Source organism: Aquibacillus rhizosphaerae (assembly GCF_030282825.1).
GTDB lineage: Bacteria > Bacillota > Bacilli > Bacillales > Amphibacillaceae > Aquibacillus_C > Aquibacillus_C rhizosphaerae.
This window is the reverse complement of the sequence record NZ_JASTZU010000003.1, coordinates 1-46,444: the sequence shown is the minus strand read 5'-3', so window position 1 is coordinate 46,444 and position 46,444 is coordinate 1. Positions and strand designations below refer to the sequence as shown.

At 35.3% G+C, this 46,444-nt stretch carries 37 protein-coding genes and 1 riboswitch; of the genes, 2 read left to right on the top strand and 35 right to left on the bottom strand.

Annotated features, from left to right (window positions below):
* Positions 1-278: 278 nt before the first annotated feature.
* Positions 279-1,187 carry a DUF1002 domain-containing protein gene (locus QQS35_RS00975; protein ID WP_285929847.1) on the bottom strand — a complete coding sequence of 303 codons (909 nt, stop codon included), beginning with the start codon at positions 1,185-1,187 and terminating at the stop codon, positions 279-281.
* A gap of 131 nt (positions 1,188-1,318) precedes the next feature.
* Between QQS35_RS00975 and QQS35_RS00970 the strand changes: the two genes are divergently transcribed.
* Positions 1,319-1,957 carry a nitroreductase family protein gene (locus QQS35_RS00970; RefSeq protein WP_285929845.1) on the top strand — a complete coding sequence of 213 codons (639 nt, stop codon included), beginning with the start codon at positions 1,319-1,321 and terminating at the stop codon, positions 1,955-1,957.
* A 48-nt stretch (positions 1,958-2,005) separates the two neighbouring features.
* On the opposite strand, the gene QQS35_RS00965 is transcribed toward QQS35_RS00970, so the two are convergent.
* The 6 genes from QQS35_RS00965 to QQS35_RS00940 all read right to left on the bottom strand — a co-directional run bounded on the left by QQS35_RS00965 (position 2,006) and on the right by QQS35_RS00940 (position 7,484).
* Positions 2,006-2,623 carry a hypothetical protein gene (locus QQS35_RS00965; protein WP_285929844.1) on the bottom strand — a complete coding sequence of 206 codons (618 nt, stop codon included), beginning with the start codon at positions 2,621-2,623 and terminating at the stop codon, positions 2,006-2,008.
* Between the two features lie 557 nt (positions 2,624-3,180).
* The gene (locus QQS35_RS00960; RefSeq protein WP_285929843.1) at positions 3,181-4,224 is read right to left on the bottom strand and encodes an ABC transporter substrate-binding protein; all 1,044 of its coding nucleotides are present in this window, start codon (positions 4,222-4,224) and stop codon (positions 3,181-3,183) included.
* A gap of 141 nt (positions 4,225-4,365) precedes the next feature.
* Positions 4,366-5,262: an ABC transporter permease gene (locus QQS35_RS00955; RefSeq protein ID WP_285929842.1), complete on the bottom strand. Its 897-nt coding sequence runs from the start codon at positions 5,260-5,262 to the stop codon at positions 4,366-4,368.
* Entirely contained in the window at positions 5,263-6,072 is an 810-nt protein-coding gene (locus QQS35_RS00950) for an ABC transporter permease (protein ID WP_331490597.1), read from the bottom strand. It abuts the gene before it with no gap.
* A 3-nt stretch (positions 6,073-6,075) separates the two neighbouring features.
* Positions 6,076-6,852: an ABC transporter ATP-binding protein gene (locus QQS35_RS00945; RefSeq protein ID WP_285929841.1), complete on the bottom strand. Its 777-nt coding sequence runs from the start codon at positions 6,850-6,852 to the stop codon at positions 6,076-6,078.
* Between the two features lie 257 nt (positions 6,853-7,109).
* On the bottom strand, positions 7,110-7,484 hold the full coding sequence (locus tag QQS35_RS00940; protein WP_285929839.1) for a RidA family protein: 375 nt from the start codon (positions 7,482-7,484) through the stop codon (positions 7,110-7,112).
* A gap of 98 nt (positions 7,485-7,582) precedes the next feature.
* On the opposite strand from QQS35_RS00940, the gene QQS35_RS00935 reads away from it, so the two are divergent.
* Complete coding sequence (locus tag QQS35_RS00935; protein ID WP_285929837.1) at positions 7,583-7,987, top strand: secondary thiamine-phosphate synthase enzyme YjbQ; 405 nt, start codon at positions 7,583-7,585, stop codon at positions 7,985-7,987.
* A 178-nt stretch (positions 7,988-8,165) separates the two neighbouring features.
* On the opposite strand, the gene QQS35_RS00930 is transcribed toward QQS35_RS00935, so the two are convergent.
* From QQS35_RS00930 to queF, 28 genes are all read right to left on the bottom strand, one after another.
* Positions 8,166-10,385, bottom strand: coding sequence for an alpha-galactosidase (locus QQS35_RS00930; RefSeq protein WP_285929836.1), 2,220 nt, complete (start codon positions 10,383-10,385; stop codon positions 8,166-8,168).
* 144 nt (positions 10,386-10,529) lie between these two features.
* Positions 10,530-11,831, bottom strand: coding sequence for an ABC transporter substrate-binding protein (locus QQS35_RS00925; RefSeq protein ID WP_407933930.1), 1,302 nt, complete (start codon positions 11,829-11,831; stop codon positions 10,530-10,532).
* 154 nt (positions 11,832-11,985) lie between these two features.
* On the bottom strand, positions 11,986-12,831 hold the full coding sequence (locus QQS35_RS00920) for a carbohydrate ABC transporter permease (protein ID WP_285929834.1): 846 nt from the start codon (positions 12,829-12,831) through the stop codon (positions 11,986-11,988).
* Positions 12,832-13,707: a carbohydrate ABC transporter permease gene (locus tag QQS35_RS00915; protein ID WP_285929848.1), complete on the bottom strand. Its 876-nt coding sequence runs from the start codon at positions 13,705-13,707 to the stop codon at positions 12,832-12,834.
* A gap of 591 nt (positions 13,708-14,298) precedes the next feature.
* Positions 14,299-14,928 (bottom strand): YesL family protein, encoded by a 630-nt coding sequence (locus tag QQS35_RS00910; protein WP_285929833.1) that lies wholly within the window; start codon positions 14,926-14,928, stop codon positions 14,299-14,301.
* Positions 14,929-15,045: 117 nt separating this feature from the next.
* The gene (locus QQS35_RS00905) at positions 15,046-15,888 is read right to left on the bottom strand and encodes a carbohydrate ABC transporter permease (RefSeq protein WP_285929832.1); all 843 of its coding nucleotides are present in this window, start codon (positions 15,886-15,888) and stop codon (positions 15,046-15,048) included.
* Entirely contained in the window at positions 15,888-16,844 is a 957-nt protein-coding gene (locus tag QQS35_RS00900) for a carbohydrate ABC transporter permease (RefSeq protein WP_285929831.1), read from the bottom strand. Before QQS35_RS00900 ends, QQS35_RS00905 begins: the two co-directional genes overlap by 1 nt.
* Before the next feature lie 265 nt (positions 16,845-17,109).
* A complete protein-coding gene (locus QQS35_RS00895; protein WP_285929830.1) occupies positions 17,110-18,450 on the bottom strand; it encodes an ABC transporter substrate-binding protein in 1,341 nt (446 codons plus the stop codon).
* A 390-nt stretch (positions 18,451-18,840) separates the two neighbouring features.
* Positions 18,841-20,043: a sn-glycerol-1-phosphate dehydrogenase gene (locus QQS35_RS00890; RefSeq protein ID WP_285929829.1), complete on the bottom strand. Its 1,203-nt coding sequence runs from the start codon at positions 20,041-20,043 to the stop codon at positions 18,841-18,843.
* A 72-nt stretch (positions 20,044-20,115) separates the two neighbouring features.
* A complete protein-coding gene (locus tag QQS35_RS00885) occupies positions 20,116-21,594 on the bottom strand; it encodes an alpha-N-arabinofuranosidase (RefSeq protein ID WP_285929827.1) in 1,479 nt (492 codons plus the stop codon).
* A gap of 52 nt (positions 21,595-21,646) precedes the next feature.
* Positions 21,647-22,930: a glycoside hydrolase family 27 protein gene (locus tag QQS35_RS00880; protein ID WP_285929826.1), complete on the bottom strand. Its 1,284-nt coding sequence runs from the start codon at positions 22,928-22,930 to the stop codon at positions 21,647-21,649.
* Positions 22,931-23,031: 101 nt separating this feature from the next.
* A complete protein-coding gene (gene arfA, locus QQS35_RS00875; RefSeq protein WP_285929825.1) occupies positions 23,032-24,555 on the bottom strand; it encodes an arabinosylfuranosidase ArfA in 1,524 nt (507 codons plus the stop codon).
* Between the two features lie 973 nt (positions 24,556-25,528).
* On the bottom strand, positions 25,529-26,659 hold the full coding sequence (locus tag QQS35_RS00870) for a GntR family transcriptional regulator (protein WP_285929824.1): 1,131 nt from the start codon (positions 26,657-26,659) through the stop codon (positions 25,529-25,531).
* Between the two features lie 389 nt (positions 26,660-27,048).
* Positions 27,049-27,666 carry a YesL family protein gene (locus QQS35_RS00865; RefSeq protein ID WP_285929823.1) on the bottom strand — a complete coding sequence of 206 codons (618 nt, stop codon included), beginning with the start codon at positions 27,664-27,666 and terminating at the stop codon, positions 27,049-27,051.
* Positions 27,667-27,823: 157 nt separating this feature from the next.
* Positions 27,824-28,666, bottom strand: a complete 843-nt coding sequence (locus QQS35_RS00860; protein ID WP_285929822.1) for a carbohydrate ABC transporter permease — start codon at positions 28,664-28,666, stop codon at positions 27,824-27,826.
* 46 nt (positions 28,667-28,712) lie between these two features.
* Entirely contained in the window at positions 28,713-29,678 is a 966-nt protein-coding gene (locus QQS35_RS00855; protein ID WP_285929821.1) for a carbohydrate ABC transporter permease, read from the bottom strand.
* A 146-nt stretch (positions 29,679-29,824) separates the two neighbouring features.
* Complete coding sequence (locus tag QQS35_RS00850) at positions 29,825-31,186, bottom strand: ABC transporter substrate-binding protein (protein WP_285929820.1); 1,362 nt, start codon at positions 31,184-31,186, stop codon at positions 29,825-29,827.
* A gap of 251 nt (positions 31,187-31,437) precedes the next feature.
* A complete protein-coding gene (locus QQS35_RS00845) occupies positions 31,438-34,398 on the bottom strand; it encodes an EAL domain-containing protein (RefSeq protein ID WP_285929818.1) in 2,961 nt (986 codons plus the stop codon).
* Between the two features lie 175 nt (positions 34,399-34,573).
* Complete coding sequence (locus QQS35_RS00840) at positions 34,574-36,340, bottom strand: methyl-accepting chemotaxis protein (RefSeq protein ID WP_285929817.1); 1,767 nt, start codon at positions 36,338-36,340, stop codon at positions 34,574-34,576.
* Positions 36,341-36,856: 516 nt separating this feature from the next.
* Positions 36,857-37,978, bottom strand: coding sequence for a GntR family transcriptional regulator (locus tag QQS35_RS00835; RefSeq protein WP_285929816.1), 1,122 nt, complete (start codon positions 37,976-37,978; stop codon positions 36,857-36,859).
* 197 nt (positions 37,979-38,175) lie between these two features.
* Positions 38,176-39,660 (bottom strand): L-arabinose isomerase, encoded by a 1,485-nt coding sequence (gene araA, locus QQS35_RS00830; RefSeq protein ID WP_285929815.1) that lies wholly within the window; start codon positions 39,658-39,660, stop codon positions 38,176-38,178.
* A 39-nt stretch (positions 39,661-39,699) separates the two neighbouring features.
* The gene (locus QQS35_RS00825) at positions 39,700-41,370 is read right to left on the bottom strand and encodes a ribulokinase (RefSeq protein WP_285929814.1); all 1,671 of its coding nucleotides are present in this window, start codon (positions 41,368-41,370) and stop codon (positions 39,700-39,702) included.
* A 16-nt stretch (positions 41,371-41,386) separates the two neighbouring features.
* Positions 41,387-42,076, bottom strand: a complete 690-nt coding sequence (gene araD / locus QQS35_RS00820) for an L-ribulose-5-phosphate 4-epimerase (RefSeq protein ID WP_285929813.1) — start codon at positions 42,074-42,076, stop codon at positions 41,387-41,389.
* A gap of 361 nt (positions 42,077-42,437) precedes the next feature.
* Positions 42,438-42,773 (bottom strand): YckD family protein, encoded by a 336-nt coding sequence (locus QQS35_RS00815; RefSeq protein ID WP_285929812.1) that lies wholly within the window; start codon positions 42,771-42,773, stop codon positions 42,438-42,440.
* A gap of 71 nt (positions 42,774-42,844) precedes the next feature.
* A complete protein-coding gene (locus QQS35_RS00810; RefSeq protein ID WP_285929811.1) occupies positions 42,845-43,846 on the bottom strand; it encodes an NADPH:quinone oxidoreductase family protein in 1,002 nt (333 codons plus the stop codon).
* Between the two features lie 59 nt (positions 43,847-43,905).
* Positions 43,906-44,664: a C40 family peptidase gene (locus QQS35_RS00805; RefSeq protein ID WP_285929810.1), complete on the bottom strand. Its 759-nt coding sequence runs from the start codon at positions 44,662-44,664 to the stop codon at positions 43,906-43,908.
* A gap of 235 nt (positions 44,665-44,899) precedes the next feature.
* A complete protein-coding gene (locus tag QQS35_RS00800; RefSeq protein ID WP_285929809.1) occupies positions 44,900-45,538 on the bottom strand; it encodes a queuosine precursor transporter in 639 nt (212 codons plus the stop codon).
* Positions 45,539-45,581: 43 nt separating this feature from the next.
* On the bottom strand, positions 45,582-46,079 hold the full coding sequence (gene queF, locus QQS35_RS00795; RefSeq protein WP_285929806.1) for a preQ(1) synthase: 498 nt from the start codon (positions 46,077-46,079) through the stop codon (positions 45,582-45,584).
* A gap of 82 nt (positions 46,080-46,161) precedes the next feature.
* Positions 46,162-46,209, bottom strand: a riboswitch (PreQ1 riboswitch).
* Positions 46,210-46,444: the final 235 nt, after the last annotated feature.

Genomic DNA, 46,444 nt, shown 5'->3' with positions numbered 1-46,444 from the left:
GGCAGAATGCGTAGACTCCTACGGGAACAGCGCGGGCTGAAGATCCACTCAGAAGCGATCTTCTTCTGAGTTAGCTGAAGCCGTGCCCGTGGAAAGCGAAGTGTTCTGACGGAACGGAGTGCCACTCAAACATCATTGCCAGTTAAAAGAGTTTTCACAAAAGTAAAGAATGTCTTACTGCACACTTTATATAAAATACGAAGTTTAAAAGACAACAAAGATTACTAAATGGACCAAAAAATAAAGAGATGCCCAGAGTGCATCTCTTTATCCATCAGTTATTTAAATAAATTACTTATACTTTGAAATATATTTTGAAAGAACTCTTTAACACTTGTCCAAAATCCAGTATCTCCTGTTAATTCCTCGATTTTACCCTGAATATCACTAGCAATATCCTCTAATTGACTAGTTACATTACCAAAATCAATATTGATCGCACGCATTTTTTCAAAAAGGTTTGTTAGCATTTCTCGGTCCTCAGGACTTAATTCAATATTAAGCTTATCTAATTGTTCTTGTACAATTCGTTCTATATCTTCTTTTGTTGCAGGATTTTGTTCTGATATTGCCTTTTTTATTTCCGTTAATAGCTCACTTACTTTTTCCTGATCCATTCCTGCTTCATCCGCAAGGTCTGTAGCTACACCGAGCTCTTCATCTGCTATTTCCATTCTATCTTTATCCAACGATTCGCCGTCAACATTATATGCTTTATAAACCCCAGTTAAAGCAGAATGACCACTCACTTTTATAGGTGAAGCAACTTCGACTAGCGCATTTTCTATACCCGCAGTTAGCAATGCATTTGCATACATTTCACTTGTAACCTCTGTAATATTTTCAGGGTTTACAACTTCAATTACTAATCCATGCCCTTCATCCTTACGCGTAATCTTAGCGGAAGAATACATATTAGAACTCGGATCTCCATTAATATAGTTTACAAGATCCTCTGCAGTAACAATAAGCTCTTTAACCATTTCAGGGTCTTCAACACCTAGCAAACTCCTGACATCGGCCTTTTGATTATCTGACAATGATTCTCCATACACAACAATTGGCAATCCAAACTTTTCATTGATACTGTCACTATTATCACCAGTACTAGCTTGTACACTAGACGAGATACTTAAAACTCCAAAGATCATCGCAAAAATGATTGTTACTATAGTTAAACGCTTCATATTTTTTCTCCTTTTTAAATGTAATACTTAATGATATATTATGCATGTATTTGAAAATTAATGAAAGTGAATAATTTACTATATACGCTAATGTACATGTTAAAGCTTTATTGACATGTTGGCTAGTCTTAATGTACTTTAATAAAAAATACAATATATTTTTAGGAGTGTTAGTAATTAATATATTTGAAGCAATTGAATCCAGACGGACAATCCTTGAATATAGACCAGATAAAGTTGATCGGAACATTTTAGAGACACTATTTAATTATGCTGCTTGGGCTCCGAATCACCATATGAAACAACCTTGGAAAATCAAAGTGTATGAAGATGAAGCTAGAGGAACTTTTGGTGAGAAGGTTGTTGACAGTTATTTTCGTTTGGGCTTAATAAAAACAACCGAGACGAAAAAAATTGAACAATTACGGAAAGGTTACCATAAATTCTTCAATTCGGTTCCTCATCACATATTGTTTTTTATGGAAAAAGAAGATGACGGAGGCTACTTGGATGATGAAAACTATGCAGCAGTTTGTGCGTATGTTCAAAATTTCCAACTTTCGGCTTGGGCAAAAGGAATTGGTACAATGTGGACTTCCAAGCCTACTTTATTAGACCCTACATTTATTAAAGATGTTGGCCTATCACCTGAACAACACCGATTAATTGCAGTCCTACAAGTCGGGTATCCGAAAAAAATTCCGAATGGTAGGCAACGTACGGAAATGTCTAATTATATAGAGTGGATCAACCAGGAAGAGATTAAGTAACACTTGAGATGTTTCTGAATAACTATTGATTTTATCTTTCAGTGTTATTCAGATACACTCAACTTCTATCTCAGCAGTACTTGGAATACATATAGTTTTCCCTTTTTTATCAACTAATATTAGGGTAATTCCTCCATTAAATTGGTCATTAATTAATTGTCTTTCACCAATCCATCCAAACGGTAATCCTTCCACATCACATATTGTACTTTCTTCATGATTTGTGTTTTTTAGATATAATCTCAATCCTTCACTTCTAACCGTTTCACCTAAACGGTTAACCGCTATGACAAAAGTTACTTGTTTATCTAATCGATAACTGCTACCATGAAAAATTCTAGTAATAATATCATTAATTTCAAATTCATTTAATTGTTCAGAAACAAAAATTGTATCTGCCAAGTTCAATCCCACATATGACGCCTTCGATTTCCACTCCAAGAACTGTGCTATTTCAACACTATGGCTTGAAATAAATCCAAATGAAGATTGTTCATTTAAAATAGATAAAGCTATGGTCGCTAAACTTTTGGGCGCTCCTAATCTATTTAATACATCAATAGTTAAAAATGGATGAAATGCACCGGAAACTTTGATTAACTCCATACTTTTTATATCATAAGGATCACTAGTATAAATCGGAAACGCTCCGTTTGAATCAATCACCAAATCTCCTCCTAAATAATCGTTATATTAAATGTAACGTAAAACTGTTTATCTAGAGTTAACTTGGTGTTAAAGATTCGTAAAGTTTGTTGTTTATGACAGATAATATATAAAGATTGCACTAAGGCATTCTTTACTTATGTGAAAATTCTTTTACGTTGCAATGATGTTTGAGTGGTACTCCGTTCCGTCAGAACACTTCGCTTTCCACAGGCAAAGACGATGAGACACCACAGAGTAAGGAAAGCTCCAGTGAAATGACATCGCACGCAGAAAAAGCGTTGTTCTTTTGCAAGGAAACGTTCGTTGGGCCTGCGGTTACTCGGCCCACCCTAAAACATTTGCGATCAAGGAGCTTAGCGCAAGCCCGTGGAAAGCGTAGTGAATTTTACTCAGCGCGTCACTATATGTCATCCTGAAAAGAAAATATATCGCGTTAGGGTTAGTGCAAACTTTCTATCAAGTTTGACGGCTGTAAAACAACAATGTGTACGAAAAGAGCTCCCGCATAAAAATAACCTGTATCCGGTTGGATTCAGGTTATTTTTATGATGAATTTATTCTTCATTTACCATTTCCATAATTTCATGTGTATAAGCTTTATCTAAATCTGCCGGCTCTTCTATAACTCCATATTCATGAGCTATATCTGCTGTTTGTTTAAACATTTCATCGTCTATTTTTCCAATATCAGCTGGATCAAATCCCTCAGGGAGAATAAGTTTAGCTACTTCTTCCATCATTTTAAGCTGATGATCCCTTGAAGTACTACCTTCTTCGGCCTCAGACATTACACTATCTACAGCTGTTTCAGGGTCCTCTATTGCCGCTTCCCATCCTTTTAAAGATGCTCTAACAAATTTCGCTGCAGTTTCTTTGTTTTCTTCTAACCATTCGGTATTTGCAAACAAATTATCTTCCAACATCGCTACACCTTCATCGTTCATATCAATAACGTGCAGATCACTCTCAGCAAACCCTTCTTCAAGTACTACTTGATATTCGTTATACGTCATTGCTGAAGCAGCATCGATTTCTCCTGACAAGAACTGATCCATTGTAAACCCTTGCTTAACAAAAGAAAGATCTGAATTCTGATCCAAGCCATATTTATCAAATAATGCTAGTATTTCGAATTCATTTCCACCCATCCAGTTTCCAACTTTCTTACCAGCAAGATCTTCTGGAGAAGAAATACCTACTTCATTTTTCGATACGAGCACTAAACCACTTTTTTGATAGACCTGAGAAATCTGCACAAGAGGTAGTCCTTGTTCTTGGTGAGGCAGTAAACTAGCTACCCAACCTATACCAATATCGGCGGCACCATTAGCAACCTGTTGTTCTGGAACGATATCCGGTCCCCCAGCAACAATTTCAACGTCAAGACCTTCCTCTTCATAGTACCCTTGTTCAATCGCCATAAAATATCCGGCAAACTGTGCTTGAGGAACCCATTTTAATTGTAGCTTTACCGGAATTAGTTCATCATCCGTATTTCCTGAAGCAGAATCATTATCACAAGCTGACAATAAAAGCACAAACAAGGTAGAAACAAGCACCATAAACATTACACGATGAGCTTTCAGATTTCTATTCATTATTTTCCCCCTAAATTGGTTAAATTGTAGAATGGAACTAAATAAACACCTCGAACTATGTGTTCAGCCGGCACCAACTCTTACTGCAAAGTTTGGTCCAGACGGATGTATTGTGATATGACCAATAATCGTATGGTATTACTAAATCCTCTGAGACGAATGCCACTTTAAAAATATCTTTTCCATCCGCTCTACAACAAGATAGAAAACAACTCCTGCAATAGCAGCAACCACTATACAAGACCATCCTAATGGCATCTTAGCTACTTTTATCGAATTGGAAAGCATGTAGCCCAATCCTTTGGATGAAAAGAAAAATTCACCAACTATTGCCCCAATCATACTTGCAGTTGTATTTATCTTTAATGCCGTGAACACAAATGGTAAACTGTTCGCAACTCTTAAATACCTGAAAACTTCATGTTTTTTTGCTGCATAGGAATGCATTAAATCAAGTGCTAAAGGATCAACCACACTCATCCCTTTATGCGCATTTATCGCCATAGCAGCCATTGTCATTATCGTTACTATAGCAATCCTTGAGCCCATTCCATCACCAAACCACAAGTTCATAATTGGTGCTAGTGCAACAATCGGCACTGCATTTAGTGATGCTATTAACACCAAACCACCTTTTCCCCATTTAGGCCACGCAGTAGCTGTTAAAGCGAATCCAAAGCCTAATACAGACCCGAATAACATACCTAAAACTGCTTCTGACATGGTATAGCCTGCATAGGATAATAATATTGCACGATTGTCTATCATCGCCTCAACAATTGTAGAAGGGAGTGGTAATTGGTACGTTTGTAAATTAAAAAGACTATGAAAGACTTGCCATTCCCATAACATAATCATAATTACCCCGGCAATGAGAGGTAGTAATGTTTGCGTAAGCTTTTTACCTAATTGATGTTTATACTTACTTTTTTGTTTGTCTATACTAACTTTGGACACCGGCTTTGCATATTTACTTGTTGTTTTTACAATGGCTTGATCTGACCAGCCCATATTTTTTTCAACTGGTTTCTCTTCCATTTACCGATCACCTCCGTTAGTACGAAAATCCGCTTGCCATGGGGCTAAAAAACGTTCAAGCAGACTAATAATTAAATAACTCATCACACCAAGGAAAGCACCTACAATTACAGTTGACCAAAACATATAATTGTGTGAAGGACCATAATAAAGATTACGCAGCATGATGACACCAATACCATTTTGAGCACCCATTAGCTCTACTAGAATTGCTCCAGTTACTGCCAAAGGTGCAGCTATTTTCAATCCGCTGAACAAACCGGGTAGAGCGGCTGGGAATCGTAACTTCCAGTAAATCATCCACGGTTTAGCCGCATAGGAATACATTAACTCAAGTGCAGAAGTATCTACACTCCTTAAGCCCCTTAGCATGTTTAAAGCAACAGGAAAGAAAGTAATATAACCAGCAATCAAAATCCGCGCAACTTGTTCATCACGCATAATACCGTAAACAATTGGTGCAAGGCCAAGGATTGGGATCATTTGAGAAGCAACAGCATATGGGAATGTTAATTGCTCAATCCATTTTGATACGCTCATAAGTACAGCGAGCGTTACACCTAGAACTGCTCCCAACAAAAAACCGATTGCTGCATTAGAAAAAGTAGCTCTTCCTTCTATAAAAAGAGTGGTTCCATATTCGGTAAATGTAATGATGAGTTCATGAATATATGGAATTTTTGATTGTGCCATTGGAGCTTCAGAAACATGAAGCAGGAACCATGAAGCCAACTCCCAAAATAACACCAAACCTATTATCCAAACAAAAGTTGGTAGCCAACGACGATTCAGCACACTTTGCATGCCCATCAGTTACACTCCTTCAAAGCTGTCGCGTATATCAGATATTAATTGAAAAAATTCCGGACTATTTCTCATTCCTTGCGTTCGCGGTCTAGGAAGAGGAATATCCACAATGGATGAAAGTCTTCCGGGATGTGGAGATAATACAAAAACTCTATCTGATAAAAAAATTGATTCAGGAATACTATGGGTTACAAAGACAACGGTACTTCCAACCTTACTCCAAATTGATAAGAGTTCTTCGTTGAGACGTTCACGACTAAACTCGTCTAATGCAGAAAATGGTTCATCCATAAGTAATATTTCCGGCTCCATCGCAAGTGCCCTAGCAATCGCTACACGTTGCTGCATCCCTCCACTTAATTGCCATGGGTATTTATCTTTAAAATCTTCCAAACCAACTAACTCTAATAAAGAATCTACCCGATCTTCACGTTCTGCCTTTTTTACACCTAACATCTCTAGGGGGAGGTTAATGTTTTGCTTAACCTTTCTCCAATCATAAAGTACAGGACTTTGAAAGACGATTCCATACTTTTGTGCCAACCTTGCTGTACGTGCCGTTTCACCCGCAACTTTTATTTCCCCATTTGTGGGTTGAATTAAATCTGCCATTATTCTTAATAACGTCGTTTTCCCACAACCTGATGGACCTAGCAATGATACAAACTCACCTTGTTTTATATCAACGGTAACATCTTTTAATGCTAAAACTTCCGTTGTATCGGTCTTGTAAAGCATACTCACTTGGTCTAATTGTATTTCCGGAGTTCTAACTATGGTCATAGAAATCTCTCCCTTCTCTTGGGTTTCACTGGTTAACGTCATATTTGTTAACAATATAACTACCAAGTAACAAGTCGTGTCACGTTTCATTACATTTTAAGCCCTAATCACATAGATAACATTAGACAGAATGTTAAACGAGTCATACAAAAATGTTTCACTTTATCTAATATATTTTTAACCCTCCAAAAATCTAACAATACAAAAAGGTCTTTCTTCATAGAAGAAAGACCTTTTTCAAACAATTGATTTTTAAACTAACGCTTTGCGATTACATCCATTTCAATTCCAACACCTTTTGGTAACTTACTTACCTCTACAGTTGCTCTCGCTGGATATGGTTCTGTAAGAAACTTAGCATATACTTCATTTATTTTCGCAAAATCATCCATGTTCGTTATGTAGATGGTAAATTTAGCAACGTTTGCAAAAGTTAGCTTTGCTTCCGTTAATATCGATTGGATATTTTTCATTACTTGCGCGGTTTGATTTTCAATACCCTCTTCAATCTCCCCTGTTGCTGGATTAATCGGGATTTGACCAGAAACAAAAACCAAATCACCAAGATCAATTGCCTGTGAATATGGACCTATTGCTTGTGGAGCTGCATCTGTTTGAATTGCCTTTACCATTATAATCATCCTTTCCATTCTTATGTTTAAAATTTTAACATATTATTGATTTCTAGTAGAATAACAACTAACAATTAATTTAAGAAAGGATGTATTATATGGAAAATACTTTTCACTTAAAAACAAAAAATCACGCTGACATGGTCGAAATAACCTCAACATTAGAAAATTGGATTAGTGACAATAATATTAAGAATGGGATTTTGGTTGTCTCCTCCTTACACACCACTGCTGGAATAACTGTAAATGAAAATGCCGACCCAGACGTCAAGTCAGATTTCCTAATGCGATTGGATGAAGTCTACCCTTGGGAGCACCCAAGAGATCGACACGGAGAAGGGAACACTGCAGCACATTTAAAAACGAGTACTGTTGGTCATTCACAAACACTATTAGTTTCAAACGGTAGTTTGGTATTAGGAACATGGCAAGGCGTTTATTTCTGTGAATTTGATGGGCCAAGAAATAGAAAGTATGTGGTTAAGGTAATTGAATCTAAATAAGTAAAATTAGTATCCACGTGGAATTACTTTCCACATGGATACTAGAACTTAAGACCCCAAGGAGATATGAGCACGTTTAAATATCCCTTATTTTTTACACTTATCTAAACATAGTCCAAGCTAAACTACCGAATGAAATTCTTTTATCATTAACTTTGCACACTAACTTGTTCATAAATTAATTTATCGCATTCAACTTAAATAGTAAGGAAGAAAAATCCTGAGGATTCCTACCACTAGCAACTCTCTCATTATTAAGTTGGATTCCAGCATACATTAATTCATCACCGTAAAATGTACCCTCCACCCCATCAATTCGATAAGCAAGATCTTCACGAAGCCCTTTCATCATCAAAATACTGTAGCTTCCATTAACAACCTCTAACACTTGATAACGTGCAACAATTGCCTCCTTTTGGTCATCTGAAACAACCATCCAACTAGTAACATTACCTCCATCTTTAAAGGGACTTTCGATTCTATAGAAGGTGCCATATTGAAATAATCTACGGGTCTCTTTATAAAAATTGATTTGCTGTTTCATTGTGTGTTTATCTTCATCACTCATATCTGTCACATCTAGTTCATATCCAAATGCACCAAAATAAGCAACATTAGCTCTTGTATCTAGACTGGTAACCCTTCCTACTTGATGATTTGGAACTGCTGAGACGTGCGCACCCATCGAGCTAATTGGATACACGAGTGACGTGCCGTATTGAATTTTAAGCCGTTCCATCGCATCTGTATTATCACTAGTCCACCCTTGAGGGGCATAGTAAAGTATACCAGGATCAAATCGACATCCTCCACTGGCACAAGATTCAAATAGTACATCTGGAAACTCTTTTATTAATCTTTCATATAGTTCATAGACACCTAAAATATACCGATGTCCCACTTCTTGTTGTCTATTCGCAGCTAACCCTGAAGATCCAATTTCCGTCATGTAACGGTTCATATCCCATTTCACATAGGATATTGGTGCTTCTCTAAGTATTTCTGCCATCATCTCGAAAATCTTATTTACAACTTCTTTTCGAGAATAATCTAAAACATATTGATTTCTACCATGCGATCGACTTCGATTAGGTACATGGATAACCCAATCAGGGTGTTCTTTATAGAGTTCACTAACTTTAGATACCATTTCCGGTTCGAACCAAAGTCCAAAGTCCATACCAAGGTCTTTTATTTTCTTTGCTAAACCTGTAATACCATTTGGTAGCTTATCTTTATCAGGAAACCAGTCTCCAAGTGATGTTGTATCATCATCTCGTTTACCGAACCATCCATCATCTAGCACAAACAACTCCACACCTAGTTTTTTTGAATCACGTGCCATATCTAGAATCTTTTTCTCATTAAAATTAAAGTACGTACCTTCCCAATTATTCGTTAAAATTGGACGTTCTAAATCACGCCATTTCCCTCGTGCTAACCTTTTACGATACAAATTATGAAAAATTTGACTCATCCTGTTTAGCCCCTGATCAGAATAAACCATCACCACTTCAGGTGTTTGAAAGCTCTCACCACTTTCTAGTAACCAGTTAAAGTCAAAAGAATTTATCCCCATCATTACGCGCGCTAAATCAAAATGATCAACTTCAACTTGAGCTAAAAAATTTCCACTGTACACAAAGCTAAAGCCATACACTTCTCCAGAATCCTCTGTTGCATGTGAACGCTTTAAAGCAAGAAAAGGATTCTGTTGACCACTACTGGCTCCCCTTGTACTAGCTATACTTTGTATTCCAGGTTGCAATTTTCTTTCCTTAACATGTCGCTCTCTTCCCCACGCTCCGGACAATTGTATCATTTCATAATTTGCATCGTTTAGATCTATACTCGCACTCATTGCTCGTGTTAGATTCAGATGGTCTTTACCATGATTTTTAAACTCCACACTTCTCGTAATCGCATTCATATGTTCAAAAACAGAATATCGAAGAATTATTTCTGCATCAATTTGGTCGTCGTATAAAGATATCTCTAACGTAGTAGCTTCCTTATCGTCTTCAACATATGTAGATGGAAGCCCTTTCAAAAATGGTTTCCCTTTATATATTCGGTGTTGACGGTACTGGAAATTAGTAATACGACTACCACTTTGTTGTAGTATTTGAAAAGCAGGCTCCCTAAAGTCTGTTGTTCCATATGAAGGAAATTCTTGCTTAATTATCTCTAAAGAAAACGAATGGTCTCCTTCATACAGATTAGTCATAGTAGCTCTAGGGCCAGTAGTGAGTAAATGAGCAAAAGAATCTCTATGGCGTAATTTCTTCCCATAATATAAGTGTCCTAGTTGTTTATTTTTTAATATATTTAATATGTAGCTCGTCTGACCTGTTTGTAAATGAAACTCCTTCGCATTCTCGTTAAAGAAAATTGGCATATTTTATCCTGACTCCTTCGATAAGTATATCTACTATTCTATCGTTTTTTATAAAATGTTAAAAGATTTTATTTGAAAACCACAGACTTTTTATGGTAATAAAAGAGCAAGGTACAATGTAAATCCAGCACCTTGCTCTTTTATTCACTGCATATTTGTTTCTACTGTTTCTTGGGCTTGATTTAAGGCCTCTTCAGCAGTTTGCGTTTGTTGTCTAAGCACACTATCAAAAACATTCGTATTCATTTCCGTTGCAACATCAGGAGTGTGCTCTGTAATATTTACTGCATTTATTTCATCCTTCACTTCAAGTAGAGTATCAAAGATATCGGTCCCAAAAAATTGATAAAACTTGTTATCCTCTTTGACTGCTTCACTTTCCCAAACACCCCAACGTGGAGGATCAAATCCAAGAACTTGCCATAATTTAATATTTGCTTCCTCTGAAAGTTTAGCAAAAGCTAAGAACTCCTTAGCAAGTTTCGCATGCTCTGTTTGGTTGGTAACGACCGTTCCAGTACCACCCATACCAGCAGAACGCTTGCCACCCTCTTCCCATGCAGGTAATGGACGAACAACCATTTTCCCTTCAAGATCTGTCATATAGTCAGTAAATCGACCCATATACCACATTGGCATTGCAATCGAAGCTGCCCCACCATCATTCATATATGCATAAAACTCTTCTGCATGTGGCTCTCCGCCAGGAGTTAACTCTGCTATTTCATCTTTATAAATCATGTCTTGCAAAAACTGAAGGGTATCAACATTTGCTTGCGAGTTAATAGTTAAATTACCATCCGCATCAAACCAATCCGAATCTCTTTGACTAATCATTTGCCACATCGGCAAGTAATCTGCCGTAGCTACTGTTGTCATCATAGAGTCCGTGTTCGCAACAACTTTTTTCCCTGCTTCTACATAGTCATCCCACGTAACAATCGAATCAATATCTACGCCTGCCGCATCCATAATTTCTTTATTATAATACATTACAGATGCTCCTACATGCGTTGGCATACCATAATAATTACCATCTTTACTATAGACTTCAAAGCGAGATGTAATAAAGTTATCAAATTCGGGTTCTACATATTCATTCATTGGTAACAATTGCGGTTCACCTTGCAGAAAATTCGGGAACCGACTTATTTCAACATCTGATATATCCGGTGCACCGGTACCAGACTGAACAGCTAACAACAAATTATTATGCATTTGATCATACGGATATGTTTCTGCAACTAGTTTTATTGGTCTGTCTGGATTAGCTGCATTCCATCGAGGAACAGCATCCTTAAAAAACTCCATGTGCAACTCAACAAAAGTCCAATAAGTCAATTCCGTAGCATCTTCTACATCATCTCCAATTACTTCGGTTTCTGTAGCTCCCTCTGAACTCGACTCTTCCTCACCGCCACCACAAGCCATTAACATCAATACCATTACCCCAAAAATAATAGCCGAAAAGCTTTTCTTATTCACATTTTTACCCCCTATTTTAGAATTCAGATAGTTCACTCGTAACACAAATACAATTGGCTACTCACCCCCTATATTCAAACCTTAACATTTTTGATAACGCTTACACATTTATCACTTAACCTTTTACTCCCCCAACAGTAAGCCCTGAAACAAAATAACGTTGGAAAAATATGAATAGAATAATGATAGGAATTATTGTCATTACGGAACCAGCAATTAAAACATCATAATTGTTACCGTAAGGAGTTAATAAAGTAGCTAATCCTATTGGTAAGGTAAACATATCGTTGGAACGCAATACAATTAACGGCCATAAAAAGTTATTCCAGCTATTTAAACCTTGTAATATAGCCATAGCTGCTAGAGAAGGAGTCATTAGTGGTAACATAATCTTAAAAAATATTCCATATTCGGTAGATCCATCGATTCTAGCTGCATCCATTAGTTCTTTCGGTAGACCAAGTGCATATTGCCTAAAGAAAAAAACAGCAATAGGAGCAACAATTGCAGGTAACATAACGGCTGCATAAGAGTCGATTAGTTGCATACTTATCATTAATTGATAAAGTGGTAACATGAGTATTTCAAAAGGAACCATTAAGATAAACAAAACGAGAACAAAGAAAAAGTTTTTTCCTCTAAAGTCATAAACCGCAAGCGCGTATCCCACCATCGATGAAAAAAACAAAGATAAAACAATCGTAATCACTGAAATAATTAAACTGTTTCCATACCATGTCCAATATTGACTAGCTTTTGTAAATATATATACATAGTTATCTAGATTTAACGTACTTAGGTTAAAAGTTAAACTAATTCCATTTCGCATTAGTTCAGAGGATGGCCGAAACGATGAAAGAATTAATCCTAAAATTGGAAACAAGGCTATAATTGATATAATAATGAAACTAATGTTAACCAAAATCATAATTCCTTTATTTTTTGAATGTTTATTTTTCATCTATTCATCCCCCTTTTTGAAAGCTCCAGTAAGAATTAACTGCACAAAACTTACCACAAAGATGATTAGCATTAAAATAACACCTATCGCTGCGCCAAAACCCATATCGTTTTGTTGAATTCCTTGTTGATAAATATAACCAACAACCGTTAACCCAATGTTTCCAGGCGAACCAGACTCCCAAAATACAAAGCTCTCTTCAAACATCCGAAAGCCGTTTATTACTGAAATCGTTGAAACAAATATTGTGACCGGTTTCAAAAATGGTAACGTGACGAACAAAAACCTCTGGAAAACTGTAGCACCATCTATTTCTGCCGCTTCATATAATTCCTTGGGTACATTTTGTAACGCAGCCAAAAAATACAATACGTTCACACCCATCCAGCGCCAACAGCATAACAAAACCATCAAAAACATTCCTGACCAAGCATTATATCGCCAATCTACTGATTCTAAACCTATCCAATTAAGAATTTGGTTAGCAGCAGCTGTATCTGTTTCACCAAACAATAGACGAAAAATCATCCCCGCAACAATCGTAGATGCTAAAGCAGGTAGGAATAGGGACGAACGAAATATCGTTTTAAACTTCACGAGTTTAGAATCAAGTAAAACCGCTAGCATTATTGGAATTGTTACTAATATCGCCACAGTTAAAATGACATAAATAGTTGTGTTTGATAGTGCTTTATAAAATGTTGGATTAAAAATTCTAGTATAGTTATCCATTCCAACAAAGGTGATTTGGCCAGGTAATATACCTTGAAAACTCATGATAATCGCTTTTATCGATGGATAAAAGGAAAAGATTAGAAAGGAAATAATGAATGGCGAAACAAATAAATAAGGTGCTACGTTTTTTGAATTCAGCATCTTTAAGAACTTATTCGAACCTGATTTAAAACTTGGTCTTGTCCTTTTAAATACTGTAGGTAACAATTTCATTAACCCCCCTATTTATTTTTTAAACTTAATCAATTTCACAACACCAACTTTATCGTCACCTACAACAATATATAGTTGGATAAAACTATTTCCAAACTATATATTGCCAGCAGATGACTGAATAAGGTTATTATGAAATTTACCTCAACTAAATGAATGGACCACAAAATAAATAACATTTTATCAAGCAAGTAAACAAACAACATTAATGTATGCGTTTACAAAATTAAATACACCTTTTTTTATACTTATTTAGTAGTACAATATTTTAAACTATAGTTGTTAATGTATGTATATTCTTTTACCGTTAAATTATGTACAGATTCAATAAAATAAGTTTTTACATATACGAATAACCCTTCCCCACGAGATGCTAGGGTACAAAATTATCTATTTAACAACTTTCTTATGTACAGACCTCCACATTCCAAATAGTCCTTTTAATCATAAATTCAACTACAAAAAAAGAGTATTACCAAGATGAAAATTTGGTAATACTCTTAACTAAAACTAATTTCCTTACAATTCTTCTTTTGGATTATCTAACACTTTTGAAAATACACGCAAAGATAACCACATCCATACCAATGCGCTTAGGCTAAATGTAAAGAAAAAAAGTAACACCGGAAAATCTAAAGAGAAAAACATAATGGAAAATAATAGTAGCATCATTGTAATGGTAATGTGCAGCTTTGCTATCCCGATAATGAAAGCATTCTTAAACTGTTGGATTATACTTGCATAGTTATGAACATTTAACGGAAATACCCATAAAACAATAATAAGAAATAAAAAAATAACTAAATAAAAAGCAAAAGGTATAATCACCATTATTTCACTTCCTGCATCAAGCATCACTCGATAATTTAAGTAAAATAAGCCACCTAGTAATGTTAAAATCCAACCAATAATGTTTGACGAAACAAACTCTTCACGAAAAATCCGTTTAAAGGTCTTCCATATCTTTATATCATGTTCACCCGTTAGCCATTTTCTTGAAACACCAAGTGCCGCCGAAGTAGCCGGAAAGATTCCGACTATTAATAAGCCAGAAATAGAAAATAAAATCCAAAAAATATTCAATAATGCTAATCGAGTTACCCATTGCATAACCCTATCCAACGTTGTTGCAATGCTTTTACCATTCATCTTGATAGCCATCCTTTTACTATATTTACTAAAACAGTTTTTCAAAATTAAGAAAACCATAATTTTTCTATGAAGAAAAACTATGGTCTTTTTAATAATGAAATTATACCACTATAATTATCCTTTTACTCCCCCGGAAGTTAGTCCGGCAACAAAGTATCGTTGGAAGAAAATAAAAAGAATAATAATTGGAATTATCGTTAAAACAGAACCAGCGATCAATATATCATAATTATTACCATAAGGCGTCAATAATGTCGCCAAACCAATTGGTAATGTAAACATGTCATTAGAACGCAATACAAGCAACGGCCATAAAAAGTTATTCCAACTAGCTAAACCTTGTAAGATTGCCATTGCTGCTAGTGAAGGTCCCATTAATGGTAGCATAATCTTAAAAAATATGCCATATTCTGTACTACCATCAATTCTCGCTGCATCCATCAATTCTTTTGGTAGACCCATAGCATATTGTCTGAAAAAGAATACGGCTACTGGAGCGACAATTAATGGTAACACCACCGCAAAATAAGTATCTACAATTTGCGCACTAACCATCATTTGGTAAAGTGGTAACATTAAAATCTCAAATGGAATCATGAGAATTAATAGAACAAGTACAAAAAATAGATTTCTACCTTTAAAATCATACATTGCTAGAGCATACCCAACCATTGATGAAAAGAATAGAGATAGAACGATTGTCATTCCTGAAATCATTAAACTATTCCCATACCAACTCCAATATTGAGAAGCTTCATTAAAGATATACATATAGTTATCTACATTCATATTACTAAAATCAATAGTAAAAGATATACCATCTCTCATTAAGTCAGATGATGGTCTAAATGATGAAACTAATAATCCAATAATCGGAAATAAAACAATTAGTGAAATTATTGCAAAACTAATATTTGCAATCCACTTTAATGCAACATTTTCTTTTTTCGTGTTCATTATTCATCACCTCTCTTAAATGTACCTGTAAGGATTAGATAAATAATACTAATCACAAATATGATTAACATCAATACTACACCTATTGCCGAACCAAATCCCATGTCGTTTTGACCTATACCTTGTTGATAAATGTAACCAACAACTGTCAAACCAACGTTACCTGGTGAACTTGTTTCCCAGAACACGAAACTTTCTTCAAACATTCTAAAACCATTAATAATCGTAATTGTACTAACAAAAATGATAATTGGTTTTAGGTGTGGAATCGTGATAAATCTTAATTTTTGAAATCCATTTGCACCGTCGATATCTGCAGCTTCATATAGTTCAGCAGATATACTTTGAAGTTGTGCAAGAAAATACAATAGATTAACACCTATCCAACGCCAAGATCCTAGAATAACCATTAAGAACATCGCTGACCACGCATTATAACGCCAATCAACAGATTCCATTCCTAATAAACTCACAATCTGATTTGCTACAGATGAATCAGTTTCACTGAACATCAATCTAAATATCATACCACCAACAATAGTTGATGTTAATGCTGGGATAAATAGTGACGCTCGAAAGAATGTCTTAAATTTAAGGTATTTTGAATCTAGCAGAACTGCTAAAAGCATCGGAACTATTGTTAAAATTAATACAGTTAAAATCACGTAAATACTTGTATTGGAAAGCGCCTTATAAAAATTCGCATTGGCAACTCTCGAATAATTTTCTAACCCTATAAATTCAACTTGTCCTGGCAAAATCTTTTGAAAACTCATGATTATACCATGCACAGCAGGATATAAGGTAAGTACTAAAAATGAAATGATAAAAGGGAAAACAAAAATATACGGAACCACTTTTTTTGAATTAAGAAACTTCAATAGCTTGTTGGGTTCCTTGAAGGGCTTCTTTTGCAATTCAGATGAAGCGTTACTACTTTGCAAATCAGAAGACATATTTAAAACCTCCTTTTAATTTAAATAGAGCGACAGACTATGACAAGAATAAATCTGTCGCTCTTTTCTTTCTACACTCAAAATATAATTCTAAATGTCTTTACTAGTTGATGAGCAATCCATTTTGAATTTTATATTAAGTAACTATTTACTCATTAAAGTCTTTGAAACCATCAAAAATCTGAAGCTTTAAATTCATATCTTTAAAAGGGAAAAACAAAGGATATCCGCTTATTAAACACGAATATCTTTTGTTTTTCAAAAATTACTGTTGATCTCTGACTACATCAGCCGCGGCCTTAAGCGCTTCTTCTGGAGTCTGATTATTTTGTCGTAATACGGTTTGAGTAACATTGGTATGGTACTCACTGATTATATCAGGTGTATGTTCTGTGAAATTTAACGGATTGATTTCTTCTCTAACTTCAAGAAGCATATCAAAGATTCCATCGCCGAAATAATCATAGTATTTATTGTCTGCTCTTACTTCTTCACTTTCCCATGTATCCCAACGAGGAGGGTCAAATCCTAGCTCTGTCCAAAGTTTAATATTTCCTTCTTCTGAAAGTTTAGCATAAGCTAAAAATTCTTTCGCTAGTTCTGGGTCTTCTGCTTGGTTTGTTACAACAGTACCAGTTCCACCCATACCTGCTGAACGATCTCCGCCTTCTTCCCATGCTGGTAATGGACGGATTGCAATTTTACCTTCTAAGTCAGGCATGTTATCAAGAAATCTTCCCATGTACCATAGTGGTGCTAAAATAGAAGCTGCTCCACCTTCAGAGAAATAGCCATAAAACTCTTCCGATTGATTCATACCACCTGGAGTTAGTTCAGCAATTTCATGCTCATAAATAGCATCTTGCAAGAATTGTAATGTATCAATATTCGTTTGATTGTCTAAAATAACTTCGCCTTGATCATTAAACGCATCAGATTCCTGTTGAGAAATCATTGGCCACATATCCATCAACCAGTCCTCTGTTCCTACGTTCCACATTACAGAATCTGTATTTGCTACTACTTGTTCACCTGCTGCTACAAAGTCATCCCATGTTTGGATAGACTCAATATCAACTCCTGCTTCTTCCATGATTTCTGTATTATAGTACATTACTGTTGCACCTACATGAGTAGGAATTCCGTAGTAATTTCCATCTTGAGCATAGTTTTCAAAACGAGATGAGACAGCGTTTTCTAAAACTGGTTCAACATATTCATTCATTGGTTCTAACTGCACTTCACCTTGAAGGTAGTTAGAAAATTGACCAATCTCTATATCAGCAATGTCAGGTCCACCTTGTCCTGATTGAACTGCTAGCAATAAGTTGTTATGCATTTGTTCAAAAGGATATGTTTCTGCTGATAGTTTAATAGGTCGATCAGGGTTTTCCTCATTCCAACGTTCAGCTGCATCACTATACAAATCCATGTGTTGACCTACAAATGTCCAGAAAGTTATTTCAGTTGCATCTTCAAGATCTTCACCAACTACTGCTGTTTCCTCCGCTTCGCTAGCTGCGTCGTCGTCATCACCGCCGCCTCCGCAAGCAATTAATACCATTGACATAAGACCAATAATTAAGAATAATAGGCTTTTCTTCATAAAAAATCTCTACCCCCTGTACTATTTTAAAATGCACTTGAACTTGAATACACCGCTTACAAACCTGTAATCGCTTTCACCTCCAAAATTATACATTAAAAGTTTCCTTGCAATAACTGTAAGCGTATTCAGATGTTACAAAAAATTATGTTTAAAAACTTATATTAAAAAGTTAACACTTTTAGTACGTATATGTCAATGACTTTACATGTATTTATTTAAAACATATACGTATATGAGTATAATTAGGTCTATTTTCCTATTATCCACACAATGTTTTGACTTAACAAGAAACAATCGTTCTGGCAAGATGACCAACATAAAAAAAGCCGGCACCCCCTGTTTCCTGAGGGTAACCAACTTCTTTTAACATTCATGGACCTAACTGACTTAGAACGAATATTTAATTCTTTCCGTTTTTAACTGATTAATTAATAATAGACCCGTGCATCTATCTCTTAATTTATATGCCTGATTTAAGCTTTCCTCTACTAAATCGTCAGGAACGTTGAGCTCCTCAGGGCTGGCTGGCCCCCCTACACTTTTCAGTAACTCTCTTAAGAATATAGGTGTAGGCAGTTGTTCTATTTCATATTTTATCTTTTCCCAGTGAAGGTCCAACTTATCCTTATATATAGTTTGATTTTTCCTAATTGAACTTGTATCTAATTGTTTTGCAAAATCTTTATATAGTTCAGCTATTATTGTAGTTGTAACTCCTACTTTGGCGCCGTGAAGTAGTTGTTCTGCATTATTCTTTAATAAATCCATTTCCCAGAAATGTGATAGGTGATGTTCTCCCCCAGAAGCAGGCCTAGAGAAATCTAACACTAACATGACTAATCCTGATTCAATAAGTGATTGAATTAATATTTTCATTCCTGCTTCATCACCAGCAGCAATCTTATCAACATTATTCACACAACTCTCCAACGACCTTCTTGTCATATCTGCAGCAAGTTGATTATATGGTTCGCCACCAATCCAATCAGAAATCTTCCAATCTAATAATGACGTGTATTTCCCTAATATATCTCCAAAACCTGCAGCAGTCATTTCTTTTGGTGCACCCATTAAAATATTTAGATCAGCAAAAATAGCTACCGGTGAGGCGGTTTGAATCGTTTGCTTTACACCACGTAAAATTAACGGAGCACCTTTTGATGCAAAGCCATCCACAGAGGCTGCAGTTGGGATTGAAATGAATGGTATATTTAATTTATGACCAGCAAAACGAACCACATCATGAATCGTACCAGAACCAACAGCAAGCAAAACATCCGTACCACTTGGAGCCTCAACTAATAATTGAACTAAAGTCGCTTCATCCGCAATAACCTGACCATGTTTGGTTTGTGTTAATAAAATTGTTTCCACTTCATGGTTATCATCAGACAAGATTTGTTGCACATGCTTCCCAACCACTTTATAAGTGTTTTCATCTGCAACTATTACAATTTTTTGATATTGATTTGACTTTAAGTATGGTGCTATTTTATCAATTGCTTTTGTTTCTATTATTATTTCAGGGAGACTTATGTCCTTTGCCCCAACTTCTTTTGCAAGTTTATATACCTCTTCTAATTTGTCCATCTATATACCCTCCTCCGTTAAAGGAATGAGTCGATAGAGATTAACCCCCATCGACTCATTCATTATTCTTACTTATTTCGCAGCTAACGTAATAACTGACATAGGTGGTAAATCAATATCTAGCTGGCTTCCATTCACTTCAAAACTAGTGAATGCTTCTGGTTTTATGTTTTCAGGATTTTCAAATGTGTTCATTGCATTCATTTCACTTGCGGTAATAATCCTACCTGTCACATTTGATAAATCTATACCACGTAAATCTAATGCTAATGTAGCAGCATTGTCTTTATCTAGATTACATAGACTTATGTTTACTACACCATCTTTTTTAGACGCTGAAGCTGATACTTGTGGATATGTTTTATCTCCATACGCTAGGTTTCCTACATTTAAGTCTAACGATACTTTTTCTGCATCTTGGTGTACTTTGTACATTTCAAACACGTGATACGTTGGAGTAAGAAGCATTTTATCTTCTTCAGTAAGCACCATCGCTTGAATAACGTTTACCATTTGAGCTATATTAGCCATCACCACACGGTCACAGTTATCATGGAATATATTAAAAGTAACACCCGCAATTAATGCATCACGAATTGTATTTTGCTGATATAGAAAACCTGGATTCGTTCCTGGTTCTACTGCATACCACGCACCCCATTCGTCAACAATCATGCCAATGCGTTTTTCTGGGTCGTACTTATCCATTATTGTTCCATGTTTTTCAATTAACTCACCCATGTACATTGCTTTATACATAGACTCGTCCCACTCATCTGCACTAAAATTAGTTGCTGATCCTTTGTCCCAGAATCCACCTGGATGCACATAATAGTGTAGGCTAAGACCGTCCATAAGATGACTAGCTTCTCTCATAAGTACTTCTGTCCAATTATAGTCATCCACATTGGCTCCCCCAGCAATTCGATAAATCTTATTATCACCATAGTCACGTACATACGTTTGAAAACGACGATACAGGTCAGCATAGTATTCTGGGCGCATGTTACCACCACAACCCCAATTTTCATTTCCTACGCCAAAGTATTTTACTTTCCACGGTTCCTCACGTCCATTTTCTTTTCTCCAGTTTGCCATTGGCGATTCACCATTAAATGTCATATATTCTACCCATTCAGACATTTCCTGAACCGTTCCACTACCAACATTACCATTAATATATGGTTCTGTTTCTAGTAATTCACACAGCATCATGAATTCATGGGTACCAAAGTGGTTATTCTCAACAACACCACCCCAATGTGTATTCACCATACGCTTACGATTTTCACGAGGACCTACACCATCTTTCCAGTGATACTCGTCTGCGAAGCATCCACCAGGCCAGCGAAGAACAGGAATATCTAACTTTTTAAGTGCTCCTAATACATCGTTTCTAATTCCTTTAGTATTTGGAATTGCCGAATCCTCTCCAACCCATAATCCTTCATAAATACAACGACCTAAATGTTCAGCAAACTGACCATAAATATTTTTATTAATCGTACCTTGAGTAACATCAGCATTTACTACAACTTTATTTTTCTCCATTGTTACACCTCTTTTAGTTTTATAGAATATATATTAGTTCCCATTTTGCATTCTAGCTAGTCAATTTGACCAACACCGAAGCATGAGGGGAAAGTTCAAAATTTAGTTCCCCGGTGATTGGTGGTAGTTGTTTTTTCTCCCAAAGGTTTCTAACCTCTCTTTTATCACTGCATCCAAGCTGCTCAAGACTTACACCTACTGTTTTAACTTGATCTGACAAATTAAATAAAGCTACATAAACATTTCCAGATTCATCTTCAGCAGACCATACTACTTTATCATTTTCTCTATATACTTGATGTGCTCCAAAACTATATTTATGCATGTCAAGTACTTCTTCATTAGTTAATAAAGATTGAGTCCATCGATCATTATCACGTAGTTCCCCGCCAAACATAAGTGGCGAACGGAAAATGGACCATAACGTCATCATCGTTACCTGTTCATCCTTTGTAAACCTAGTATACCTATCACTAGCTCCACCATCTACTGAACGAATGCCTATATGCCCTAGCGGCAACATATCTGCATCTGGCCAATAACCTGGCCCTATATTCTTACTCCATTTGTAACAACGTTCAAACATGTTATATAACAATTCCCACAAATCCCAAAAGTCATCTGTCATTCGCCACATATTCGCATTTTCTTGGAATAGACTGGCCTGTTCTAACGGAGCAGGTCCAGGAGAAAGACTTAATACCATTTCTCGCCCACTGTTATCAATTGCTTTTCGAATCATTTTGATTTCTTCTGTGTGAGTACTATATAACTTGGAATCTGCGATGTCATCTACTTTAACAAAATCGACTCCCCATTCAGCATATAGCTTAAACAGAGAATTATAGTACTCTTGAGCGCCCTCTTTCGTATGATCAATTCCGTACATATCTGTGTTCCAAGGGCAAATTGAATTGGGTTTAGCTATATCTCTTGCTGTCACTTTTGTTCCAAGTATTTTAGTGTTTCGATGGACAGCTTGGCGTGGAATTCCTCTCATAATATGAATCCCAAATTTAAGTCCTAATTCATGTACATAATCAGCTAGGGGCTTAAATCCATTTCCATTTACCGATGAAGGAAACCTATTGGCAGTAGGAATTAGCCTTGAATACTCATCCATTTCTAATGGCACAAATGGTCTGTAAGCAGATGAAACAGCTCCAGCTTCTGACCATTGAATATCTACTACAACATAATCCCAGCCATATTGTTTTAAATACTCAGCCATATAATCCGCATTACCTCTTACTTCATCTTCTCTAACGGTAGCTCCATAACAGTCCCAACTGTTCCACCCCATTGGAGGTGTTTGTGCGTATTGATGGTGTTTCAATAACTATACACCCTTTCACTCTAGAAACGAGGTACCAAAATTGTTAGATTTATTTTAACGTTGGCACCCCACCTCACATACTTATAAACTAATTTTAAATTTTATTTATTTTTTGTTTTTTTCAAACGAATCATGTTCCAAGAGAATTTAGGAAGAATTCCCACTAATTTACCACCATCATTATAAGACTCTCCCTTATTATGTGGTTTCACTTGTTCATTTTGTAATGTATTAATAGCTTTAGCATCTTCATTTTCAAGCACTACATGTTCCACTACTTCAAAACCTTCAAATGAGCGAATGTCTATATCTACACTTAAAGTGTTTTCCAAATGACGATTTGTTGCGAAAATGACTAGTTCTTCTTTTTCTTCGTTATATACAACGGATGAATCTAGATAAGGTACATCAGTAAAATCTTTACTATCATACTTTGGAGAAGTTACAACTGGATTTAAAGCTACTCCTCTTCCATAAACAGAAGTGTAATAGTAAGGGTAGAAAATGGATTGTTTCCACACACCACCACCAGTTTCTGTCATGATCGGAGCAATTACATTTACTAATTGTGCCATTGCTGCCATTTTCACTCTGTCGGCATGACGTAGCATTGCATTTAAAAGGCTTCCAACAAGTAATGCATCTTCAAACGTATAGACGTCCTCTAATTGAGGCGGTGCAATTGACCATGGTTCAATTTCTTTATCTTGTTGATTTGAATGGAACCATACATTCCACTCATCAAAGCTTAGATTAATCGTTTTTTTGCTACGCTTTTTCGCTTTAATATAATCACATGTTGAAATTACTGTTTGAATAAAGTTTTCCATATCCATAGATTTTGCTAAGTAGTTCGCTGTATCATTACTACGGTTCCCGTAATATTGGTGTAACGAGATAAAATCCACATAATCATATGTGTGATCAAGTGTGGTTGCTTCCCACTCCGGGAATGTAGGCATATCTGAATTTGAACTTCCACAACTAACTAATTCAATCGATGGATCTACAAGACGCATCGCTTTAGCTGTTTCTGCAGCTAGTCGCCCATATTCATGAGCAGTTTTTTGTCCCACTTGCCACGGGCCATCCATTTCATTTCCTAAACACCAAGTTTTAATATTGTGTGGATCTTTGTATCCATGTTCTTTTCTCAAATCACTCCAATAGGTCCCTCCTGGGTGGTTGCAATATTCAAGTAGATTTCTAGCAGCATCAATCCCTCTAGTTCCCAAGTTCACCGCCATCATTACTTCAGTATTTGCTTTTTTAGCCCAATCCATAAATTCATTCGTACCTACCTGGTTCGTTTCAATTACACGCCAAGCTAATTCCAATCTGCGCGGACGATTTTCTTTAGGTCCAACTCCATCTTCCCAATTATAAGCAGATACCATATTCCCACCAGGATACCTTACTATTGGTACTTGCAGTTCTTTAACAAGGTCAATTACATCTTGTCGAAATCCATGTTCATCAGCTGTTGGGTGACCCGGTTCATAAACCCCACCATATACCGCTCTTCCTAAATGTTCGATAAATGACCCATATAATCGTGGATCAATCTCTGATATCACAAATTCCTTATCTAATGCCATCTTTGCTTTTGTTATTTGCTGAGCCATAAAACATCTCCCTTTCTATTAGTAGTTGAAATTATTAATCTCAAAAAACTTATTGTTACCAAAATCTCTCTTTCACACTTCCTTGTTCAACCTAAAATTTAAACGCTTTCATCATTATGACATTTTAGAATGTTTATTTCATAATGTTTAAACCAGATCATCAAGTTGAACGTACATATTACTTATAATGAGATGTTATTTAAAAATTGTACGTATATTCAGATTAGAAAAAAAAACAAAGCATGTCAAGCGTTATATATTATAAATTTATAATTGCCAATCAATATTAGATATTGTTTAGATTACACATTTAAACCCCCTTCGATTTTCAAGGGGGGTATGTTTATTATGTTATATTTTTATCTATATATACGTCTACATGCTTATCTTTTCACATAAACGCGAATGTACGACTCCATTTTCCACTGTCCCTACAATCGGTTACTTTCACCGCTTATATTCTTATTTTCTAGTGTTAACTTGAACATGATATTTCGATACGTTTTCCGCGTCCTACGAACACCTTCAAAAGCTCTTCCTACCTGTAGCCAATTAAGTCATTAAACTTCCGAATTGTGCATCAGTAGAGAATACTTAATACTATTTCACCATCTTTATTATTTGCTAGTCATTAAGATAGGCGTGGGGCGCCTGGCTCCCCCCCCCCCGACAAGCTTAAGACAAACATCTATGGGGTGGTCTTTACGACAAAGGTGTTTGCCTTAAGACTCGAGAGGTAATCGCTGTAGCTGGACATGGCACAAACTAATATTCAGTTCTCCACAGGACACTAAACCTATAACTTCCTATGCTAGAGCAAAATTAGTTTTATAATCTTTTTCGTTTCCTATAATAGATTCATCTAAAAGAATATCCATGGATATATTTTTTATTATTGGTATTATTATCAATTTCACCCAATTACTTTTAAGTATATTGTTGGTTAGTCCATAATTTTTTTGGTCAATAGTCTTTAAGTGTTCACCACCGATTTAACTTGCTGACCTACTTTCCCAGTAGAATTTCTAATGATTAATTCAGGTTCATAGACAATCGAACTTAATTTTCTATTACTATTTCCATTATTGTTTTTGACTAAATCTATAATTAAACGTGCCGCTTCTTCACCCATCTTATGCTTTGGATGGGTGACCGAAGTAAGTTTTACTTCCGATACTTCCGCTAAGATAGAGTTATCAAAACCGACAATAGAAAGATCTTTTGGTACCTGTAATCCTTTCATCCTTATTACATCCAACAGCTGTAACACTAGTTGGTCATTGTAACAAGTTAATGCAGTTGGAAAGTCTTTTCTTAAGGAAAGGGATTTTTCTAGTGCTCTAATTGGCGCTTTTGTATCACTTGTATTATAAGTAACAATGTTATTCGGGTTTATTGCAATGCCATTACTTCTGTGCGCTTTAATAAATCCCCTTAAACGTTGCACACCTTGTTTATCATCGGTTTTATAAATTCCCATTATGTCTTTATGGCCTAATTTAATTAAATGTTCTGTCTGAATGAATCCACCTTTTACATCATCTACTGTTATACTTAACGGTTCCAATTCTTCATAATAAGCATTTAACATAATATACGGAATATTCAGTCTTTCTAAGTTTAAGTAGTATGACAGATTAGGATTAGAGGACGCACTCCTTGTTGGTTCAATTATGACACCGTCATAATGTTGAGCTTGTATTGTTTCTAAAATTTTTCGCTCTTTATTATAATCATTTTGCGTATTAAAGATATTAACATGATACCCTTGCTTACTCAGAATCGCTTCTGCTCCTCTAATGATAGCAGGAAAAATATACTCTGAAATAAACGTTGTTATAATGGCAATACTTTTATTATATGAATTAAATGATTGTGCATTAAAATTTTGTACACGGTCCGCACAAAATGTACCCGCGCCTTGCTCTTTATACAGCCAACCCTCATTTACTAATTCACCTACTGCCAAACGAACAGTATGTCGACTAACATGAAATTGTTTCATCATTTCACTTTCGGAACTTACTTTTTGATGGGGGATTATAGTTCCTTCTATAATTTTAGACTTTATTAATTGCTTGATAAACTTGTATTTAGGTTCCACTATTTCTCACCTCTTTCATTATAAAATATAACTTTGATAATCAAGCAAAAACTTAACAGGGTTATATAGTACACTAAATAATGTCAACGTTTTCAAAAAATGTTTTATCGAGTAGTGAAATATACTTTTCTCGCAAACCCCAGCTAAACTCCTTTCCAAATGGGAGACGGCTAAACGCAGATTACAAAGGTTAACCAACTTCCATTTGGAAAAAAGCAGTTTAATTTAATTACTGATTACTCATTATTAACACAATTATATCTAAACTTATAAACATATACAATAACTTCTCTGAGTTCACTTCATTAGAAGTGAACTGTATATTGAGAAATGGTATTATTTTCATTTCAAGCAAATAATCACGCATTTATCCCTAATTGTCAGCCCCTCTACTCACTCAAAGGATTCTTTTTTTCAATTCTTTTTATACTCAACCAATTTATTCCTATACTTATCATCGTTACAAATAGCAAGGGTAACATTACCGTATATTGAACAGATAAAATACCTACTACTAAAAGCCACAATACCATTAGTATTGTTGTTATTGGCTGTGACATAGCTATTACAAATGATAGTTTAATGTAATTAAAAGTTTTCATTTCAAAGCGTGCATAAATAGGGAAAAAGTGTAGAACTGTAGCTGTGAACATAATTAAAATCATAAAAAGAAGTGAAAGGACAACTTTCCCAATAACTGATTGCGTGCCTAATAAAATATTGATATCAACATATAGAAATATACCAATAATCAAAAACAATAAGCCCACTAAGTTAGATGATACAAAACTTTCTTTATACACTGTCCAAAAACGTTTAAAAACACCGGATAATTCTTCACCCATCATTAATTTTCTCACAAGTATATTAACGGTAGCAGTCGCAGGCATAAAACCAAATAATCCTAACCCTATTAGTACAAAAAACACCCATAAAACATTTATATATATCAACTTGGTGATCTTATCAATCATGTTCATAATAGTTACAGCCCAATTTCCTTCCATACGATCTGCTCCTTTCATCTAAGTTGTAAATTTATTTTCTGCTAATATGATTCATGTTTTCCTATCTTTAAAGTCTTACCATGTCCCCCAAATATACAACTTCTCCACCAACTATTATAGTGGCGGAGAAGAATATAAACTCTTTAATCTGTCACTATTACCCTTTCACACCGGAAATTGCGATTGATTCAATAATTTGACGTTGGAAGATAAGAAATACAACTAACATTGGTAATAAGGCTATCATTGATGCCGCCATAATTAAAGGATAATCCGTTTGGATCGCATAGTTTGCGTTGAAGTTTGCAATAACCAATTGAATCGTTAACTTTTCTGGTGAATTCAAGTATATAATTGGCGCTAAATAATCATTCCATACACCCATAAACCAAAGAATCAGCTGTGCCGCTACTGCTGGTTTAATCAAAGGGAAGATAATTTTTGTGAACATTCCAAAGAATGATGAACCATCTATTTTAGCAGCCTCTATAACAGAATTCGGTATATTAATAAGATACTGTCGTAAGAAAAAGATCATAACTATGTTACCAAAGATAGGTGGAATAATTAAAGGTAGTAATGTATCTACCCAGCCCATTCCAGCAAACATGGAGAATTGCGGAATCATAAGGGACGGGTATGGAATCATCATTGCTGACAATAATAACAAAAATATTACATTTTTGTAAGCAAGTCTTAGCTTAGCAAAAGCAAATGCCGCTAGGCTTGATGAAAAAGTACCAACTAAACATACTGATAAAGATATAATTAAACTATTCTGGATACCAGTTAGTAATGGACCCGCTTCCCATATTTCGAGATACTTCCCCCAGTTAATATCTGCTGGTATCCAGACAGGCGGCAACGCAAAAACGTCAGATTTTTGTTTCAATGATGTCGAAAACATCCATAGTAATGGTGCAATCATAACAACTGCTCCTGCTGACAACGCAGCGAAAATCAACATATCGGCAATTTTTGTTCTTTTTTTATGCGACAACTAACTCACCTCAATTTCAAAATTTATATAAGACTAGTTGTTATACTCAATCGATTTCAAACGATGATCTATCGTTTAGCTTAAACTGAATAAGTGTAACAATAAATATAATTAAACCTAATACTACGGACATTGTAGATGCGTAACCCATTTGTAAGTTATTAAAAGCTTTTTGCCAAATATAGAATACAACAGTTGCTGAACTATATTCAGGACCACCTGTTGGCGTCATTATATTTACTTCTGTAAACATTTGCGCTCCACCAATAATGTTTGTGATAACTAAGAAAAACGTAACAGGCTTTACCATTGGCCAAGTAATATTCTTAAACCGTTGAAATGCATTTGCCCCATCTAATTCTGCAGCTTCATAGTAGATTCTAGGCACACTTTGAAGTGCAGCTAAATATAGTAACATGGAAAATCCTAAGCCTTTCCAAATTGCCATAATCATTAACGCTGGTTTAACTGTATCTTTGTTTTGCAACCAGTTAGGGCCATCGATTCCAATAACCGATAAAAATTGGTTTACTAACCCGTAATCCCCATTATAAGCCCATTGCCATAGCACTGATATTGCTGCTAGAGAGGAAATAACCGGAATATAATAGATTACTCGAAATGTTGTTGTTCCTGGAATTTTACGGTTAAGTCCCATCGCTAACATTAATGAAACTAATAAACCGATTGGTATCCCTACCATCATGAACAATGTATTAAATAGAGATCTTCCAAAATAATCATCTGTAAATAACTTAACGTAGTTATCTATACCAACAAAGTTCATAGAACCTAAACCATTCCAAGCTGTGAATGATGCATATATTGAGAAAAGAAATGGATATAAAGTGAATATTAAATACCCTATTAAAGGAGACAATATAAATATTAATGCTGCTCTTGATTCTTTTTTGTAAAAGTTTGATTTTTTCTTTTTTACTCTTTTAGAATTTTTACTCGCGTCTACGTTTGGTTGTAAGTTTTTATTCACTTCAACTTTTGCTGTTTCCATTCGGCTGTTCACCCCTGACTATTACATTAATATTAAATTTTTAAATAAAAACGAGAAATGATGCCAGCTCTTATAGTTATTTAAAAGAACGTAACATCATTCCCCGTAATGCCAACCATCTAGTTACTTAGTAATATTAAATTACTTTACTTAGCTTGCTCTTCTAATTGTCTTGCATTATCAAGAAACTCTTGCATTTTCGGTTGAATTTCTTTTACATATTCTGCAGCAGTTTTGTCACCGTCTAAAACGGGTTGAACATTGGTGAAGAAATAATCATACCACTCTGCATTGTACGTGTTATTAGCTGGTAATGCGTGACCATACTCTTCTACAATTTGTAAATACTCTTCTTTATTTTCAGGAGCCATTGTGTCATCTGCAGCCCATTCAGCAGCCATATCCTTTAAGTTTGGAATCTGAATTCTAGCATCAGAAAGTGCTTGTTGCCCTTCTTCAGAAGCAGTTAAATAATAAACTAGTTCAGTAGCCAAATCAGGATGCTCTGTGTTTTGTCCTACTGCAATTCCTAAAGAGCCAATCCATGCAGCTGATTCACCAGTTTTTCCTGCTGGATAAGGGATAACATCATACTCAAAATCTAACTCTGTATCAAACGTTGCTAAATCCCAAGGCGCTACTGGGAAGAAAGCTAACTGACCTTGCATCCATCTTTGATATGTGTCTAACGTTTGTGCATCTTCAATGGAAGGTGTTATTTCATACACATTTTGGTGATCTGCAAACCATTGTAATGCTTCTGCAAATTCTGGTGTATCAACGGTTACTTTTGTTTGAGTTTCATCAAGGAAATCTCCGCCGTTACTCCATACGAAAGGTTGTAATACCCAGTTCACGTTGAAGCCTGTACCATACTGATCAATTTTGCCATCTCCATCAGTATCTTTTGTTAACGCTTGGTTAGCTTTAATAAATTCATCCCAAGTCATAGGCGTATCTTTATCCGGTAATTCTAAACCTGCTTCTTCAAACATTGTTTTGTTATAACCTAGAGAAAAAGGACCAACATCTTTAGGCATTGCATAGATACTACCTTTACCTTGTGTTTCACCATCAAAACGATAAGTATCTACTCCAAATTTCCAGATATTATCTAGGTTAATATTTTCATTATTCTCTACGTACTCTGTTAAATCTAACAACACATTACTATGAACATAAGACCTTACAGTTCCAGGTTCTATATAGAATACGTCAGGTACTTGGTTACCTGTAATTGACGCTTTTAATTTTGTTGCATATTGATCAGCCGCTGTAACAATCATCTTAACAGTTACACCAGGATTTTCTTCTTCAAACTTGTCAATTGCTTTACCATAAGCTTCCTCTTCAGCTTCTCCACCTCTAAACATAAAGGTTAACTCTTTTTTTCCATCATCACTTTTACTTCCAGAAGCTTTTTCACTTCCACCGCCAGCACAAGCACTCAACAATAAAATAGAGATTAATAATAATGCAGTAACTATACGATAAGACTTCTTTTTCATTTCTTTTTCCTCCGTATCTTTAATTAAAATGAACTACATAACTAGCGCTAATTGCAAACCCTTACATGTTTCTCAAAAAAATAAGTGTTCCCCCTCTAAACTCGCTTGTGACAGAAGTGAAAACGCATACTTCATGTATTTAATATAATACACTTGTTCGGACGTGTCAATCACTTTTTTGTAGAAAAATGTCACTTATGAAAAGAATATTTTTTTCATTCATACGTACCTTTTCGTACAGGTTTTCACATCTATAAAAACTTATTATTTAATAGAGTTGATTCTACATTCTCAGATGGTAATGGTTTACTAAAGTAAAAACCTTGAATAAAGTCTACCTTGCATTCCTTTAAGAGTTCCATTTGTTCTTCAGTTTCAATTCCTTCTGCAATTACTTTTAATGACATAACATGAGACATGTTAACAATCGCCTCTACAATAGATCTATCCTTTATATCTGTTTCTACATCATCTATAAATGTTTTATCTATTTTTACCATTTGAATTGGAAAATTTTTCAGTAATGAGAGTGATGAATAACCCGTACCAAAGTCATCCATGACTATTCCTACTCCTAGCTTTATTATTTCGTTAAACACTTTTGAATGGTGCACGATATCATTTAACATTGCGCTTTCAGTAATTTCCAAACAAAGATTATCATGATTGATTTTAGTTTCCTTCAAGATATTCTTTAGTTTTTCTAGGAAATTTGGATGATTTAATTGTCGAGGTGAGATATTTACAAAAACCTTATGATTTTCCCCTTTGTCACTCCATTTTTTATTGAATAAACAAGCTTGATAAAGAACCCATTCTCCAATTGGGGTTATTAATCCCGTTTCTTCAGCTACAGGGATAAAATCAAATGGTTTTACAACTCCCAAGTCTTTAGAGTTCCATCTTAATAGTGCTTCAAACCCTAATATTTCTTCTGATTTTAAATTTAATATTGGTTGATAATAAATCGAGAATTCATTTCTTTCTAACGCCTTTCTCAACTGGTTTTCCATATATAAGTGCTCTGAATGGTAACTTATAATTTCATCACAGTACACTTGCAGGCGATTTCTTCCAGTAGTTTTTGCTCTGTACATCGCGATATCTGCATGTAACATCATTGTTTCTGCATCCGAACAATCATCAGGATAAACACTTAATCCAATGCTACTAGATACATGATATTCTATAGCACCATCTATAAAAGGATAACTTAGGGTAGATACCAGTATTTCACCAAAATTGTATGGCTCTTTCACTTCATCAAAATCCGGTATCGCAATCACAAACTCATCTCCACCTATTCTGGCAATTAAATAGTCTTGACTTGCAATAGTTTGAACTCGCTCTGCTACGGATTTTAATAACCTATCTCCTGCTTGGTGCCCAAAGTTATCATTAATAACTTTAAAACGATCGAGATCAAATAACAAAAGAGCTACTTTGTTTGTTTTTCTGTCTGCTCTTTTTAACATTAAAATTAACTGCTCCTCAAAATACACACGATTAGATAAACCTGTTAACGCATCCTGATACGCAAGTTCATTGATACGTTGTTCTGATTTTTTTCGTTTAGAGATGTCCATAATTGACCCAAGCATTTGCACAATTTCACCATGTGGATCTTTTATGGCTTGTCCAGTAATATAACACCACGTGTAATTTCCATTAAATTGGGATAACCTGCATTCCACTTCGAAACTCTTGCCATGATTTACATGATTATAATAACTATTCTCGACTGCAATCCAATCATAGTGGTGAACTTTCTCCATAGCCTTGGATATGGACACTTCTAATACAACATCTGAGTATCCTAGTTTCTTATTTATTCCACCACGACTTTTGATTTTTTTAGTTGTAAAATCCAAATCCCATATCCCGTCGTACATAATATGCGAAATAATTTCAAGTTGGTGTGAATACGTATTTAATTCCTTGTTCATAGCATTCCGATGGAGTGATGATGCAAAAAAATTCACTAATTGATAGGTAGTATTTAACGGGGTTAACTGTTTTGCAACATCTTCTAAACCAACAAAAGCCATTACACCCAATTCATTACCTTCTTGTATTATTGGAATAATAATGATTACATTTTCATTTTGCATAAAAGATTCGTCAAAGAGAATATCTTTGGGTGGAAATTGATTTGGATAACACTTATCCATTTGTGTAACCACCGGCGTTTCTTTATCTACTTCTAATACATATTTTTTTATATCAAGAACTTGTCTGTTGTTTTCACCTAATAACCCAAACACCCCTCTTCTAAATGGGGTGTGGATTATCCAACTCATGTCGATAATATCTTTATAATCTGACGATTGCATCAACTGCCCTAAATTAAAATTTCGTGCAACCATATTGCTTAGATAGTTGACAGATTCAGATTGGTCAACATTACTATTTTCAAGTCCTATATCATTACATCCACAACTTTTTCGGTATACCGGATGTGTAGAAATAATTGTCGACAATTTACTTTTAAAATCGTGTACCAATGTCGTTACTGCTCGTTCCCCTATTTCACTGACTGGGAGATGTATTGTAGACAACGATGGGTTGTTTAATTTAGCATTAGGACTGTCATCGAAACCTATTATCGCTATATCTTCCGGTACACTTATATTATTTTGTTTAAAATAATGGGTTAACTCGACTGCTATGCTATCATTCACACAAACAATGGCGGTGCATCGCAGTTTATTATCGATTATTTTTTGAGCAATGTCGTTAATCTCTAATTCTAACGTATTATAAAACCATGTATCCTGAAATTCTATTTGGTTATCTTTTAATTGTTCAAGATAGCCTTCAAAACGTTCTCTTGCATCATAAAAATAGTTATCACCAACATAGGCAATTCTTTGATGCCCATGGTCGATTAAGTGCGCCACTGCATTTTTCATCATTTTTTTATTATTAATTGAAATAGCATTGTCACAGTCTAATAAAGTATTAATTCCCACAACTGGTTTACCTTGCGTTTTGAGCTTATCAATGTATTTTTGATCTACGGCATCCATGATAACAATCCAGCTATCGACATAATCCAGAGCAAATGCATTTGAATAATAATTTGCAGATGTTCCTACTACAACTACTTTCACATCATACTCTCTTGCTTGTTTCGAGATACCTGTTAATAGGTTACCATAATAAAAACCATCTAATATAGGTGTTAGAACACCTATAACTTTAACTTCCAAAGATATCCCTCCTCATGCTTTTGAGTAGTAATTATTTACTTTTGTAATTTTTCTTCTTCATGACGTTGTCTAAACGTAAGCATCTTATTCCAAAACCATTAGTAAAACTAACAAAAGGGATAGCTAGTTACTATTCTAACTAACTATCCTAATTTTCTTTCATATAGATAACCTTTTAAATTCTGAATTTTCCAATTATATCCTTTAGTTTAATAGATAACTTGTTTAGTTCAGTTGAATTACCTGAAACTTCTTCCATCGAAGCACTTGTTTGTTCCGTTGTGGCAGAAGCTTCTTCTACACCCGCAGCTGACTCTTCAGATATGGATGCCACTTCTTGTAACGTAGCATTCATTTCTTGGCTTCTTGCAGTGATATTAAGTAAATTGTTTGTTACATTTTCTATAGTTTCTACCATACTATTTATTGCATGATCTATATCAGTGAAAGTTTCACCCGTTGCTTTAATTTGACTGGTACCTTCTTTGACTTCGTTATATCCACTTTGCAGAGACTCTGTTACAACACTTGACTCTGTTTTAATGTTTTGAACAATAGTTGTAATATCTTTCACCGATACTCCAACTTGCTCTGCCAACTTACGAACTTCATCTGCTACAACAGCAAATCCTTTGCCATGCTCTCCAGCACGAGCAGCTTCTATTGCCGCATTTAATGCCAATAAATTCGTTTGGTCCGATATATCTTTTATAACAGATACTAATTTAGTTATTTCCTGAGACTTAGCATCAAGCCCTTGTACTTTCTGAACAGCATCCTTTACAATTTGATCGATTTTTCCCATTTGTGTTATTGATAAATTCATTAAGTTAGAACCATTCTTTGTCATTCCCAAGACTGTATTAGATGATTGACGAATAAGTCCACCATTTTCATTTGCTTCACTCACCATTTCACTAAACGTACCCATAGCCACAGAAAATTCACTGATATGATTAGCTTGTGATTCCGTACCGGTCGCCAATTCCGCCATTGTAGAAGCAACTTGTTCAGAACCTAACTTTACTTCATTGGCTGAATGTGAGAGTTTTTCACTTTGACTATTTACTGTTTCTGAAACGTTAACTATATTTTGAATCATTGTTCTTAAATTCGAACCCATAACATTAATTGCAGTTGCTATACGACCAATTTCATCTTTACCTTGGTAATCTATTGATTGGATAGAAAGATCACCGTCCGCTATCTTATCACTGACCTCAACAACCTTTTTAAGATTGCGAGATACTTTCCTGCTAATGAAAAATACAAGAACACTACCTACTACTATCGATACAATCATTGATATGGTTAATGCAAAAAAGGTTAATTGTTGACTTTCTTTCACTTCTTCAACCGCTAATTGACTTTCATCATTCACAATATCACGAAGTATATCTAAAATAACAACCGTCTCTAATTGAAGACCGTCCACTTCTTGAGCTGTCCTTTTTGCTGTGACAAAGTCTCCATTTTCTACAGCTGGAATAATATCTTGCGTGAACCTCTCATCAATTAGTTGATTGTTATTAACTACCTGAGTTAGTAATTCTTTTTGTTCCGGGGTATCCATTTCAGGCTCTAATTTATCTATTAGCAAATTATATTGCTGACGTCGGTCATTATATTCTGTTACATAAGACTGCGTAGAATAATGGACGTAATTCGCAATACGAAGCCCCATCGTTTGTGTTAGCGTATTTACTTCAGAAATATCTAAAGCTCGATCAGACCTTCTATCTAATGCATCAACATTTTCTCCTATACCAGCGATTAGACTCGCTACTATTGCAGTAGAAATACCAAATAATATAAAGACAATTGTTAAAGCAACACCAAATTTTTTACCGATATTAAAATTATTAAACATCCCATTTTTCACACCATTTCTTTTTCTAGGCTTGTTTGAAAAATGAGTGATATTCTTAAAAAACTGTTTCAAATTAACCCCTCCTCCAATTTACACTTGTATGTATAACTCTTATCACACTCATGTTATCGCTTTCATTAATTTGGTGATTTTGCCCATAAAGACAGTGTTAACCCACTCCCCTCAATTAATTTCAATATATCCATTTAACTTCATTAGATTGATGAAACGTAGAACTTTAGTCCTTGTTTAGTGGAGAAATCTACATATTTCATCATTAATCTAATTCATTTTAACCATGTATATATAATAGCTTATATTTATACTAAATTTCAACTAAAATCGACAATATGTACGTACATTTTTATTTATTTAAATTTAATATTTATCAATCAATTTTTGCAAACCTCACAAACGTTCAAAATACTCGCTTAAGAATGGAATTTAAGACAAACATCTATCCGATAAAAATGTTTGCCTCGGATAGGCGCTGAAGCTAGATGCGGCACAAGCATCTTTCCTGCCATTAAAAAAACGATATGAAATCCATCTACAGATAGATTCATATCGTTCTTATTTTTAAGTAAGTTACTTGTTCTTTAGTTCTGCAGTGGAGCTTCGAACAATCAATTTTGGTTCAAATACAACTGATTCAACTTTTTCCTCCACTTTTCTTTGATTACCAATATTCGTGTTAATCAAATCAAGAATTACTTTTCCTGCCATTTTACCCATCTCACTTTGAGGATGCTCGACGGTTGTCAGTTTAACTTCAGAAACTTTCGCTAAAAATGAATCATCGAAGCCAACAACAGAAATATCATCTGGCACTTGCATATTTTTGTCCCTGAGAACATCCAATAACTTTATCGCTAGCTCGTCATTATAACAAACCATTGCAGTTGGTTTGTTTACATTGGACTTATCTAAATAACTACTTAACTCTTGTATCGGCCTTGTTGCTTTTTCAGTAGATTTATAAGTGACAATATTGTTTGGATTTATCGGAATATTATAAGCACGATGTGCCTTTAAATATCCTTTCATACGTTTGGTACCTTGAATATCATCCGACTTAAAAAAACCGATTATATTTTCATGACCTAACTTAATAAGGTGTTCTGTTTGAAGATAACCGCCTTTTTCATCATCTAAGACTATACTAAGTGGTTCTAACTCATCATAGTAAGCATTTATCATGATATACGGTATGTTTTGACGTTCTAGATTTAAGTAATAATTTATATTTGGATTTGTTAAGGCACTCTTAGTAGGTTCTATAATCACACCATCAAAGTGTTGCGTTAATATTTTTTCTAAAAAGCGCTTTTCATTATCATGGTCATTATTCGTACTAAACAAACTAACATGATAGCCTTGCTCACTTAGGTAAGATTCAGCACCTCTAATTATCGAGGGGAAAATATAATCAGAAATATGCGTAGTAATAATTGCTATGTTTTTTTGCGGCATTCCATTTGCTTTATTTTCTTCCTTCGATCTATCTGCACAGAAAGTCCCTGCCCCTTGTTCCCTATATAACCAACCTTGATTGACAAGATCACCGATAGCAAGACGAACAGTATGACGACTAACCTCGAATTGTTTCATTAATTCACTTTCCGAACTTATTTTCTGGTGGGGTTGAAAGGAACCATCCAGTATTTTAGACTTTATAGCTTGCTTTACAATATTGTATTTTGTTTCCATACTATCACCTCGGGTATAATCTCTTGCCTACATATAGGTATAAGTTCAACTATAATATTATAGCATTCATGTACGGAATTAGTAACTACTATAATACGTAAGTTTATCAACGATAGAAACCTGTTTTATTTTTGACTCCATATACACTCGATAGAAAAATAACGCAGAGATTTACATTGTAAATCTCTGCGTAACTGTTAACGCCAGATTGCTTCATTCCATTTTAGTTCATTTCTGAACTGTCTAACGTTTGTATCTTTATCAATGACAACACATTCTATCTTAGCCATATCCGCAAAGTCATATAGCTGCTCCGTTGTTACTTCTAATGAGAATACAGTATGGTGTGCACCACCAGCATAAATCCACGCTTCTGTTCCTTCACTTAATGAAGGTTGCGGTTTCCACAATACTTTAGCAACTGGAAGGTTAGGTGTTTCGATTGTTGGTTGTTCTGCTTTCACTTCGTTTATAACAAGACGATATCTTCCACCCATTTCCACAAGGGAAGCATTAAGACCATCTCCACCTTTACCATCAAAGACTAAACGTGCCGGATCTTCTTTACCACCAATTCCAAGAGGGTTGACAACAATTTTTGGTTTAGTCGCTGACACAGTTGGACAAATCTCCAGCATATGCGAACCAAGAACCATTTCGTTTCCAGGCTCTAAATGGTACGTATAATCCTCCATAAACGAAGTACTCTTATTACCAGAAACTATTTTCATGAAACGTAATAGTGCAGCAGTTCTCCAATCACCCTCACCAGCAAAACCGTATCCTTCAGCCATCAAGCGTTGCGCTGCAAGTCCTGGTAATTGTTTCATGCCATGCAAGTCTTCGAAGTTAGTTGTGAATGCACTGTAGTTTCCTTTTGATAAAAATGATTTAAGTCCTAATTCTATCCGTCCTTGCTCTAAAATAGAATCTCTCACTGCACCAGGTTCACTAGCTTCGGCTGGTAAATCATATAATTCATTATATTCCTTATACAGGTTATCCAGTTGCTCATCGGTAACTTTACTCATCTCTTCTACAAGGTCACCTATTCCGTAATAATCAACAACCCAACCAAATTTGATTTGTGCTTCTACTTTGTCTCCGTCTGTTACAGCAACATTTCTCATATTGTCACCAAAACGAGCTACTCTTATGTTAGAACCTTCTGTTACAGCTACAGCAGTACGCATCCAGTCCGATAGTTTTGTTGTTACTTCTTTATTTGTCCAGTGCCCAACAATTACCTTACGTGATATATTCATACGAGTACCGATAAATCCATATTCTCTGTCACCGTGAGCCGCTTGGTTCAGGTTCATAAAATCCATATCAATATCGCTCCATGGAATATCACGGTTGAATTGTGTATGCAAGTGCAATAATGGCTTTTGAAGGGAAGCTAAACCAGCTATCCACATTTTTGCAGGTGAAAATGTATGCATCCACGTTATTAACCCAGCACAATTCTCATCATTATTAGCATCTAAACTTAACTGCTTAATTTCAGTTGCAGTTTTTAGCACAGATTTGAATACAACCTTGAATGGAAGTTCACCTTTTTCGTTTAATCCCTCTACAACTTGTTTTGAATTGTTTTCTACTTCCTTTAATGCATCGTCACCATATAGGTTTTGACTACCTGTAACAAACCAAAATTCGTAATCTCTTGTCTTTAACATTGCGTTTCCTCCTAGATAAATTGAATAATAAGTTCATTTTTATTTTGCTTCTGAACGGATAAATTTCAGTCGTTTCATAACATCATTTTCTCCACGTCCAAAATAGTCATGCAGTCTTGAATACTCTTGGTATAACTTTTCATAAATAGCTACATTCTCTGGTATTGGTGTAATCGCTTCATCTTTAATTCGTGCCATTTTACCAGCGGCATCTACAATAGAATCATACCCACCTTTATCAGCACCAGCTGCCACAGCTCCAAACATCGCAGCACCTAAAGCAGGTGTTTGTGTTGAAGCAGCAATTTTAATTGTTCGATTTGTAACATCGGCATATATTTGCATCAATAATTTGTTTTTCTGAGGTAAACCACCACATGCATATAATTCATCTACGGCTACTCCATTATCTTGGAATGCATCAATTATTTTTCTAGTACCAAATGCTGTTGCCTCTAATAGAGTACGGTAAATTTCTTCAGGCTTCGTTTGTAATGTCGCACCAATCAGAAGTCCGCTTAATTCTGTATCTACTAATACAGATCGATTACCATTCCACCAGTCTAAAGCTAACAGTCCTGTTTCACCAGGCTTATACTCTGAAGCCTTTTGTTCTAACCACTGGTGTTCATTCACTTCTTCTTTATTTGCCGCTTCTAATACATATGCTGGTACAGCTTGTTTTACAAACCATGCAAAGATATCTCCTACAGCTGTTTGTCCAGCTTCATATCCATAAAACCCAGGTATGATTCCATCTTCTACAACACCACACATGCCCTCAACCTGTTTTTCTTCAGTTCCTAGTAACATGTGGCAAATAGATGTACCCATTGACATTACTAGTTTACCAGGTGATGTTACTCCCATTGCAGGCACAGCCGCATGTGCATCTACATTTCCAACAGCTACTGCAGTCCCAATGTTTAACCCGGTAAGCTTTGCAATCTCTTCTGTTAACTCACCAGCTTTTGATCCTAAAGGTAGAACTTCTCCACGTAATTTTGTTGCCGTTAAATCTTCTAAACGTGGATCTAGTGCTTTAAAGAATTCTTTGCTTGGATAGCCTTCTTGCTTGTGCCAAAACGCTTTATAACCTGCAGCACAACTGTTACGAACAAAATCACTAGTCATTTTTGATATAAGCCAATCTGTCGCTTCAACAAACCTATCCGCTGCGTCGTATACCTCTGGTGCTTCATTGAGGACTTGCCATACTTTTGCAATCATCCACTCGGAAGATATCTTCCCACCATAGCGGGATAGAAATTTCTCTCCTCGCTTTTCGGCAATTTTAGTTAATTTATTTGCTTCACCTTGTGCTGCATGGTGTTTCCAAAGCTTTGGCCAAGCATTGGGATTATCTTTCCACTTTGGATCGAACATTAATGGTTCTCCGTCCCTATCCACTGGAAGCATCGTACATGCAGTAAAGTCAATTCCCACACCAATAATATCACTAGGATCTATCCCAGATTCCTTGAGTACTGCTGGTATAGAATATTTTAATACATCTATATAATCTGCAGGGTGTTCTAAAGCCCAATCAAATCCAATCTCTATACCTGACTCCGGTAATTTATCAACAATTACCCCATGCGAATAAGGTGTAACGTGATCTGCTATTTCCCTGCCATCTGCTAAGGATACTAATACTGCTCTACCAGATTCAGTTCCATAATCTACACCAATCGCATACTTTTTTACCACTTATAGTACCTCCTTATTACTTCTGGCCGTAATAAGCATTTGAACCATGTTTTCTCAAATAGTGTTTATCTAATAGCTCTTGGTCCATTGGAGGTGCATCTGGGTTAATTTGGTATGTCCGTAATGCCATTTTAGCTACTTCTTCTACAACTACGGCATTATGGACCGCCTCATTAGCATCTTTACCCCAATTAAACGGTGCATGGCTATGAACTAAAACACTCGGAATTTCAAGTGGGTTAATTTCTTTAAAGGTTTCTACGATGACATTACCTGTCTCTAGCTCGTATTCACCTTTAATTTCTTGTTCTGTCATTCTTCTTGTACAAGGAATTGACCCATAAAAATAGTCGGCTTGGGTCGTTCCGAGTGCAGGTATAGGTTTACCTGCTTGAGCCCAACTAGTTGCCCATGGTGAATGCGTATGCACAACCCCACCAATACCAGGGAAATTTTTATATAATATTAGGTGGGTAGGTGTATCAGAGGAAGGTTTTAGTTTCCCTTCAACAATTTCCCCATCCAAATTCAACACAACTAAATCTTCCACAGAGAGATCCTCATAAGGAACTCCACTTGGCTTAATTACAACTAGTCCAGAATCTTTGTCGAAACCGCTTACATTACCCCAGGTAAATGTTACTAATCCATACTTAGGTAAGGCCAGATTAGCCTCTAAAACTTGTTGTTTTAAATTTTCTAACAAATCTATCAACGCCTTTCCATATACTTTTTAAAAACACTATTCTTGTACGTATATTTTCATTCTTAGTTTTTATAGTAATATAATTCGTACGTACAATCAATACATAAGTATATAATTTTTAAAAAATTACACTATTTTCTAAAGAAACTGTAATATATTAAGGTTTTTAAAAGATTATTTTTTTATAAGATATATTCTTTTCCATATTAATATTATTTTTAATTCTATATTCCATACAACTATATGCTACCTTTTTGACAAAATTCATTTATTTTTTATTATTGATAATAAACAAGTTTGACTATTTTACATCAAAAAACCTCAATACAATGACTAATGTATTAAGGTTCTAATTTAAGATTTATTCTGCTGTCTTTTTATGGTGTTTTTCCCACTTAGGTATAAACCGATCTTCTTCCATCTTTTCATAAAAAGTATCTAAGTGTCCTTTTATTTTAGTTGCATCTTCTTCAGTTAAAACACCAAATTCTAAGTACTTGTTGATAATCCCTTTTCTTTGATTAACAAGGTCTTCATACAACACTTTTAATTCCTCTGTCTGTTCATCTGTTAATTTTACCTCTTTATATTTTGGTGTTTTGCCATGGTCATGTTCAGCACTTATCGAAATAGTACTTAACCCTATAAAAGATAAAGAAAGAACAGCAATTAGAATGAATGAAGTTAATTTTCTCATTTACTCATCTCCTTTTCCGAATTTCAATTTAATTTCTGCAATCGGAAAGGATTCTATACATGACTTGCTATTTAATTTTCATCAATAAGGTTGACTACTGTTCTTCCCAACGATTTACCTTCTAATATGTTATTTAATGATGTGGACAGCTCTTCTAAGTGTATTTCTTTCGTTAAGCTACCCATGTTTTCCGGTTTTAAATCATTCGCCATGCGGTCCCAAATCTTTTTTCTTATATTCATTGGACAATAGACAGAATCAATACCAATTAAACTTACACCTCGTAAAATGAAGGGGAATACAGTTGTTGGAACTGATGTACCTCCAGTTAAACCACTAACAGCAACAGAACCACCATAGTTAATTTTGCTTAACATCGATGCCAATGTCTGTCCTCCTACGGGGTCAACCGCTGCAGCCCAATGTTGTTTAGCCAGCGCTGGGACCTTTTCTTCATAAACATCTTCTCGTGTAATCACATTTGTTGCACCTAGTTGTTTTAAAAAGTCCATTGAAGATAGCTTCCCCGTGCTAGCAGTCACTTGATAGCCTAGTTTGTTTAGCATTGCAATAGCTAAAGTCCCTACTCCTCCAGTAGCACCTGTAACGAGTACATTTCCTTTATTAGGTGTTACTCCATTTTCTTCTAAACGTTGAATTGATAAAGCTGCAGTAAAACCAGCAGTTCCATATACCATCGCTTCTTTTAATGTGAGTCCCTCAGGCAAGGGAACAATCCAATCAGCTGGAATGCTTGCGTATTCACTAAATCCACCAAAATGCGATACTCCTATTTCATAACTTGTTGCGATAACCTTGTCACCTTTATTAAATCTATCGTCATTTGACTCTTCTACTACCCCTGCCAAATCAATCCCTGGGACAAACGGGTATTGTTTTACGATGGTACTTTTGGGAGTGCTCGCTAAACCATCTTTATAATTTACACTTGAGTAGTGCACACGGATGAGTACATCCGATGTCGGTAATTCTGGTAACGTCATCTTTTCAATTTGAGAGGTAAACTCGTTATCCTGTTGGCGTAGTTTGAATGCTTTAAATGTTTCGACCATTATTATAATTCTCCTTTTACTTTTTTATAAAATAAATACGTAGCGCACCAATCGATGCGTTACGTATCAATATGAAATTTCACAAACTCATGTTGATAGATTGTTTTGAAATCATCATTTTCTTTTAAATTTGTATATAGATCTTCGGGAGAATACCATAAATAATCATTATCCAACTTATAATCTGCCCCTAGTGAATAACTTAACCAAATAAGTTTAGAACAGTAAATATATTCCCAAGGATCTTCAAGAGATTGAGTTAGTTTAAAGGAAAACACCGGTTTTTTTTCTCCTTTTTCTAACTTTTGCTGATAAGCAGCTAAATACTCTTTTGCATAACTTGCTGCAGATTCACCTAATTCCGAAGATACTGGTCTAAATTGCGCATGTTCAGGATGCTTATCCAGAAACTGCTGAATTGTATCTTTTCTTATTGCTGGATGACCACCCGGTGATTCAATTACATTGTGTTCATCCACTACAATTGCGGAGTGGCCCATATAGCCCGTCAAGGCTTGAAATACATTGTCACTTGCAACCAAAACATCTCCTGCCTTAAAATCCCTTCCCCTAGTGCCAGAAGTTCCTAATACATACTGTTCTCCAATTGGTACATTCATTTGATTATTAAGGCTGAATCCAACTACCATCAAGTGTTTATGTTTTTTTTCTAATGTAACATAAAAATTATCTCCACGATAATATACCGCCACCAACTGACCATCTAAATACAAACAGATGTGATGAAAAGCTATTTTGGATACTTGTTGAACATTAATACAATCTTTGTTTTGTATTACCTTAAAGTGTTTTATCATTGTTTATCACCGCCTATCTACAATTTATTCAAGGGTGGCGATAAACGTTAATGTGTGGTTTGTCTAATATTATACATACAATCTAAACCCACTTCTGTTAAGAAGTTCACAATTAACATTAATTAAGAATAAAAGCGACGGGAGTCCTAGTCCCACTTTTAATTTTATCATTTCTCAGAATATGAAATAAAGCAGGTGATTTAAAATCACCTGCTTTATTACTTACTTTCTATCTTTAAGAAGCCTTTGCTTCTGCAGTATAAGTTGGGTATTGTTTATCTCTCTTCGCCCATTTAACAAGTAGATATACTAATGGGGTATCCACAGCAGCTACAATTAATTTAAATACGTATTGTGTCACAATCATACCAAGTAGTACTTGCATTGGCACAGACCCAACAAAAGCTATAGTAATAAAAATGGTTGTGTCTATAAGTTGACTTGACATTGTCGATAAATTATTGCGCAACCATAGCTTTTTTTCACCATGTTTCTTTTTCAAGCGATGAAATATAGAAACATCCAAATTTTGGCTTATGACATACGCCACTAGACTGGCTAACATTACTCGAAAACTTCCTCCAAGAATCGCAGAAAATTCTGTTTGTAAACCAAAGGCAGGCGCTGCTGGTAATTGAATAGCAACAAATATGAAAACTAATGCAACGACCTGTGTAAAGAAACCAGCCTGTACTGTTTTACGTGCTGCATCTTTCCCATAAACTTCACTTATTACATCTGTTAGTAAATACGTTACAACATAAACCACTGCCGCAGCAGGCAACATATACTCGCCTACACTAAACAATTTTACACCTAATATATTGGATAAAACTAATAGTCCCACAAATAGCGCATTTAAATAAATAAACAATTCATCTTCTCCTCTTCTGTAGAGGCTTCAAAGCTAACCCTCATTAGCGATTATCAATCTTTTCAGGATACATATCGTGATTCATTAATCTGTGATCTGCTATTTGTTCAAATTTAGTACCAGGCTTTCCATAATTGCAATAAGGATCAATAGAAATACCACCCCTTGGCGTAAACTTACCCCACACTTCAATGTAGCGTGGATCCATGAGGTTTATCAAATCATTCATAATAATATTCATACTATCTTCATGAAAGTCACCATGATTACGAAAACTAAATAAATATAATTTTAATGATTTACTTTCCACCATTTTTTCATCTGGAATATAACTTATATATACACTCCCAAAGTCCGGTTGCATTGTTTTTGGACAAAGTGTTGTGAATTCAGGACAGTTGAATTTGACGAAATAATCACGGTTAGGGTGTTTATTATCAAAAGCTTCTAGCACTTCAGGAGTGTAATCAAAGGCATAAATTGTTCCTTGACTCCCGAGCAAAGATAGCTCTGTTAAATCTTCATCTTCTCTACCAGTCATTGTTGTCTACCTCCTCGTTGTTCTACTATTATTACAATCAAAAAAAGCCATTCCCTAAGGGACATGGCTATGATCACATCATATGTCCTTAGTTTTTTATAGAGGGTTTGTAGCTAAGAACCTCTCCCGTTTCTAACGGAATGATATATAATTACTCGATTTATTATATAGACGTGTATTATATCTGTCAACATTCATTTATATCTCCGTTAAACAATTAATTTCATCGTTGAACAAAACCTATTTTTAAACTGATGCTTCTACGAAGTTAATATAAAGTACGCAATAGAGCACTGGCCTCGCTCCTCAAGCAAAATTGGCTCCCTTTCCGCAGGCACGGCTTCAGCTAACTCAGAATAAAACCG

Excerpts from the sequence above, each read along its gene's own strand:
- arfA (WP_285929825.1), bottom strand. The coding sequence starts at position 24,555 with ATGGCTCAGCAAATAACAAAAGCAAAGATGGCATTAGATAAGGAATTT.
- QQS35_RS00905 (WP_285929832.1), bottom strand. The coding sequence starts at position 15,888 with ATGAACACGAAAAAAGAAAATGTTGCATTAAAGTGGATTGCAAATATT.
- QQS35_RS00970 (WP_285929845.1), top strand. The coding sequence starts at position 1,319 with ATGTACTTTAATAAAAAATACAATATATTTTTAGGAGTGTTAGTAATT.
- QQS35_RS00915 (WP_285929848.1), bottom strand. The coding sequence starts at position 13,707 with ATGCTGAATTCAAAAAACGTAGCACCTTATTTATTTGTTTCGCCATTC.
- araA (WP_285929815.1), bottom strand. The coding sequence starts at position 39,660 with ATGTTAAAGACAAGAGATTACGAATTTTGGTTTGTTACAGGTAGTCAA.
- QQS35_RS00950 (WP_331490597.1), bottom strand. The coding sequence starts at position 6,072 with ATGGGCATGCAAAGTGTGCTGAATCGTCGTTGGCTACCAACTTTTGTT.
- QQS35_RS00955 (WP_285929842.1), bottom strand. The coding sequence starts at position 5,262 with ATGGAAGAGAAACCAGTTGAAAAAAATATGGGCTGGTCAGATCAAGCC.
- queF (WP_285929806.1), bottom strand. The coding sequence starts at position 46,079 with ATGACTGGTAGAGAAGATGAAGATTTAACAGAGCTATCTTTGCTCGGG.
- QQS35_RS00885 (WP_285929827.1), bottom strand. The coding sequence starts at position 21,594 with ATGGAGAAAAATAAAGTTGTAGTAAATGCTGATGTTACTCAAGGTACG.
- QQS35_RS00850 (WP_285929820.1), bottom strand. The coding sequence starts at position 31,186 with ATGAAAAAGAAGTCTTATCGTATAGTTACTGCATTATTATTAATCTCT.
- QQS35_RS00935 (WP_285929837.1), top strand. The coding sequence starts at position 7,583 with ATGGAAAATACTTTTCACTTAAAAACAAAAAATCACGCTGACATGGTC.
- QQS35_RS00855 (WP_285929821.1), bottom strand. The coding sequence starts at position 29,678 with ATGGAAACAGCAAAAGTTGAAGTGAATAAAAACTTACAACCAAACGTA.
- QQS35_RS00930 (WP_285929836.1), bottom strand. The coding sequence starts at position 10,385 with ATGCCAATTTTCTTTAACGAGAATGCGAAGGAGTTTCATTTACAAACA.
- QQS35_RS00940 (WP_285929839.1), bottom strand. The coding sequence starts at position 7,484 with ATGGTAAAGGCAATTCAAACAGATGCAGCTCCACAAGCAATAGGTCCA.
- QQS35_RS00815 (WP_285929812.1), bottom strand. The coding sequence starts at position 42,773 with ATGAGAAAATTAACTTCATTCATTCTAATTGCTGTTCTTTCTTTATCT.
- QQS35_RS00925 (WP_407933930.1), bottom strand. The coding sequence starts at position 11,831 with ATGGTATTGATGTTAATGGCTTGTGGTGGCGGTGAGGAAGAGTCGAGT.
- QQS35_RS00920 (WP_285929834.1), bottom strand. The coding sequence starts at position 12,831 with ATGAAAAATAAACATTCAAAAAATAAAGGAATTATGATTTTGGTTAAC.
- QQS35_RS00910 (WP_285929833.1), bottom strand. The coding sequence starts at position 14,928 with ATGAATGGTAAAAGCATTGCAACAACGTTGGATAGGGTTATGCAATGG.
- QQS35_RS00960 (WP_285929843.1), bottom strand. The coding sequence starts at position 4,224 with ATGAATAGAAATCTGAAAGCTCATCGTGTAATGTTTATGGTGCTTGTT.
- QQS35_RS00810 (WP_285929811.1), bottom strand. The coding sequence starts at position 43,846 with ATGGTCGAAACATTTAAAGCATTCAAACTACGCCAACAGGATAACGAG.
- QQS35_RS00805 (WP_285929810.1), bottom strand. The coding sequence starts at position 44,664 with ATGATAAAACACTTTAAGGTAATACAAAACAAAGATTGTATTAATGTT.
- QQS35_RS00835 (WP_285929816.1), bottom strand. The coding sequence starts at position 37,978 with ATGGAAACAAAATACAATATTGTAAAGCAAGCTATAAAGTCTAAAATA.
- QQS35_RS00865 (WP_285929823.1), bottom strand. The coding sequence starts at position 27,666 with ATGGAAGGAAATTGGGCTGTAACTATTATGAACATGATTGATAAGATC.
- QQS35_RS00895 (WP_285929830.1), bottom strand. The coding sequence starts at position 18,450 with ATGAAGAAAAGCCTATTATTCTTAATTATTGGTCTTATGTCAATGGTA.
- QQS35_RS00890 (WP_285929829.1), bottom strand. The coding sequence starts at position 20,043 with ATGGACAAATTAGAAGAGGTATATAAACTTGCAAAAGAAGTTGGGGCA.
- QQS35_RS00900 (WP_285929831.1), bottom strand. The coding sequence starts at position 16,844 with ATGTCTTCTGATTTGCAAAGTAGTAACGCTTCATCTGAATTGCAAAAG.
- QQS35_RS00975 (WP_285929847.1), bottom strand. The coding sequence starts at position 1,187 with ATGAAGCGTTTAACTATAGTAACAATCATTTTTGCGATGATCTTTGGA.
- QQS35_RS00945 (WP_285929841.1), bottom strand. The coding sequence starts at position 6,852 with ATGACCATAGTTAGAACTCCGGAAATACAATTAGACCAAGTGAGTATG.